The organism is Acidimicrobiales bacterium (assembly GCA_035533595.1).
In the GTDB taxonomy this organism is placed as follows: domain Bacteria; phylum Actinomycetota; class Acidimicrobiia; order Acidimicrobiales; family Bog-793; genus DATLTN01.
In genome coordinates this window covers 1-53,913 of record DATLTN010000027.1, presented here as the reverse complement: position 1 = coordinate 53,913, position 53,913 = coordinate 1, and the positions used below count along the sequence as shown (strand labels likewise).

The following is a 53,913-nucleotide window of genomic DNA, read 5'->3' as shown; positions in this document are numbered from 1 at the left end:
ACTGCGGCGCCTTGCGGGCCTTCTTCAGGCCGTACTTCTTGCTCTCCTTCTCGCGGGCGTCGCGCGTCAGCAGGCCGGCCTTCTTGAGGGCCCCCCGCAGCTCGGGGTCGAGCGCGATGAGGCCACGGGCGATACCGAGACGGAGCGCTCCCGCCTGGCCGGAGATGCCACCGCCGTCGATCGTCGCGTCGACGTCGAAGCGCTCCTGCTGGGCGGACACGCGCAGCGCCTCGGTGGCGTGCATGCGCGCCGTCGCGGAGGGGAAGTACTCCTCGAAGGGGCGCCGGTTGATCGTGATCTTGCCGTCCCCGTCGCGGAGGCGGACGCGGGCGACCGCCGCCTTGCGGCGACCGGTGGACTGGACGAGCGGCTTGGCCATCTGGCTTCTCCTACGAGGCCCGGCGTGCGCCGGGGATCTCGAGCGGCTGGGGTGCCTGCGCGGCGTGCGGGTGCTCCGGGCCGGCGTAGACCTTCAACTTGTTGAGCATCTGGCGGCCGAGGGTGCCCTTCGGCAGCATGCCGCGCACGGCGCGCCGCACGAGCTCCTCGGGCTTGTTGGTGAGCAGGTTGCCGTAGCTCGTGGCCCTGATCCCCCCGGGGTAGCCGGAATGGCGGTAGGCCATCTTCTGCTCGCCCTTGTTGGCCGTGAGCACGATCTTCGCGGCGTTGGTGACGATGACGTGGTCACCGGTGTCGACGTGCGGGGCGAAGATCGGCTTGTGCTTGCCGCGCAGGATCCGCGCCACCTCGGTGGCGAGGCGGCCGAGCACCATGGAATCGGCGTCGACGACGAGCCAGGCGCGCGTGATGTCGCTCGATTTTGGTGAGAAGGTTCGCACCAGGGAAATCTCCGTGTTCATTGCAACGTGGCACCGGCGTATCCGCGCGCCATCTGGCGCCGAAGCACCGGGTAGGAGAGCTTACGGGATCCGGGGGGTGCGGGCAATCGCGACCGCTTCGGCGGTCCCCGCCTCGGAGAGCTGACCGGCCTCGCGCGCCTTGTCGCGAGGGCGACGATCGCCCGGCGGAGGGGACCCGCCGCCGACATGGGGGCTGGCCGCCTACGCCCCGGCGGCCTTGGACTGGACCATGAGGAACAGCTCCCGCGACGGCAACGAGGAGAGCCCGGAGACCCCCGAGCGCAGCGGCGGTCGCGGTCGCGGCGGCTCGTCACCGCGGCGGACCATCTCGACGATCACCCGGACGCGCTCGGCCTCGAGCAGCTCGATGGCCTCGGTGGCCGACTCCGCCTCCGCGGCACACTCCGGCAGCTCGGGGTACTCCGCCCGCCGGACCCACTCCCCGTCCTCCCGCTCGAGCGAGTAGATGACCGCGACGTAGGGGATCGCGAGGTAGTCGCGGAACTTTTCGAACTCGAGATCAACAGCCACGGTGCTCCTTCGCGTGCCGGCGGCACGGCCTGGCGACGCTCGCGCGCCGAGCAACTGCAAAGGCGAGGCCTGCAGACGGCGGCGGTGCGCCTCGGCTCCCCGCCGCGATGCCGGTGCGCACCCCGGGCGGAACTAGACCCCGGAGTAGTGACGCGAGACCGCTCGCCGCTGCTCCGCGGTGGCGACGGTCCAGTCCTGGTCCTCGCTCAAGAACGCGGAGGTCGAGCGCACGCGCTGGACCATCGGGTCGAGGCCGGTCGGCTCACCGCCTTCGGCGTGCGCGCGCGCCTCGGCGATGAGGCGCTTGCGCATCGCGATGATCGCGGCGTCGGAGCTTCCGAGATGATCGCGGCTCGCGTCGGACTCGGGCCCCATGCTCTCCTGCATCGCCTGGTCCTGAGCGCCGACGCCGTAGATCCCGCTCAGCGAGAGCATGTGCGCCTGCAGGCGACGGTCGATCTTGTAGTCGTTCTCCTCGTTCTGCGCGGCGAACGACGTGCCGGGGATGGCTTCGACGTGGATGCCGAGGCCGTCGGTGCAGGAGTGCACCTCCGCGTCGGTGAGGGGACGGTCGGGGTGGTAGGTGATGCTCCAGGCCCAGCAGTGCGTGTCGTCGATCGGCACCCACGCGTGGCCGCCGATCGCGCCGTCGCCGGTCCTCGGGATGTACTGGAAGACGGGCATGATCCACTGCGTCACCCGCCAGTAGTAGCCGCCGTCCGCCGCGTCGCGACGGGCACCGATCAGCAGGCCGTACTCGGTCGGCTCCACGAAGAAGCGGGGAGCGGTGTCGTGGGTCATCACCACGGGATCGATGAGCTCCCCGTAGCCCTGCCAGTACCCGGCGTCGGCGTGGAGGAACGAGACGTGGCTCGAGTCGATCCCGCCTTCCATCGCCTGGGTGAAGCAGACGCTCTCGAAGCGCTTGGAGAGGTAGCGGTAGTCGCTCGGGACGACGCACCACTCGAGGTCGGGCAGGTCCGGGATCAGCTCCGGGGGGCCGAGGTAGGCCCAGATCGCCCCGCCGCGCTCGACCCCCGGGTAGGAGGTGATCTGCACGTGCTCCTTGAAGCGGCTGTTCTCGGGCTCGTTCGGCATGTCGATGCACTGCCCGGTGACGTCGTACTTCCAGCCGTGGTAGGCGCAGCGGAGGCCCGCCTTGTGGTCGGGCGAGTCCTCGCTCTCATTGCGCCCGAAGAACAGCGAGGCGCGACGGTGGGCGCAGAACTCCTGGAGGAAGGCGATGCGCCCCTCGGTGTCGCGGAAGGCCACGAGGCGCTCGCCGAGCAGCGTCGTCCGCACGGGCGGGCTCCACGGGCCCGGGAGCTCTTCGGCGAGCAGCACCGGCACCCAGAAGCGGCGCAGCAGCTCACCCATCGGAGTTCCGGGGCCAGTGTGATTGAGCATGTCGCTCTCATCGGTGAAGACCGGCACGGTGCTCCTCCCTCTTACCTTTGCGGATCAAACATATTGTATGCAATTCGCGCGACGCCGTCCACGGAGTCAGTCACCGGGCACCTTCGGCTCCCAGTTCGGGGTGTGGCGGAACCCTTCGCCGAGCGCCGAGATGGCGATCTCCGCGAAGTCGTCGTCCCCGTGCGGTGAGGTGGTGCCGCCGGCCACGCCGATGCCGCCGAGGATCTGGCTTCCGTGGCGTACGACGTAGCCGCCGGGCAGCGTCGTGAGCATCGGGTCGTTCCAGTCGTGCGGGCCGCGGTGCCCCTCTTTCTCCTGTCGGTTCCAGAACTCGATGACGCCCGCGGTGTCCCGCTCCATCACCGCCGCGGTGTACGCCTTGCGGTGCGCAGCATGGAAGAAGCGCGGCGCCATGCCGTCCATGCGGGCCGCCGCGATGATCTGGCCGTACTTGTCGACGACGACGATGCCGAGGCCCGGCCACATCCGCGGGTTGGCCTCGAGCGCCGCCGCCGAGACGGCCTGGATCACGCGGTTCGCGTCCTCGAGGCTGAGAGTCTTCAGTTCGATCACCGGCCGACCTCCTTACTCTTGATGGTCCACGAGGCCGAGGATCTCCACCCGCGGGTAGCCGTTGCCACCCCCGAGATCCGCCTCGATGATGTGCATCCGCGCGCCCTCCGCCGGCGGCTCGGCGTCCCAGCGCCGGCGGACCGCCTCGCCGATCTCCCCCGACCCGACGAAGAACGTCGCCTGCGTGAGGTTCCCGAGGCCGCCGCCCGCTCCGCCGAGGAGGATCGCGGCGCGCTCCAGGATCAGCGTGATCTGGTCGTCGAGGTCCTCCTGCGCGCCGAACAGCCGCGAGGAGGTGACGAGGTTCGCCGTGAGGGCGCCCATCGACATCGGATCGCCGTGCTGCACGCCGGGGATCTCGAGCACCTCGCGACGGGCACCCAACAGGGCGAGCACCTGGATCGCGACGTTCACTCCGTCGGGATGGACACCGGGCACGTACTTGTGCGGCGGCCGGTCGGCGGCGTCCGGGTACCAACGCTCCCAGACGTCGTTCAGGATCGGGCGCTCGAGCACGTCGCGGAGGAAGAAGGTGACGCGCACGACGTCGCCTCGCGTCGCGCCGGCGGCGTCGAGGAAGCGGTCCATCGTGTCGAGCACCTCGGCGAGCTGGGCACGGGTGCGCTCCTCGCCGGCCGGGCCGCCCGCCGGTCGAGCCCGGAGCAGGGGCGCGAAGACGAGGTCGCCGATGCGCATCCCGTCGGCCGGCGCACCGCCCTGCGGGTCGATGAAGACCTCGCGCAGCATCGGCGCGGTCATCGTTGGCCCCCGACGACCGCGATCATCTCCACGCTGATCTCAAAGCGCGGGGTGATGAAGTTCACGAGCGGGTTGAAGGCCGGCTTCGGGTCGATGTCGGCGAAGGCGCGTGCGAACTCCGCGCGCGCCGGCGCGATGTAGTCCGCGGTCTTGCCGAACGCGTTCAGCTGCACGATGTCGTGAGGGGAGCCTCCGGCGGCCACCGCGAGCTCGCGCAGCGTCTGGAAGGTCCGGGCCGCCTCGGGGACGAGGCCACCGGGGGCGAGTTCGCCCGTCGCGCCGTCGATGCCGTGGCAGCGCGAGCTGAAGATCATCTCGCCGATGCGCACCGTCGGGTCCCGCGCCGGTATCCCCGGCAGGTCAAAGCGCGTCCTCCTCGCGTTGAGCACGCCCACGAAGTCGAGGCGCACGAGCTCACCCGGAGGGAGCTCGGCGAGGATGACCTTGTACGCCGGGCGGTCGGCCGGATCCGGGAAGACCGCCTCCCACCATTGGCCGTTGACCGGCTCACGGTGCTCAATGTCGGTGACGTAGGCCACGGCGCGGCCGACGTTGTCGAGGGAGCCCCCAGCGCTCTCCATCAGGAAGGCCATCTTCTGGTACGCCGCGGCGACCTGCTCCTCGAGGCCGCCGACCGGCTCACCGGTCTCCGGGTCACAACCGTTGATGCCGCCGGCGACGACGAGGTCCTCGACGCGCAGCCCGAGAGGGAGCGTCGCCCGTGCCGCCTCCGGATAGACCTCGAACAGCGTGTGCAACCCACTCACTGGCCTGCTCCCTCTTCGGCGACGATCTCAAGCATCACGCGCAGCGCCCCGGCGCCGTAGCGGACGAGGTGCAGCGGCGGGCGGGCGGCGGCGTCGGGGAAGCGCTCGGCCCACGGCCCCCCGAGCAGCGGCTCCTCGGCGAGGTCGGCGAGGAAGCCGCGACCTTGCACGACGTCGGACCAGGACATCCCCGCGGCGTCGATCACCGCGTTGACGTTCTCGTAGAGAAAGCGCGCCTGCGCCTCGTTGCCCTCGGCGGGCTGCGCGGTCGCGGGGTCATAGGCGAGCACCCGCGAGCTGAACAGGTAGGCGCCGATCCGCACCGCCATCGGGATCGGGTTCGCGTGCGCGACCCCCGTGAGGTGGATGTCGGTCCGCCGCTCGCCCAGCACCGCGTAGAACTCCATCTGCACGAGCTCCCCCTCGGGGAGGGGGGCGGGCATGAACTTGTAGGTGGGCCGGTCGTTCTCGTCGGGGAACATCGCGACCCAGGGGGGGTTGATCGCCGCGCGGTCGTCGAAGTCCGCGAGGAAAAAGCTCACCTGCCCGATGTTGTCGGTGCTGCCACCGGCCGCCTCGACGGCGCGCCGGAGGTTCTCGTAGGCATTGGCCAGCTGCGCCTCGATGCCGTGGCCGAGCTCGCCACTGTCGGGGTCGCGGCCGTCGATGCGCAGCCCGGTCACGAGGGCGCCGTTGCGGTAGCCGACGGGGATCGGATCGAAGCTCCGGAAGACCTCGGTGAAGCTGTGCATTCACGCCTCGCTTTCGTCCGGCCGACCGCCGGCACCCTTGGCCTGCTCGCTCGCCGTGTCGACGAGCAGCCCGTGCTCCCGCACGAAATCGAGGACGTCGGCCGCCGTCCCCGCGCGGCGCATCGTGCCGCCGCCGATCAGGCACCCCCGGTGCGCGTTCGTGAGCGCCGCCTCGACGCGCTGCTCGACGAGCACGACGCTGCGACCCTCCTGGGCGAGCGATGGCACGTAGCGGTAGAGCAGGTCGTCGGCGATGTTCGGCGAGAGGTTGGAGGTCGGCTCGTCGAGGAGGATGAGCGACGGCTCGGTCATCAGCGCCCGCGCGAGCGCGAGCTGCTTGCGCTCGCCCCCCGAGAGCTTGTGCGCCGACGTGCCCCGCTTGGCACGCAGTTGCGGAAAGCGCTCCAGCGATGCCTCGATGCGCTGACCGAGCAGTGCCCGCGACAACAGGTAACCGCCCATCTTCAGGTTCTCCATCACCGACAGACCCGGGAAGACGTCGTGCAGCTGCGGGACGTAGCCGACGCCGAGACGGCTGAGGTAATCGGCGTGGCGGCCGGTCACCTCCTCCTCCTCGTAGAGGATGCGACCGGAGTGCGCGCGCGCCTCGCCCATGATCGTCTTCAAGATCGTGCTCTTGCCGGCACCGTTCGCGCCCACGATGGCGACGATCTCCCCCGGCGCGCTCGAGAAGCTGACGCCGCGCACGACGGGCTCGGCGTAGCCGGCGGACAGCTCCTCGACCCGCAGGCGGTCGCTCATCGGCGGCCCAGGTAGGCGGCGCGCACGTCGTCGTTCGCCGCGACCGTCTCGAAGCTCCCCTGGGTGACGACCGAGCCGTTGGCCATCGCGACCACGTGGTCACAGGACTTGCGGATGAACTCCATCTCGTGCTCGACGAGCACGATGCAGACCCCCGCGCCCTTCATCCGCTCGAGGTCCTGGCTGAGGCGTTCGAGCACCCCCGGCGCGAGGCCCACCGAGGGCTCGTCGAGGAGCAGCACCTTCGGGTTCGCCATCAGCGCCCGCAGGTAGTCGACGATCTTGCGCTGGCCACCGGAGAGCTGGTCGGCGCGCACCTCGGCGTGGCTGGTCATGCCGAACAGGTCGAGGAGCTCGAGGGCACGGGCCCGAGCGGCCCGCTCCTGCGCCGTCCAGCTGCGCGGCCGCAGCAACGCCGTGAGGAGGCGGTCGCCGCGCTGTTCGGGCTGGGCGACGATGAGGTTGTCGACGACGCTCAGACGCTCGAAGGTGCGCGCCGTCTGGAAGGTGCGGAGTATCCCCCGCCGCCCCCGCGCGTCGGACGAGAGACGGCTCACGTCCTCGCCGAACAGCCGCACCGTTCCACCGGCCCCCCGCAGCGCGCCGGCGATGACGTTCAGCAGCGACGTCTTCCCGGCGCCGTTCGGGCCGATCAGCCCGGTCACGGCCCCCGCTCGGAAGTCGATCGAGACGCCGTCGACGGCACGCACGCCGCCGTAGGTGACGACGATCTTCTCGACGCCGAGGCCCTCCGCGATCGCCACCTCAGCGCGGCCCGACAGCGGGCCCGGTGGTGGCGACGGCAGCGCTTCCTGGCGCGGTCGCGTCGGCCGTGCTCGCCACGCCCGGGCGGGAGGTGGCACTGCGGCGGCGCAGCCGGCGGGGGCGGTCCGAGCCGCCGGTGAGCGCGTCGAAGGCCGGGTTGACCGCCAGTCGCAGGCTCCCTCGCTCGGGTATCAGCCCCTGCGGTCGGAACCACAAGACGATGATGTAGACGACCCCGATGAGGATCCACTGCAGGTTGTTGATCAGCCCCGGGTAGCCGATCGCCGGGAGGAAGGAGGGCGCCTCGGCGAGGAAGACGCCGACCACGAAGGCGCCGAGGAGCGCGCCCTTGTCGTTCGCGATCCCACCGAGGATGACGCATTGCAACAGCACGAAGGTCTCGGCGTACTGCCACGCCGCAGGGGACCACGCACCGATGTACTGGACGAGCAACGCGCCGGCGAGGCCGGCGATCGCCCCGCCGGCGACGAAGACCTTCATCTTCATCGCCCAGGCGTACTTGCCGATCGAGGCCGCGGCGTCGTCGTCGTCGCGCAGCGCCCGCAGCGACCTGCCGAACGGCGACATGCTGATCCGCTTGCAGATGACGTAGCCGATGGCCGTGAGCACCATCGCGTACCCCGCGTAGATCCAGTCATAGGTTGCGGTGGAGACGTTGAGGTGGCCACTGAGCGGCGAGGGCACCGCCGCGAGCCCGGCGTTCCCGTTGAAGATGTGGATGTCGTTGGAGATCACCTGCGTGGCGATGATGCTGATCGCGAGCATCGTCGCCGCCTGGTAGTCGCGTCGCATCTTGCGCATCGTGACGGGGCCCATGATGAGCGCGAGCAGGCCGCCCGCCAACGCGCCCGCGAGGAGCGGCAGCGGGAAGGGGAGATTGATCCCCCAGAAGTAGGTCTCGCTCAGCGCGTGGCCGTTCGAGGCGGGGCCGATGCTCGTGATCGCCGCGGCGTAGGCCCCGGCGGACTCGAAGATGATGAAGCCGAAGTTGGCGATCCCGCTGAGGCCGATCTGGAGGTTGAGGGCGAGCGCGCCGAGGCCGTAGACGCCGAAGTAGATGACGATGGTCGCCAGGTAGTAGCTCACTACGCGGTCACCTGGACCTTCTCCCAGAGCTCACCGAAGAAGCCCTGCGGTCGCACCATCAGCATCACGAGGAGCACCCCCACCGCGATCACCACGTTGTACTCGGCGGCGCCGAAGGCTCCTGAGATCTGGATGGCGAGCGCGAGGATGAGGGCCGACAGGGCCGCGTACCCGACGGCCCCGATGCCGGCCACGATCACCGCCGCGAGGATGTAGGGGAGGAACGTCGTCCCTGTCTGGAACGAGACCGTGAGGTAGCTGAGGGCGAGCGCCACCCCGCCGAGGCCGCAGAGCGCACCCGAGGTGAGCCACGTCACCGTCACGACGAGCGAGGTGCGGATCCCCGAGGCTCGGGCGAGCGCGGTGTTCGCCGCGGTGGCGCGGATCGCGACGCCGAGCTTGGTGTAGTGCAGCATCCCTTCGAGGAGGGCGACGATGACGGCAGCGGAGGCGACGATGATCAGCTGGGTCGTCGTGAAGGTCATCCCGAGGAAGGCGTGGATGGCGCCCTGCGGAAAGGAGAACTGGTAGACGTTGCTACGGGTGATCGCCCCCATCCCGAAGTCGACGATCAAGGACACCGCGACCGACAGGATCGCCATCGTGAACAGCCGTGCCCCCCGTCGGGCGAAGGCGCGGTAGATCGTGCTCCCGATGAGCAGCGAGGTGAGGGCGACGGCGACCGCCGCGAGCAGGGCAGCGACCCAGATCGAGACCCCGTTCTCATTCAGCAGGAGTGCGACGAGCGCGCCCATGCTCATCAGCGAGCCGTAGGCGAGATTCAGCACGTTCGTCATCCCGAACTGCAGCGAGAAGCCCATCGCGCCGAGCGCGAGCACGGCGCCGCTCACGATCCCGAAGCCGATCCCCGAAGCTAGGAGTTGCACCGCCAGCTACTTCCCCTTGTCTGCGCATCGCGCGAGATGGTGCCGTGCCGCTCAGCGGCCAAGGCGTCGGGCTGGGCTCCGGGGCGACCGTCGTCGTCCGGAGCCCAGCGGCCCGACCAAGTGCTGCAATCCGCGGGAGGGATCAGCCGGGGTACTTCTGAATCTGGCTGGTGGTGACCACCCCGTTGGGAAGGGGCTTCACTGATCCGTTGGCGAGGTACTGCTCGGCCACCTGCCCGGCGAAGGAGTTGTGCCACTTGTTGAAGTTGTAGGGGCCCGCCGGGCCGATGTACTGGATCTTCTTCCCCTGCTTCAGCAGCTGGACGCCCTTCGCGTAGCTGTAGACGACGACCTTGCCCGGACCGGGATTGCCGACGCCGTTGATGAAGCTGTTGTAGACCGACGGCTTGATCGAGTGCGCGGCCGTCATCGCGAGCGCCTCGAGGATGAAGCTCCCGTACCCCCCGAGGAAGAAGGGGTTCTGCAGGTAGCTGAGCGCGTTCGGGATCTTCGACTTGTTCGCCACGAGTCCCTGCTTCTCAAGGTTCGTGGCGGGGTTCGGGCTGGACACGGACTCGACCACGCCGGCGAAGGTCTGGGCGAACTTGCTCTTGCCGATCGCGCCCTGCACCGCCTGGATGTACGTCGGGAGCGCGCTCGCCTCGGTGCCGATGAGCTTGGTGCTGGTCGCCTTGGGGTTCTGCTGGAACCACTCGCCGAAGAACGTGCCGGCAGACTGCGGGTCGGTCTCGGTCATGATCGCCTGCGGGTGCTCGGAGATCAGCCGCGCCACCTGGGACTGGTACGACGGCTGGTCGGGCTGCAGGTTGACCTGTGAGACGAGATCGAGGTGGAGTTCCTTGATCGCCGTGAGCACGCCCGGCAGGTCGCCCTGGGAGCCCTGGTCCGAGCCGAAGACCGTGGCGACGCGCAGGTCGCCCAGCCGCTTGGCGTAGATCGCCATCGAGATGCCGTTCGCCGAGTCCGGCGGGTTGGTGCGCCAGAAGAAGTTGTACGGGCTGCGGTTGAACTCGGACTCGCCCGCGCCGCCGAACATCACGATCTTGTCCTTGTTGAGGATCGGGACGAGCGTCGGCGCCTCGGTGCTCTGTGGACCGGCGATCGCCACCACGTTGGAGTGCGTCGCGAGGAACTGCTGCATCAACGGGAGCGCGTCAGCGGGGTCGTTCTTGGTGTCGATCTCCGCCAGCGTGAGCTGATGGCCGAGGATCCCCCCGGCGTTGTTGATCTCGTAGGCGGCGGGCACGGCGATCGCGTAGCCCAACTGCCCGATGAACGCGGAGCCCCCGGAGAAGGGGCTGAGCAACGGAATGACCACCGGTGACCCACTGAAACGCGGCTGGCTCGACGCGGCCGCCGTCACCGAGGTGCCGACCACCCCCCCGAAGGCCAAGCACGCTGCCAGCACAGACATCGCCTTTTTACGCACCGTTTTCCCCCATTTCTGACCGCGCGCCAGAGCAGCAGTGACGCGGTCGTCCCCCGTCGTAAACCCGACTGAATACAGGATACGGTTTACGGTATTAAATGTCAACGCACTGCGATCCGGCCGAAATCAGCCGGCCGGGTCAGCGCGAGGTGAGCCTCTCCATGGTGGTTTCGATCGCATCCATGCGGTGCGCGTCGAGAAGCTCCGCGACGAGGGCGAGGTCGCGGGCGCGCACCGCCGCAAGGATCGCAGTGTGCTCGGCCTTCCGGCGCGCGTGCACCTCGGGGTCCGAGCTCGTGTAGGACCAGTACGGCTCGGAGTTGTCCCACAGCTGGTTGAGCAGCCGGATGTAGCGGTCCCAACCCGACGGTTCGACGATCGCCAGGTGAAACCGCCGGTTCGCGAGCCCGAGGCTGCGCGAGTCGCCGACCTCCGCGGCCGCGTCCATCGTCGCCAGGCAGGCTTCCATCGTCCCCAGCTCGTCGTCGCCGATCGCCGGCAATGACACCGCGAGCGCGTCCGTCTCGATGATGCCCCGCAGCTGCACGATCTGGAGCAGCTCCTCGGGCGAGACCTCGACGACGTACGTGCCGCGATGGGGCTCGGTGCGGATCAGCCCCTCGCCCTCAAGGAGCTTCAGCGCCTCGCGTACCGGCACGCGGCTCACGCCCAGCTGGTTCGCGAGCTGTTCCTGGATGATCTTGCTGCCGGGGGGGAGCTCGCGAGAGACGATCAGCCGCCGCAATTCGCCGAGAATCGCCTCGTGTGCCGTGATCGGCCGTACGAACTGGGTCACGTGTACTCCCTCGATGCCAAGACTCTTTGAATTCGCAGGTCCCGTGCGAGAGCTAGGAGCGCGCCCTGTCTTGTCCGTCGGACGGCGCGCCCGAGGTGTCACGCCGGACCCGCTGCGGCCAGTCGATGTAGTGGTGGAAGCCCTCACCGAGCGCGGCGAAGGCGACGTCCGCGAACTCCTCGTCACCGATGTGCGCGTTGCCGCCGGCAACCCCGATCCCGCCGACCACCTGGTCACCGAAGGCGACCACCATGCCGCCGGGGAGGGTGGTGACCATCGGGTCGTTCCAGTCGTGCGGACCCCGATGGCCCCGCTGCTCCTGCTCGTTCCAGAACTTGATCACACCGGCGGTGTCGCGCTCGAAGGTCGCGCCGGTGTAGGCCTTGCGGTGCGCCGCCTTGCCGAAACGCGCCGAGCGCCGGTCCATGCGCGCGGAGGCGATGATGTCACCGGCCTTGTCCACGACGAACACCGCGATGCCGTCATGATCGTGCTGCTCCGCGTGGGCGATCACGGCGTCGATCACCCGACGCGCGTCCTGCAGGCTGAGCACCCGCTGCTCGATCACGGCGTCACCCCTTCGTCCCTCAATGCATCCAATATCAATGCATCCAATATACAGTCACGTGCTGACCAACTGGGCGTTGGGGAGCGCGGCGCTGCGCGGGCGACCCGAGCGAGCCCGCGGGCGGGCGGCGATCTCGTCCCAATCGCACGCGGGCGCATTTCGTCCCGGGCGGCACGACCAGGGCAAAGCGCTCGCCGCACCGGGCGGGTGCCGCGCCCTCCGCCACAGACCTCCCCGACGGGGAGGCTCCGAAGTGCTGCTCAGCGCACGGCCCCGCCGAGGTGCTCGGGGTACTCGACCGCAATCAGGCAGAGGCCGATCGCCGGCGCCGGTGAGGGGAGGCCGCCGCGGTCAGGTGCGCGCAGGCGCGCCGCCACCTCGGCGGCGGTCCGCCGCCCGCGGCCGACGGCGACGAGCATCCCCACGATCGAGCGCACCATCTGGTGGCAGAAGGCGTTCGCCTCGATCTCGAAGCAGACGAGCGCGTCGTCGCGGGTGAAGCGCGTGCCGATCACCCGCCGCCGAAGCGGACCCGGCTCGCGCCCCTTCGGCTGACGGCAGAACGCCGAGAAGTCGTGCTCACCGCAGAGCGCATCGGCCGCGACGCGCATCGCCGCGAGGTCGAGCTCCCCCGGGAGGTGCCACGAGGCGGCGCGGTAGAGCGGGTCGCGACGGTCGCCGCAGTCGATCACGTAGCGGTAGCGGCGGGCAGTCGCGCTGCGGCGGGCGTCGAAGCCCTCCGGGGCGACGAAGGCGCGCCGGGTGACGACGTCGGGGGCGAGGATCTTCGAGAGCGAACGGCTGAGCGGCACCACCTCGGCGAAGGGCTCGGCGGCGAGGCCGAGGCGCTCGAGGTAGGCGGGATCGACATCGGCGTGCACCACCTGCGCGACGGCGTGCACCCCGGTGTCGGTGCGCCCCGCGCAGCCGGTCTCTGCGGCAGCGCCGGTGATCTGCTCGAGCGCCGCCTCGAGGGCCCCCTGCACGGTGCGCTGCCCTCGCTGGGTGGCGAAGCCGTGGAAGCCGCTCCCGTCGTACGAGCAGTGCAGGACGACGCGCACCGGCTGGGGCGCGAGCTGCGGCGCGGCCTCGCTCAAAGCTCTCTTGCGGCGTCGTCGAGGGACTCGCGGGTGACCGAGAGCGAGATGCCGTCGCCGTAGTCGGTGACGAGGGCGATCGGCACCGCGACCTGGCGCCGCGAGAAGAGGTGGCCGTGGTGGACGACGAGGGCGACGAGCGCTCCGCTCGTCATCTCGACGATGACGCCGTCGAGCCGCCCGGCGGGGCCGTCGGTGGCCTGCACCCTGGTGTAGGCGTCGAGTGGCGCCTCCCCCGGCGGGACCACCTCGCGCGCCGCGAGCGGCGGGATCTGGAAGCCGAGGCCGTAGCGGCCGCCGGCGAGGTTGCTGGCGATGATCTGCCTCGTCGTCAGAGGTGGCGGCACCTCGTAGTGGACCGCCTCTGGGAAGCCGGCGAGCTCGGCGGCGGGGAAGTCGAGGTCAACCTTGCCGTTCGCGGAGCTGACGTGCGAGAACTCGACGAGGCGGGGCGCGACCCCGGCGTCGTCGGGAGAGATCACGGCGTGGGTGGCGTGCCCCCTCGCGGCGCTACAGAGGAGCCGACTGAGCTGGCCGACGTCGGCGCCACGGCAGGCAGCCGGGGTGCCGAAGTCGATGCGCGCCTCGCTCACCGGGAGGCGCCGGGTGCTTTGGTCAGACGAACTCGACGCGGGCCATCGGGGCGTTGTCCCCCGGGCGCGGGCCGAGCTTCAGGATCCGGAGGTAACCGCCCTGCCGGTCCGCGTAGCGCGGGCCGATCTCGGCGAAGAGCTTGTGCGCCATGTCCTTGTCCCGGATGTAGGCGACCACCTGGCGCTGGTTGTGCACTCCGCCGTCGCGCGCCTTGGTGATGATCTTCTCCGCGATCGGTCGCAGCGCCTTGGCCTTGGCCTCGGTGGTGACGATCGCCTCGGCGGCGATGAGGCTCGCGACGAGGTTGCCGAACATCGCCTTCTGGTGGGCGGCGTCGCCGCCGAAGCGGCGCCCCTTCTTCGGGGTGCCCGGCATCAGTAACCGCCGCCTGCGAGCGACAGGCCGCGCTCGTCGAGGCGCTGGATGACCTCGTCGAGGCTCTTCTGGCCGAAGTTCGTGATCGCCAGCAGGTCGTCGTGGGTGCGCTCGATGAGCTCGCCGATCGTGTTGATCTGCGCGCGCTTCAGGCAGTTGCGGGGACGCTCGGAGAGGTCGAGGTCCTCGATCGGCTGGTCGAGGTCGGGCGAGCCGGAGGTCGTCGTGGCGACGTCGCCCAGCTCGAGCCCCTCGGCGTCCTCGGTGAGCTCGGCGACGAGGCGCACGAGGGTGCGCAGCGTCTGGCCGGCCGAGGCGAGGGCGGCGCGCGGCGTGAGCGAGCCGTCGGTCTCGACGTCGAGGACGAGGCGGTCGAAGTCGGTGGACTGCTCGACGCGCGTCGGCTCGACGGTGAACGAGACCCGGCGCACCGGCGAGAAGATCGAGTCGACGGGGATCACGCCGATCGTCGAGGACTGCTTGTTCCGCTCCGCGGAGACGTAGCCCTTGCCGCGCTCGATCGTCACGTCCATCGCGAGGCGGCCCTTGGCGTTCACCGTCGCGAGGTGCAGGTCGGCGTTCAGGACCTCGATGTCCGAGGTCGCCTTCAGGTCGGCGCCGGTCACCTCGGCCGGGCCGCGCACGTCGACGCGCAGCGTCACCGGCTCGTCCGACTCGGAGGTGATGACGAGGTCCTTCAGGTTCAAGATGATGTCCGAGACGTCCTCCTTCACCCCCTGGAGGAAGGTGAACTCGTGGAGGGCGTCGTCAAAGCGGACCTGGGTGACCGCCGCGCCGGGGATCGACGAGAGCAACGTCCGACGAAGGGAGTTGCCGAGCGTGTGACCGAATCCGGGGTCGAGCGGTCCGATGGCGAACCGTTGCCGGTTGCCTTCCTCCTCGTCGATGGCCTCGACGGTCGGCCGCTGGATGATGAGCATCAGGGGTTGCTCCTCGCTTCTTCCGCTTTTTGGGTTACTTGGAGTACAGCTCGACGATGAGCTGCTCGCGAACTTGGGTGTCGATCTGCTCGCGGACCGGCAGGCTCCGCACAGTGACGTTGAGGGCGTTCTCGCCCACCTCGAGCCAGTTCGGGACCTGGCGGTCGACGAGGTCGAGGTTCTGCCGGACGACGATCATCTCCTCGTCGGCGGGCTTCAGCGCGACGACGTCGCCGATGCGCACCCGCGCCGAGGGGATGGAGACGCGCTTGCCGTTCACGGTGATGTGGCCGTGGGTGACGAGCTGGCGGGCCTGGTTGCGCGACGAGCCCCAGCGGGCCCGGTAGGCGATGTTGTCGACGCGTAGCTCGAGCATGCGCAGCAGGTTCTCGCCGGTGATGCCGCTCTGGCGGTTCGCCTCCTCGTAGAGGTTGCGGAACTGCACCTCCAAGACGCCGTAGATACGGCGCGCCTTCTGCTTCTCGCGCAGCTGGGTCTGGTACTCCGACCCCTGGCGGGTGCGGTCACGACCGTGGTCACCCGGGGGGTAGGGGCGGCGTTCCACCGGGCACGAGGTGCTCTCGCACTTCGGTCCCTTCAGGAACAGCTTGACCTTCTCTCGGCGGCACAGGCGGCACACCGGTCCGGTGTAGCGGGCCATCTTCGTCTCCTTTTCGGCCGCTACACGCGGCGCCGCTTCTTGGGGCGGCAGCCGTTGTGCGGGATGGGGGTCACATCTTTGATGCCGGTCACCTCGATGCCGGTGGCGGCGAGCGAGCGCACCGCGGTCTCGCGACCGGAACCCGGGCCGCGCACGAGGACGTCGACGCGGCGCACGCCCTGCTCCATCGCCCGCTGCGCGCACTGCTCGGCGGCCATCTGGGCGGCGAAGGGGGTCGACTTGCGCGAACCCTTGAAGCCGACGTTACCGGCGGAGGCCCACGCGATCACGTTGCCCTCGTGGTCGGTGATCGAGACGATCGTGTTGTTGAACGAGCTCTTGATGTGCGCGACGCCGTGGGTGACGTTCTTGCGCTCACGCCGGCGCGGCCTGCGGCCGCCGGGACGGGCTGTGGGTCTCGCCATCTACTTGCGCACCTTCTTCTTCCCGGCGACGGTCTTCTTCGGCCCCTTGCGGGTGCGGGCGTTGGTGTGGGTCCGCTGGCCGTGCACGGGGAGGCCCCGGCGGTGGCGGATCCCTTGGTACGAGCCGATCTCCATCTTCCGCTTGATGTCCTGGGCGACGTCGCGGCGGAGGTCTCCCTCGACCTTCAGGTTGGCGTCGATGTAGCTGCGGAGGCGGGCGACCTCCTCGTCGGTGAGGTCACGGACGCGGGTGTCGAGGTTGACCTCCGCGGCCGCGCAGATCTCCTTGGCCTTGGTCGGGCCGATGCCGTAGATGTAGGTGAGCGCGATCTCGAGCCGCTTCTCGCGGGGGATGTCGACGCCGGAGAGTCTCGCCATCGATCAGCCCTGCCGCTGCTTGTGGCGCGGGTTCTCGCAGATCACCATGACCACCCCATGGCGGCGGATGGTCTTGCACTTCTCGCACATCGGCTTCACGCTCGGTCGTACCTTCATCTCGAAATCCCTCGGGGTAGCTGCCGTTCCGGCAGGGCTGACGCCGTCAGATGCTCGGCGGCTACTTGTAGCGGTAGGTGATCCGTCCGCGGCTGAGGTCGTAGGGGGTGATCTCGACCTGCACCTTGTCGCCCGGCAGGATGCGGATGCGGTGCATGCGCATCTTCCCCGAGCTGTGGGCGAGCACCTTGTGGCCATTCTCGAGCTCGACGCGGAACATGGCGTTCGGCAGCGGCTCGGAGACGGTGCCTTCGAGCACTATCGCGTCTTCCTTCGGCTTCGGCAGTTCGTCCTCCTTGGACACGACAGGGACGCGGAGTCCTCGTCGGTCGGTTCATTGATCCCCGCAAGTGCTTCCGGGGGGTACCGTTTCGTTGCCCCGGCGGCGCGCACTACAAGCGCCGCAAGAGGCGAAGAGTCATCATAGCGCCTGAGCAGGCGCTCCGTCACGGGCGGGTGAGCACCTCCGGCCCGTCGTCGGTGACCACGATCGTGTGCTCGAAGTGCGCCGACAGGCTGCCGTCCGCGGTGACGACGGACCAGCCGTCAGCGAGCTCGCGGGTCTCGGGGCCGCCGACGTTCACCATCGGCTCGATCGCGAAGACGTTGCCCACCTTCAGCTTCGGGCCCGGCGTCCCCGGCCAGTAGTTCGGGACCTGCGGCTCCTCGTGCATCGCGGTGCCGATCGCGTGCCCGACGTAGTTCCGCACCACCGAGAAGCCCGCTTGCTCGGCGACCTCCTGGACGGCCCGGCCGATGTCGTGCAGGCGCTTGCCGGGGCGCATCTCCTCGATACCCGCCTCGAGGGAGGCCTCGGTGACCTCGATGAGGCGCCGCGCGAGCGGGCTGATCTCGCCGACGCCGGCGGTGTAGGCGGCGTCGCCGTGGTAGCCCTCGATGATCGCCCCCTGGTCGATCGAGATGATGTCGCCGTCCTTCAACAGGTAGTCGCCAGGGATGCCGTGCACGATCATCTCGTTCGGCGAGGTGCAGATCACCGCCGGGAAGCCGTGGTAGTTGAGGAAGTTCGAGCGGGCGCCGCGGCGCTCGATCACCTCGCGGGCGACCCGGTCGATGTCGGCGGTGGTCGCCCCGGGACGGATCGCGGCGCGCGTCTTGTCGATGATCTCGGCGACGACGCGGCCCGCCTTGCGCATCTTCGCTATCTCCTCCGGGCTGCGGATCAATCCTCGTCCCCCTCGGCGGCTGCCGACCCCTCGTTGCCGTCGGCGGCGTCGAGGCGCTCGTCGATGCCGGTCACGATCTCCTCGGTGATCTCGTCGGGCTCGCCGTCGCCGCGCACCGTGAAGAGAAGGGCCTTGGCCTTGTAGCGGTTGATGAGCGGGGCGGTCTCCTCCTCGTAGAGGTCGAGGCGGCGGCGGATCGCGGCCTCGGTGTCGTCCTCGCGCTGGATGACCTCGCCGCCGCAGACGTCACAGATCCAGTCGACGCGCGGGCGGTTCGCCGTCGAGTAGTTCGCCCCACAGTCCGCGCAGACCCGGCGCGCCGAGAGGCGCGCGAGGACGACGCGCGTCGAGACGTGCAGGTTGACCACCGCGTCGAGGGAGACGGGCTGGAGGAGCTCGTCGAGCTTCTCCGCCTGCACGAGGGTCCGCGGGAAGCCGTCGAGGACGAAGCCGCGCTCGTCGTTGTCGTCCATCTCGAGGCGCTCCCCCACCATCTTGAGGAGCAGCTCGTCGGGGACGAGGTCGCCGGCGTCCATGTAGTGGCGAGCCTCGAGGCCGAGGGGGGTCCCGGCCCGCACGTTGGCGCGCAGCATGTCGCCGGTCGAGATGTGCGGGATGGCGTAGTGGTGCGAGAGGCGCAGGCATTGCGTCCCTTTTCCCGCGCCCTGCTTTCCGAGGACGATGAGCCGCGCGCCCCGTCGCACCTAGCGGAGGAAGCCCTCGTAATTACGCATCGTCAGCTGGCTGTCAATCTGCTTGTTGGTCTCCAGCGCGACGCCCACGCTGATGAGCAGCGTGGTTCCGAAGAACGGGATGCCCTGAATGTGCCAGGCGGCGAGGATCGCCGAAGGGATAAGCGCCACCGCCGCGAGGAAGAACGCGCCGGCGAGGGTGATGCGGTTGAGGATGTGCGAGAGGTAGGCCTCGGTCGGCGCCCCGGGGCGGATGCCCGGGATGTAGCCGCCCTGCTTCCTGATCGTGTCCGCCTGCTGGTACGGGTCGAACTGCACCTGCACGTAGAAGAAGGTGAAGACCACGATGAACAGGCCGTAGAGGATGAGGTAGACGCCGTTGGTCGGCGAGAGCAGGTTGTTCGTCACCCAGTTGTGCACCCCGGCCCACGGCAGGACCGAGGAGAGGAGCACCGGGATGTAGAGCAGCGAGCTCGCGAAGATGATCGGGATCACGCCCGCCTGGTTCACCTTGAGCGGGATGTAGGTGCTCTGCCCGCCGTACATCCGCCGCCCCTGGACGCGCCGCGCGAAGGTCACGGGGATGCGCCGTTGGCCGAGCTCGACGGTGACGATCGCGACGAGCAGGAGCGCCCAGACGAGGATGATGATCACCACCCCGGCCGCGTGCTTGGACTCCTTGATGTAGTCGAGGTCGAGGGGGATCGTCGCGACGACGTTGGAGAAGATGAGGATCGACATCCCCTGGCCGATGCCGCGTTGGGTGATGTTCTCTCCGAGCCACATCACGAAGGCGGTGCCGGCGGTGAGGGTGAGAATGATGAACAGCACGTGCGGCGCGCTGAAGTCGGGGATGAGGTCGGTCGAGGTGGTCGCGCTCGACGAGAAGAGCTGACCCGAGTGGAGCAGGAAGACGATGCCCGACGACTGCATCAGCGCCAGCGCGACGGTGAGGTAGCGGGTCGCCTGTGTGAGCTTGCGCTGGCCGACGGCGCCCTGCTCCCGCCACTCCGCGAACTTCGGGATCACCGTGCCGAGGAGCTGCACGATGATCGACGCCGTGATGTACGGCATGATCCCGAGACCGAGCACCGCGGCGCGCGCGAGCGCGCCTCCGGAGAAGAGGTTGAGGAAGCCCAGCAGCCCCGAGTTCGAGGTCTTGGCGAGGGTCTCGATCTTGGTGAAGGAGACGCCCGGCACGGGGATGTTCGCCCCCAGCTGGTAGACGCCGATCATCAAGAGCGTGAACAGGACCTTGTTGCGGAGGTCCCGGACGAGGAAGATGTTTCGGATCGTGCCTGGCATCAGAAGCCCCCGCGGGCGCTGCGTCGCACGAGCGGCGCCAACCTACCGGTTGGCCAGCGCGTTGCCCCGCACTGGCGGGCGACGGTCGCCGTAGACGGACGGCACGACCGTCACCGTCCCACCAGCGGCTTCGATGCCGCGGCGGGCGGAGGCCGAGAAGGCGTGCGCCGAGACGGCGAGCTTGCGGTGGATCTCGCCGCCACCGAGCACCTTCACCATGCCCTTGTGGTGCACGATCCCCGCGGCGCGCAGCGACTCGGGTGTGATCTCGGTGTCTTCGAGGGCCTCGAGGATGTCGAGGTTGACGACGTTGTACTCGACGCGGAACGGGTTGGCGAAGCCGCGCAGCTTCGGGACGCGCTGGGTGAGCGGGAGCTGGCCGCCCTCGAAGCCCGGCTTCACCGTGTTGCGAGCGTGCTGGCCCTTGGTGCCACGGCCGGCGGTCTTGCCGCCCTTGCCGGCGATGCCGCGCCCGACGCGGCGACGGTCGCGGCTCGAGCCGGGGGCGGGCGCAAGGTCATGGAGTCTCATCAGGCGCTCACTTCGTCAACGTCGGCTTTCGGCTTCGCGGCCCGGGCCGAACGCTTGGCCGGCGCCTTCTCTGCGCCGGCAACTTCTTCGACCGACACCAGGTGGGGTACGCGAGCCAGCATGCCACGGATCTCCGGGCGGTCGGGCAGCAGGTTCTCGTGGCCGATGCGGCGCAGCCCGAGGGCGCGCAGCGTGGCGCGGTGCTTCGGCTTGGTGCCGATCCCGGAGCGGATCTGGGTCACCTTCAGGGTGCGGGCGTCGTCAGCCATCTCAACCCGCCTCGACGGCCGTGACGCGCCGCCGCTCGTTGTAGGCGCGCAGCACCCCGGCCGGGGCGACGTGCTCCTCGGGCAGGCCGCGCAGGCGCGCCACCTCGTCGGGGCGCACGAGGTGGCGCAGGCCGGAGATGGTCGCGTGCGCGACGTTGATCGAGTTCGACGTGCCGAGGGACTTGGCGATGATGTCGTGCACGCCGGCCATCTCGAGGATGGCGCGCGCCGCGCCGCCGGCGATGACGCCGGTGCCGGGCGCGGCGGGCTTCAGCAGGATCCGCCCGGCGCCCGCCTTGCCGATGATCGGGTGGGTGATCGTCGAACCCGCGAGGGGCACCTCGAAGAGGTTCTTCTTCGCCTCTTCGATGCCCTTCTGCACGGCCAGTCCGGCCTCCTTGGCCTTGCCGTAGCCGAGGCCGACACGCCCGTGGCCGTCCCCGATCACCATCAGCGCGGTGAAGGAGAAGCGGCGGCCGCCCTTCACCACCTTGGCGACGCGGTTGACCTTGATCGTCCGTTCCTCGAACTGGTTGTCGGGCACTAGAACTCCAATCCCTCGCCGCGCGCCGCCTCGGCAAGCGCTGCGACTCTGCCGTGGTAGCGGGAGCTCCCACGGTCGAAGACCACCTGTTGCACACCCTTGTCCTTGGCGCGCGTCGCGATGAGCTTGCCCACCTCGCGCGCCGCGTCGACGTTGCCGCCTGAGCTCGAGCGCAGCGCCGCCTCGACGGTGGAGGCGGCGGCGATCGTCCTGCCCGCCTCGTCGTCGATCACCTGGGCGACGATGTGGCGGTTCGAGCGGAAGACGGCGAGACGGGGGCGCTCCGGCGTGCCGTGCACCTTCTTGCGGACACGGTCGTGGCGGCGCTGACGCAGCCTGTCGAGCTTCGCGGCCTGACTCATCACTTGCCTGCCTTTCCGGCCTTGCGCCGGACGACCTCGCCGAGGTAGCGCACGCCCTTGCCCTTGTAGGGCTCGGGCTTGCGGAGCTTGCGGATGTCCGCAGCCACCTGGCCGACCTTCTCCTTGTCGATCCCGCGCACGGTGACGCGCGTCGGGACCGGGACCTCGAAGGTGATCCCCTCGGGGGCGTCGAAGACGACGGGGTGCGAGAAGCCGAGCGCGAGCTCGAGCTGACGGTCGCTGCGCGCGTTCGCGCGGTAGCCGACGCCGACGATCTCGAGCTCCTTCGCGAAGCCCTCGGTGACCCCGGTCACCATGTTCTGGACGAGCGTCCGGGTGAGGCCGTGCAGGGCGCGGCTCACCCGCTCGTCGTCGGGGCGCTCGACGACGAGGTTCGTGGTCTCGTCGTCGCGGCGCAGGGTGATCGGCGCCGGGACGCGGCGCGCGAGCTCGCCCTTCGGCCCCTTCACCGTGATCTGCTCGGCGTCGAAGTTCACGTCGACGCCGGCGGGGACGGTGATCGGGTTGCGGCCGATGCGCGACATCAGCGCCACCCCCTCGGCGAGCTCAGCTCACCAGACATAGCAGAGCACCTCTCCCCCGACCTTGCGCTTGCGCGCCTCGCGGTCGGTCATCAGCCCCTCGCTCGTCGACAGCACGGCGACGCCCATGCCGCCGAGGACGCGCGGCAGCCGGTCGGCGGGCGCGTAGACGCGCAGCCCCGGCGTCGACACCCGCTTCAGCCCGGCGATCGCACGCGCCCGCTCGGCGGTGTACTTCATCTGGATCTCGAGCACCGATCCGGCACGCGCCGCTTCGGTCGAGGTCTCGAAGCTGCTGATGTAGCCCTCGCGCTCAAGGATCGTGGCGAGCGCGGTCTTGAGCTTCGAGGAGGGCATCTTCACCGAGTCGTGCATCGCCGTGTTGGCGTTGCGGATGCGGGTGAGCATGTCCGCGATCGGGTCGGTCATCGTCATCGGCTGACCCTCCTCACCAGCTGGCCTTGGTCACGCCGGGGATCTCCCCGGCGTGCACGAGCTCGCGCAGGCAGATGCGGCACAGGCCAAACTGACGGAAGACGGCCTTCGGCCGGCCGCAGCGGCGGCAGCGCGTGTAGGCGCGCACCTTGAACTTCGGCTTGCGCTGCTGCTTTTGGACAAGGGCTTTCTTCGCCACAGTTACTGCACCTCGCGTCGGAACGGAAAGCCGAAGGCGTCGAGCAGGGCCTTTCCTTCGGCGTCGGTACGGGCGGTCGTCACGATCGTGATGTCCATGCCCCGGGTGGAGTCGACGTTGTCGTAGTCGATCTCCGGGAAGATCAGCTGCTCGGTGACCCCGAAGGTGTAATTGCCGCGCCCGTCGAAGCTGCGCGGCGAGAGGCCCCGGAAGTCGCGGATGCGGGGGATCGCGACGCTCACGAGGCGGTCGAAGAACTCCCACATGCGGTCCGAGCGGAGCGTCACCATCGTGCCGATCGGGTTGCCCTCGCGGAGCTTGAAGGTCGCGATCGAGCGGCGGGCGCGGGTGACGACCGGCTTCTGGCCGGTGATGCGCTCGAGGTCGCGCACCGCACCGTCGAGCAGGCTCTGCTGCTGGGTGGCGCGGCCGACCCCGATGTTCACCACGATCTTGGAGAAGCGGGGGACCTCCATCACGTTCTGCAGGCCGAGGTCGGCCTGCAGCTGCGCGCGGACCTCGTTGTCGTAGCGGACCCGCAGCCGCGGGCGCTCGACCTGTGCCGTTGCCGGGCTCACAGCGCCCCCCCGCACTTCGCGCAGACGCGCTGCTTCTTGCCGTCCTTGCCCAACTCGTAGCGGACCCGCGTCGGGCCGTCCTTGGAGCAGAGGATCGCCACCGCGGCCACGGGGAGCGGGATGTCCTTGTCGATGATCCCGCCCTGCATCGTGGCGCGCGCCGGGCGCGTGTGGCGCTTGGCGATGTTCACGCCGGCGACGAGGACCTTCTGCTCCTTGGGGAGCGCACGGATCACCTCGCCGGTCTTGCCGCGGTTCTTGCCCGAGAGGACCTGCACTCGGTCGCCCTTCTTGATCCGCATCAGATCACCTCCGGTGCGAGTGAGACGATGCGCATGAAGCGCTTGTCGCGCAGCTCGCGGCCGACGGGGCCGAAGATGCGCGTGCCACGTGGCTGCAGCTGCTCGTTGATGAGCACCGCGGCGTTCTCGTCGAAGCGGATGTAGCTGCCGTCGGGACGGCGCTTCTCCTTCTTCGCGCGCACGACGACGCAGCGCACGACGTCGCCCTTCTTCACCGCGGCGCCGGGCACGGCGTCCTTCACCGTCGCGATGAAGACGTCGCCGATGCGCGCGTAGCGGCGACGGCTGCCGCCGAGCACCTTGATGCAGAGGACCTCTTTGGCACCGGAGTTGTCGGCGACCCGGAGACGGGACTCCTGCTGGATCATCGGGCACGCTCCAGGACCTCGACGAGGCGCCAGTGCTTGAGGCGCGAGAGCGGGCGCGTCTCGGCGACGCGCACGCGGTCGCCGACCGCGAGCGCGTTCTCCTCGTCGTGCACGTAGATGCGCTTGGTTCGCTGCACCGTCTTCGAGTACCGGGCGTGACGGACACGCTCGACGACGGCGACGACCGCGGTCTTCTCCATCGCGGAGGAGACCACCAGGCCCTCACGGACCTTGCGGCGGTTCTCGCGACCGTTCTCGGTCGCTTCGGCCTCGGCCATCACGCCTCCTTGCCGGATGCACCGGCGGTTACCGCTCGGTCGCGCTCGCCGAGCAGCGTGCGCAAGCGCGCGATCTCCCGGCGGACGGTCTGGATCCGGGTCACGTTGTCGAGCCGGCCCGTCGCGAGCTGGAAACGCAGATTGAACAGTTCCTTCTTCGACTCCTCGAGGTGGTCTGCGAGCTCGTCGCTCGACAGTTCTCGGAGTTCGGTCGCCTTGGTCATCGTTACGCCTCGACCTCTTGGCCGACGCCCAGACGGGAGACGACGCGTGCCTTCATCGGGAGCTTCTGGATCGCGCGCTCGAGCGCGGAGTGGGCGAGCGCCTCGTCGACGCCCGCGAGCTCGAAGAGGATCCGCCCGGGGCGCACGACGGCGACCCAGTGCTCGGGGTTGCCCTTGCCCGAGCCCATGCGGGTCTCGGCGGGCTTCTGGGTGACGGGCTTGTCCGGGAAGATCCGGATCCACACCTTCCCACCACGACGGACGTGGCGGGTCATCGCGATACGGGCCGCCTCGATCTGGCGGGCGGTGATCCACGCCGGCTCGAGGGCCTGGATCCCGAAGTCGCCGAAGTCGACCGTCTGGCCGCCCTTCGCGGTGCCGGTCAGCCGGCCGCGCTGCTGCTTGCGGTACTTGACCTTCTTTGGCATCAACATCAGTCCACCTCCTTACGGAAGTGCGGGGTCTCGTGGTGCTGCTCACGGGTGCGGCGCTCGATCTCTTCTTCCTCGGCCAGCAGGCGCTCAAGGGCGTCGTCGGGAGGCGGTGCCGGAGCCTCGGCCTCGGGTGCGACGACCTCGTCGCTCTCGGTCGCCGTCTCGTCGGTCGCCGCGGGCGTCGTGCCGGGCTCGCCGAGCTCGGGACGGCGGCGGCCGCCACCGGCCGAGACGATGCGGCGCGGCGCGCTCTGGCCGGAGGTCTCGCCGACCGCCATCGCTGCCTCGCGGGTGATCTTGTCGTCGGCGGTGGTCTTGTAGGGGAGGATGTCGCCCTTGTAGATCCAGACCTTCACGCCGACGCGCCCCGTCGAGGTGCGGGCCTCGCGAAAGCCGTAGTCGATGTCGGCGCGCAGCGTGTGCAGCGGTACCCGCCCCTCGCGGTAGGACTCGCGCCGCGACATCTCCGAGCCGCCGAGACGGCCCGAGCACTGGACGCGCACGCCGAGGCCGCCGGCCTTTTGCACCGTCTGGATCGCCCGCTTCATCGCCCGGCGGAAGCTGATGCGCCGCGCCAGCTGGTCCGCGATGCCCTGCGCGATGAGCGCCGCGTCGAGCTCGGGCTGCTTGATCTCCTGGATGTTCAGCTGGATGTTCGCGTTGTGCGTGAGCCGGCCCAGGTAGCGGCGGAGGCGGTCGGCCTCCTGGCCGCGGCGGCCGATGACGATGCCCGGACGTGCCGTGTGCACGTCGACGCGCAACCGGTCACGGGTGCGCTCGATCTCGATACGACTCACCGCGGCCGCCTCGAGCTGGGACATCAGATAGTCGCGGATCTTCCAGTCCTCGATCACGGTGTCCTGGTAGGTGCGGTCGTCGAACCAGCGCGACTTCCAGTCCGTCGTGACGCCGAGGCGGAACCCGTAGGGGTTTACCTTCTGGCCCATCAGCCTTCTCCCTCCTCGGAGGCGGCGTCGGTGGCGCCCTCCTCCACGGCCGGGGAGTCCTCCCCGGCCTTTGCTGCGTCTTCCCCGGCTGCAGCCTCCCCGGCGTCGGCGGTCGCCTCGGCCTCGGGTGCTGCGCTCTCGGCTTCTGCGGTCGCGTCCTCTGCGGGGACGCTCTCCTCGCTCGTGACCGTCTCCTCGATCTCGGCGACGGTCGTCTCCGGGGAGGCCTCGATCGCCTCGGCGACGGCCTCGTCGGTCACGCTCGTCTCGAGCTCCTCGAGGCCCTCCACCTCGGCGGCGGCTGCGACCTGCTCGTCGCGGCGGCGGGTCCCGGCGACGCGCCGTGCGCGGCGGTCGGCGAGGTCGGCGGCGACGCGCGCCCGGCGACGGGCGAGGCGGTCGTCGGGCATGCGGGCGAGGATGATCGTCACGTGGCAGGTGCGCTTGCGGATGCGCGTCGCGCGCCCGCGTGCCCGTGGCCGCCAGCGCTTCATCGTCTCGCCCTCGTCGGCGTAGCAGGTGGCCACGTAGAGCTCGGTCGGGTCGAGGCCCTCGTTGTGCTCGGCGTTCGCCGCGCACGAGCGCAGCAGCTTCGCGATCGGCACGCTCGCGGCGCGCTCGGTGTACTCGAGGGTCTGGGCCGCCGAGACGTAGTCGAGGCCGCGGATGAGGTCGAGGACCTCGCGCGCCTTGGTGCTCGACATGTGGCTGTGGCGCAGCACGGCGCGGGTGCCGGGGCGCTCGTTGGTCTTCACGGTCATCTCAGCGCCTCGCCGCCCGCTCTTGGCCTGCGTGGTAACGGAAGGTGCGCGTCGGCGCGAACTCGCCGAGCTTGTGACCGACCATCGACTCGGTGATGTAGACGGGCACGTGCTTGCGCCCGTCGTGCACGGCGATCGTGTGCCCGACCATGTCGGGGATGATCGTCGAGCGCCGCGACCAGGTGCGGATGACCCGCTTCTCGTTCTTCTCGTTCAGGTCGTCGACCTTCTTCAACAGGTGGTCGTCGACGAACGGGCCCTTCTTCAAGCTCCTCGGCATGGGATCCTCGGTTGCCTCAGCGCCTGGCGCCGCGGCTGCGGCGACGGCGGATGATCATCGAATCGGAGGACTTGCGACGCGGGCGCGTGCGTCCTTCCGGCTTGCCCCAGGGCGAGACCGGGTGGCGACCACCCGAGGTCTTGCCCTCGCCGCCACCGAGCGGGTGGTCGACGGGGTTCATCGCCACACCGCGGCTCTGAGGGCGGACGCCCTTCCAGCGGTTGCGGCCGGCCTTGCCGATCGAGAGCAGCTCGGCCTCGGCGTTGCCGACCTCGCCGAGGGTCGCCCGGCAGTCGATCGGCACCCGGCGCATCTCGGTCGAAGGGAGGCGGAGGGTGGCGAAGGAGCCTTCCTTGGCGACGAGCTGGACGCTCATCCCCGCGCCGCGCGCGATCTTGCCGCCGCCGCCCGGCTTCAGCTCGACGTTGTGCACGACCGAGCCGACGGGGATGTAGCGCATCGGCAGCGCGTTGCCGGGGCGGATCTCGGCGCCCTGGCCCGACTGCAGCACGTCACCGACCACGACGTTGCGGGGGGCGAGGATGTAGCGCTTCTCGCCGTCGAAGTAGTGCAGCAGGGCGATTCGCGCGTTGCGGTTCGGGTCGTACTCGATCGCCGCGACCTTGGCGGGGACGCCATCCTTGTTCCGCCAGAAGTCGACGATCCGGTACTGCCGCTTGTGGCCGCCGCCGCGGTGGCGGGCGGTCTTGCGGCCGTAGCTGTTGCGCCCACCCGAGGAGGGCAGCGGCACGACGAGCGTGCGCTCGGGGCGGCTCTTGGTGATCTCGGAGAAGTCGGAGACCGACTGGAAACGCCGACCGGGGCTGGTCGGCTTGCGCTTGCGCACTGCCATCGTCTTCGCTCCTAGCTCTCGAACAGCTCGATGCGGTCGTCGCCGGCAAGGCGGACGATCGCTCGCTTGGTGTCCGGGCGGGTGCCGAAGGTCGCGCGCTTGCGGTTGCGCTTGCGCTTGCCCTTGCGGTTCAAGGTGTTGACCGAGGCGACCCGCACGGAGAAGGCCTCTTCGACCGCCTGGCGGATCTGCAACTTGGAGGCGCGGGGGTCGACGACGAAGACGTAGGCGCCCCCGTCCATCAGCCCGTAGGACTTCTCCGAGATCACGGGGCGCAGCAGCACGGTGCGGTCGCTCACTTCGCGTCCTCCTCGTTCATCCCGGCCTCGGCCACCTCAGCCGCCGGCGCTTCGGCCCCGGGCGCCGGCGTGGCGCTGGCCTTGGGGGCCTTCGCCGGGGCGGCGGCCTTCACGGGGGTTTCGGTCTCGACCTCGCCGGCGGCCTCGACCTCGCCGGCCTCGACATCGGCTGCGGTCTCGGGCTCGGCGGCATCGGCCTTCGGGGCCGGGGTGCGCCGGGCGCGGGCGGGCTTGGTCTCGAGCGGCGTGTTCTCGCCGGGGATGGTGTCGTCGGTGAAGACCACGACGTCGGCACCGAGCACGTCGTAGGCGGTCAGCTGGTCGGTCGGGAGCGTCACGACGTACGAGAGGTTGCGAAAGGAGCGCAGCGCGCTGTCCTCGCCCTTCGCGAGCACGACCAACACGCGACCCTCGCACTCGAGCGCGGCGAGCGTCGCGATCGCGTCCTTGGTCTTCGGGCTCTCGAAGGTCAGTGCGTCGACGAGGCGGAGCTCGCCGGCACGGGCACGGTCCGAGAGGGCGCAGCGCAGCGCGGCCTGCACCATCTTCTTCGGGGTGCGCTGGGCGTAGCTGCGGGGCTTCGGTCCGTGCGCGACGCCACCACCGGAGTAGTGCGGGGCGCGGATCGAGCCCTGACGGGCGTTGCCCGTGCCCTTCTGGCGGAAGGGCTTGGAGGAGCCGCCGGCGACCTCGGCCCGCGTCTTGGTGCTCTGGGTGCCGGAGCGGCGGTTCGCGAGCTGGGCGGTGATCACCTGGTGGAGGAGGGGAACGTTCACCGCCACACCGAAGATCGTGGGGTCGAGCTGCACCGAGCCGAGGACCTCGCCCGACATCGAGCGGCGCTCGAGGACCGGCGCGGCAAGCTCCGTCGTCGTCGCGGTCATCGACCGCCTCCCTTCACCGCGTTGCGGATCAGCACGAGGGCACCGCGGGGGCCGGGGACGGCACCCTTCACGAGGACGAGCGAGCGGTCGGCATCGGCTGCGACGACCTCCAAGTTGAGGGTCGTCACCTTCTCGTGGCCGAGGTGACCGGCCATCTTCGTGCCCTTGAAGACACGCGCCGGCGTGGCGCAGGCGCCGATCGAGCCCGGCGCACGGTGGTGCTTGTGGTTGCCGTGCGAGGCGCCCTGGCCTTTGAAGTTGTGGCGCTCCATGCCGCCCGCGAAGCCCTTGCCCCTGGAGATCGCGGTGACGTCGACCTTCTCGCCGGCGGCGAGGATGCCGGCGTCGATCTCCTGGCCGATCTCGTAACCGGAGGTGTCGTCGAGGCGCAGCTCGACGAGGCGCTTGCCAGGGCTCACGGAGTTCTTCTTGAAGTGGCCCGACTCAGGCTTGGTGAGGGCGTGCTCAGCGCGCACGCCGTAGGTCACCTGGAGGGCCTCGTAGCCCTCCTTCTCCTTGGTCTTCACCTGCACGACACGGACCGGCTCGACGCGCAGCACCGTGACAGGAATGGCCCGGTGCTCGTCGTCGAACACCTGCGTCATGCCGACCTTCTCGCCGACGATCGCTTTGGTTGCCATCTGTCCGTCTCTCTCGTCCCTGTCGCCACCCGCGCCGCCGCGTGCGGACGGTGCATCATCTCCATACGCATGGCAGCGCCTCGCTGCGAAACTCGCGCGAGGCGCCTCATTCACTTGCCGGGTGGTCCCCCAAGAGCTTGGGGCACGCCCGGACGTCTGTTGGCTCGCCACGTACCAGCGGGCGAAAGACCTTACCACCTCGTACGGAAGCCTGCGCAGGGGCCTTCTCGGCCCGTAAGCGCAGCGCGGGGCCGCCGCAGCGGCCCCGCTTTCCTGCCGATCGCGCCAGCGGCGCCGCGGTCAGGCGGTCTGGATCTTGGTTCAAGGTTCTCCTGTCCCGTCGTTGCACGGATCCCTCTTATGGGGCTGTGGCCTGCGGCGGGATTGGCATCTCGATGGTAGATTGATGCCATGGAAACGACAATCGATTCCGCGGGCCGAATCGTCGTCCCGAAACCACTGCGGGACGCGCTGGGGCTGGAACCGGGAACAACGGTGGACATCTCGTCCTACGGCGCGGGTCTGACCCTCATCCCCCACAGCCGCACAGCGAAGCTCGTACACGAGGGCGGCTACCTCGTCGCAGAGGGAGACCGGCCCATAAGTGACGACGATGTCTTTGCATTGATCGATGCCGGCCGTCGCTGATCCGTCGCTCTCGGTCGACACCAGCCTGGCCCTGCCGCTTTTGCTTCGCAATCATGAAGCGCATCAGCGATCGACCGAGTGGCGAGCAGGACGTCGGCTATCAATCGCTGGTCACGCCTGGATCGAAACCTACGCCGTGCTCACTCGGCTCCCCGGAGCTGCTCGGCTCTTGCCAGGCGACGCCGTGAGGCTGCTGAAGTCGAATTTTTCGGAGCCCCTACCCCCATCCCCTCACCTGCTTGCCAACGCGGTTGAGCTCTTCGCCACCGCAGGCATCGCCGGTGGAGCCACCTACGACGGCTGGATTGCGCTCGCAGCACTGGAACATCAAGTCGTATTGGCCAGCCGGGACCTCCGAGCGGAGAGCACCTACCGTCGCCTCGGGGTCGAGGTCGAACTCGTAATCTAGAGGTAGCTACTCACGAATCAGGAACGTTCGGAAGCGCTGACCCCCGCGAGCGAGCAAGCCGACGCTGAGCCCGCCGATTTTCGGCAACCCGCAGCATCCCCGCGAGCCCGAGACGGAGCAGGACCGCGTCCCGAAGGTCGACGTCGGAGTCGTCGCAGACCCCGAGGAGACTGCCGTAGACCTCGTCGTAGGTGAGCCAGCGCGCCGGGTACTTGCCCTGTGGCTTCCCGTACAGGGGCGGGGTCGCCCGCAGTGGGTTCTCCCGGCTCTGCAGCTCCTCGACGAGCGCGGGGTCGGCCTCCCCCTGGCGCACGCACCAGCGCAGGAAGGTGCAGATGCGCGCGAGGCGGTTGCGTCGGGTGTTGTTCGCTCGCGCCGTCGCGACCCACTGGTTGACCATCGCGCCCGTGAGCGCCCGAGGGCGTCCCACCCCGCAAACGCGAAAAAAACCCGAAGCTCGGCCCGGTACTGGTGGGCCGTCTTCGGGTTCGTGTACCGACCGGCGAAGCGGTCGATGATTCAGTGGTTGGTGACCACTCATCGTGGTCACCAACCACTCTCAGCGTTAGGCGGTCTGTATCTTGATCTCGATGTCGACACCGGCGGGGAGGTCGAGGCGTTGGAGCGAGTCGACCGTCTTCGGGGTGTGCTCCACGATGTCGACGAGGCGCTTGTGGATGCGCATCTCGAAATGCTCGCGGCTGTCCTTGTACTTGTGGGGCGAGCGGATCACCGTGTAGCGGTGCTTCTCCGTCGGGAGCGGCACCGGTCCACGGACCTTGGCCTGGGTGCGCAGCACCGTCTCCACGATCTTCTTCGTCGACTGGTCGACGATCTCGTGGTCGTACGCCTTCAGTCGGATCCTGATCCGCTGGCCCGCCATGACTACTTGAGGATCTTCACAACACGACCGGCGCCGACCGTACGGCCGCCCTCCCGGATCGCGAAGCGAAGGCCCTCATCCATGGCGATCGGCTTCTGCAGCTCGACCGTCATCTCGGTGTTGTCGCCCGGCATGATCATCTCGGTCCCCTCGGGGAGGCTGATCGTGCCGGTGACGTCGGTGGTGCGGAAGTAGAACTGCGGGCGGTAGTTGGTGAAGAACGGCTTGTGACGGCCGCCCTCCTCCTTGGTGAGGATGTAGACGTTGGCGTCGAAGTTGGTGTGAGGGGTGATCGAGCCCGGCTTGCAGAGCACCTGACCCCGCTCGACCTCCTCCTTCTTCGTGCCACGGAGGAGGATGCCGACGTTGTCGCCCGCCTGGCCGGAGTCGAGGAGCTTGCGGAACATCTCGACGCCGGTGACCACGGTCTTCTGGGTGGTGCGCAGGCCGACGATCTCGACCTCCTCACCGACCTTCACCTGCCCCTGCTCGATGCGGCCGGTGACGACCGTGCCACGGCCGGTGATCGTCATCACGTCCTCGACCGACATGAGGAAGGGACGGTCGATGTCGCGGACGGGCTCGGGGATGAAGGAGTCGACCGCGTCCATCAGCTGCATGATCCCGGCGGCGGCGTCCGCGTCGCCCTCGAGGGCCTTCAGCGCGGAGACTCGCACCACGGGAGTGTCGTCGCCGGGGAACTCGTACTCGTTCAGCAGCTCGCGCACCTCGAGCTCGACGAGGTCGAGGAGCTCCTCGTCGTCGACCATGTCGGCCTTGTTGCGGGCGACGACGATCGACGGGACGCCGACCTGGCGGGCGAGCAGCACGTGCTCACGGGTCTGGGGCATCGGGCCGTCGGCGGCGGAGACGACGAGGATCGCGCCGTCGACCTGGGCGGCGCCGGTGATCATGTTCTTGATGTAGTCGGCGTGGCCCGGCATGTCGACGTGCGCGTAGTGGCGCTTGTCGGTCTCGTACTCGACGTGGGCGATCGAGATCGTGATCCCACGGGCCTTCTCTTCGGGGGCCTTGTCGATCTGGTCGAACGCGGTGAAGGCGACGGTCGGGTTGTGGTCGTGGAGGACCTTCGTGATCGCGGCCGTCAGCGTCGTCTTGCCATGGTCGATGTGGCCCATCGTCCCGACGTTGACGTGCGGCTTCGTGCGCTCGAACTTCTGCTTTGCCATTGGTGCGGCAGCTCCGTTGCTCAGGGTGGGCCCCCGTGGCCCGACCGGTGTGTGGTTGTCTGGAAAACGTGCTCGGGGGCTCGTTCGGAGCCGACCCGTCAATCCTAGGAGGCGGTCATTCCCCCGTCGCCCGGGCGATGATCTCCCGGGCGATCGACTCGGAGACCTCCTGGTAGGAGTTGAACTGCATCGTGTAGGTCGCCCGACCCTGGGTGCGCGAGCGCAGGTCAGTAGCGTAGCCGAACATGTCCGAGAGGGGAACCAGGGCGCGGATCACGTGGCTCGAGCCCCGCTGCTCCATGCCCTCGATGCGGCCGCGCCGCGCCGAGAGGTCGCCGATCACGTCACCCATGTAGTCCTCGGGCGTCACGACCTCGACCGCCATGATCGGCTCGAGGAGGACCGGGTGCGCCTGCCGGGCGGCCTTCTTGAAGGCCATCGAGCCGGCGATCTTGAAGGCCATCTCCGAGGAGTCGACGTCGTGGTAGGAGCCGTAGGTGAGCGTGACGCGCATGTCGACCATCGGATAGCCGGCGAGGACGCCCGACTCGGTCGCCTCGCGGATGCCCGCGTCGACCGCCGGGATGTACTCCTTCGGGATCGCGCCACCGGTGATCTTGTCGACGAACTCGTAGCCGCCGCCGGGGCCCGTCGGCTCGAGGGTGATCACCACGTGGCCGTACTGGCCGTGGCCGCCGGTCTGGCGGATGAAGCGCTCCTCCACCTTCTCGACCTTGTTGCGCACCGTCTCGCGGTAGGCGACCTGGGGCTTTCCGACGTTCGCGTCGACGCTGAACTCGCGCAGCATCCGGTCGACGAGCACCTCGAGGTGCAGTTCGCCCATCCCGGAGATGACCGTCTGTCCGGTCTCCTCGTCGGTGCGGACGCGGAAGGTCGGGTCCTCCTCGGAGAGCGAGAAGAGGGCCTTGCCGAGCTTGTCCTGGTCGGCCTTGGTCTTCGGCTCGACGGCGACGTGGATCACCGGCTCGGGGAACTCGAGCGCCTCGAGGACGATCGGGTGCGCCGGGTCGCAGAGCGTGTCACCGGTGGTCGTCGCCTTCAGGCCGACGACGGCGATGATATCGCCGGCGAAGACGACGTCCTTGTCCTCGCGGTGGTTGGCGTGCATCTGCAGGATGCGGCCGATGCGCTCGCGCTTGTCCTTGGTCGAGTTGAAGACCGCGGAGCCCTTCTCGAGGGTCCCGGAGTAGACGCGCACGTAGGTGAGCTTGCCGACGTAGGGGTCGCTCTGGATCTTGAAGGCGAGCGCGGAGAAGGACTCTTCGTCGGTGGCGTCGCGGAAGATCTCCTCGCCCTTCGGGCTGATCCCCGGCGCGGCGGGGATGTCGAGCGGCGAGGGGAGGTAGTCGACGACCGCGTCGAGGAGGGGCTGCACGCCCTTGTTCTTGAAGGCCGAGCCGCACAGCACCGGGACCACGTGGTTGCCGATCGTCCCGACGCGCAACGCGTGCTGCAGGTCGTCGGCGGTGATCTCCTCTTCGCCGACGAACTTCCCGAGGATGTTGTCGTCGAAGTGGCTGAGCACGTCGACGAGCTCGTGACGGGCCTCCTCGGCGCTCTTCACGAGCGCCTCGGGGATCGCCTCGACGGTGAAGACCTCGCCGAGGCCGTCCTCCGGCCAGACGAGCGCCTGCATGCGGACGACGTCGACGATCCCCCGGAACTCCGCCTCGGAGCCGATCGGCAGGTGGATCACCGCCGGCGTCGCGTCGAGGCGGTCCTTGATCATCTCGACGGTGCGCTCGAAATTGGCGCCCATCCGGTCCATCTTGTTGACGAAGCAGAAGCGGGGGACGTCGTACTTGTTCGCCTGCCGCCACACCGTCTCGGTCTGCGGCTCCACGCCGGCGACCGCGTCGAAGACGGCGACCGCACCGTCGAGGACGCGCAGTGAGCGTTCGACCTCGATCGTGAAGTCGACGTGGCCGGGGGTGTCGATGAGGTTGATCCAGCAGTCCCGCCAGCGGCAGGTCGTCGCCGCGGAGGTGATGGTGATGCCGCGCTCTTGCTCCTGGACCATCCAGTCCATGGTCGCGGCACCCTCGTGCACCTCGCCGATCTTGTAGTTGCGGCCGGTGTAGAAGAGGATCCGCTCGGTCGTCGTGGTCTTTCCGGCGTCGATGTGCGCCATGATCCCGATGTTTCGGGTCTTGGCGAGGGGGAACTCCCGTTTGAAAGTGGCGGCCATGTCTCTAGTTTCCTGCTCGTGCGTCTCGAAAAAGTGGATACCCACCGGGCGCGCTACAGGCGCGCCGGAAGGCGAGAAAGTTCTGGTGGTGGGAGGAGCCGACTACCAGCGGTAGTGGGCGAAAGCCTTGTTGGACTCCGCCATCTTGTGCAGGTCCTCTTTGCGCTTCACCGCGGCACCGAGGCCGTTCGCGGCGTCGAGGATCTCGTTCGCGAGGCGGAGCGCCATCGTGCGCTCGCGGCGCTCACGCGCGTAGGCGACGAGCCAGCGGATCGAGAGGGTGGTCGCGCGCCGCGGCCGTACCTCGATCGGGACCTGGTAGGTGGCGCCACCGACGCGGCGCGACTTCACCTCGAGCTCGGGGCGGGTGTTGTCGAGTGCCCGCTTCAGCGTCGCGATCGCGTCGCCGCCGGTCTTCTCCCCCACCACCTCGAGGGCGTCGTAGACGACGCGCTCGGCGAGGCTGCGCTTGCCGCGCGAGAGGATCTTGTTGATCAGCTGGGTGACGAGGACCGAGCGGTGGACCGGGTCGGGCAGCAGCTCGCGGCGCTCTGCGGGGCCTTTGCGGGGCATTAGGACTCCTTCTTCGCGCCGTAGCGGCTGCGGGCCTGGGCGCGGTCGCGCACCCCCGACGTGTCGAGGCTGCCGCGGACGATCTTGTAGCGGACGCCCGGGAGGTCCTTCACCCGGCCGCCGCGCACGAGCACGATCGAGTGCTCCTGGAGGTTGTGGCCGACGCCGGGGATGTAGGCGGTGACCTCGATGCCGCTCGTCAGTCGCACGCGTGCCACCTTGCGCAGCGCCGAGTTCGGCTTCTTCGGGGTCGTGGTGTAGACGCGCGTGCAGACGCCGCGACGCTGCGGGGCGCCTCGCAGCGCCGGCGTCTTGGACTTCGAACGCTTTGTCGACCGGCCCTTCCGGACGAGCTGAGCGATGGTGGGCACGCGAAACCTCTTCTCAGGACCTTCACAGATGGTGGCGCGTCGCGGCAGGGCCGCGGGACGCGGAGTGGAAATAGTAACGGTCCAGCAAGGTTACCGGCAACCGGAGGCGCTCCGGCCGCCGCGACGCGGCCCGAACCCGCAGCTCAGGGCCAGATGAGCTGTGTTCCGCGGTAGAGCGAGGCGGCGAGCGAGGCGTCCATCGCGCTCGCGAGGGAAGGCGCCTTCTTCACGAGCTTGTTCGCCACGAGCGCCTGCAGCTCCGGCGTCCACTCCGCGGCGCTCTGCACCCCCACGCCCTGGCCGGAGAGGGTGTGCTGCTCGCTCAGCGCGACCTCGTAGTTCCACTCCTTCAGCGCGTGCGCGCGGTCGTAGCTTTTGCCGGCCGCGGCGGCGACGTAGCCGACACAGGCCGGCGCGTGCGCGGCGCAGTAGTCGAAGGCGTGGAACTCGGCGCGCAGGAAGTCGGCGACCGCCTGGCGGTGGGCCCGCAGGAAGCGGCTGTTCACGACCTGCACGTTGAAGGTGCCGCGCACCCCGAGCTCGGCAGGGGTCCAGGTCCTGAAGTCCTTGGCGTCTCCCGCCGCGTCGAGGGTGAACGGCTCGTTCGACTGGTAGGCCTGCAGCGCCTGGTAGGGGCCGTGCACGAGCACCGTCGGATCGAACGAGGTGTCGTTCACCTCGTGCACCTTCGCGGGGTCGACCCCCGCCTTCTGCAGCATCTCGGTGATCACCACCGGCAGCGTCGTGTGGTAGCCGAGGTTCTTCCCCGCGAGCTGGGTGAGCTTGGAGATGCCGGCGCGGGTGAGGAGCGCGTAGTCCGAGGTGTCCCCGTAGGTGGCGACCGCGGTGAAGCCGACGCCGTTCGACGCCTGGAGGAGGACGTCGGCTGCGCTCCCCTCGCCCGTCACGGTGGCGGCGCCCGAGGAGACGAGCGGGTAGGGCGAGGCGAAGGTGAGGTTGGGGTTGAAGGCGACGCGCAGGCAGAGCGCGGTGAAGTAGCCGAGGTGCTGTGCGGCGTAGACGTCGAGGATCCCCGCCGAGGCGTCGAACTCGAAGGGCGAGACGAAGGTGATCGTCCCCGCGGCGCGGTTCGCGGCGCACTCCGCGGCGCTCACTGCCGCGGGGGCGCGGCGTGCCGGGCTGGCCGACGCCCCGCAGGCCGTCACGAGGCCGGCGACGGTGAGGAGTGCGGTGAGCGCAGCGCTGGGTCTGAGGAACCGCATCTTTTGCCTTTCGGTCGGACGGGAGCGGCGGCTGAAGGCGCGACGCTGCGCTCGCTCAGCGGGCCGCCGAGAGCTCGCGGCGGCGGCCAGGATGCCACACGAGGAGCCTCCGCTCCGCCGCGCTGACGAACAGCGTGAGCACGAGGCCCACGACAGCGAGGCAGAAGATCGCCGCGTAGACGCTCGGATAGGCGGCAGCGTTCGCAGCGACCGAGATCGCCGAGCCGAGGCCGCCCCCGCTCCCGGCCGTCGAGAACTCCGCCACGACCGCACCGACCGTGGCGAGCGGGAAGCAGATCCGGGCCGCGACGAACAGGTACGGGAGGCTGCTCGGGAGGCGCAGCCGGACGAGCACCTCGGTGCGCGAGGCGTTGAGCGTCCGCAGCAGGTCGTAGGACTCGGGGTCGACGTTGCCGAGGCCGACGAGCGAGTTGATGAGCAGCGGGAAGAAGACGATGAGGGCCGTCACGACGTAGCGCGGCGCCATCCCGAGGCCGAGGAGGCTCGTCAGCCCGGGGGCGATGGCGACGATCGGCGTGACGTTGAGGATCACCGCGAGCGGCATCACCGCGCGCTCGACCACGGGCACGTAGACCATCACCACGGCGAGCGAGAAGGCGACGGCGAAGCTGAGCCCGAGGCCGACCACCACCTCCTCGAGGGTGTAGCCGGCGTTGGTCAGGTAGCCCGAGAGGTCGCCGGTGAGCGCCCCCCAGATCGCGCCGAGCGTCGGGAAGGCGCCGTGCGTGCTGACCCGCAGCGCGAGCGCGACCAACTGCCAGGAGCCGGCGAAGAGCGCGAGGCCGACCGCGCCGGGGAGGGCGCGGCGGAGATGGGCGACAAGCGAGCTGCCGACCGTGCGCCCCTCCCCGACGAGGCTCCCGAGCTCGGCCGCGCGGTAGCCGCGGGGGTCCTCGGTGCTCATGCCGCCTCCTCGCCGCGCAGCGCCAGGCGCACCTCGCGCTCGAGGGCCCGGAAGCCCTCGGTGAGTTCGATGAACTCACCGCGCGGCCGCGGCAGGTCGACGGGGATCCTCGCCCGGATCCGCCCCGGCGCCGGCGACATCACGACCACCTCGTCGGAGAGCAGCACGGCCTCGGTCACCGAGTGCGTGACGAACAGCACCGTCGTCTGCTCGGACTGCCAGAGCGCGAGGAGCTCGTGGCGGAGGACCTCACGGGTGAGCTCGTCGAGCGCGGCGAAGGGCTCGTCCATCAGCAGCACCGGCGGGGAGAAGGCGAAGGCCCTTGCGATGGCGACGCGTTGGCGCATCCCCCCCGAGAGCTGGGCGGGTCGGAAGTCGAGGTAGTCGGCGAGCCCGAAGGCCTCGAGGATCGCGACCGGGTCGCGCGCCGGGCGGTTGGCGCGGCGGTTGACCTCGAGCGGCAGACGGACGTTCGCGAGCACCGTCCGCCACGGCAGGAGGCCGAGGCTCTGTGGGACGAAGCCGATGCGCTTGTTCGCGCGCGCCCGCTCGACGGGCTCCCCGAAGAGCGACACGCTCCCCAGGTCGGCCGTGAGCAAGCCGGCGACGATGCGCAGCAGCGTCGTCTTCCCGCAGCCGCTCGGGCCGATGAGGGTGACGAAGCGCCCCCGCCCGACCTCGAGGTCGACGGGGGCGAGCGCCTCGACGAGGCCGGTCGGGCCGGCGAAACGCTTGCTCACGCCCCGCAGCGACAGGCCGTCGGGCGCGCTCAACGGCACCTCCCACTCGACGGTAAGACAACCCGCAACACCCTCGTGCTCCTTCCGGGGGGTCGGCCCGCTCGGCGACGCGCGGGGCCGACCAGCTGCGCCGGTGCCACCGCGGCCGACAGGCTAATGGGGCGTCCCGCGCCGACAGGAGAAGCGCCCCCCGCCTTGGCAGCTCGGCTATTGTCGGGCGTCGGACGGTCAGCATCGTCCGCGAAGGAGAGGAGGTGCCGATGTCGAATTCTTCCCGCAAGCCCGCAGCCTGGCGAATGACGTCGGGCGCCCTCTCCGGCATCCGCCACACGGCGTAGAGGGTCCCCGGGCCACGCCCGGTTCGCCCCGTCAGCACCGCTGACGCGAGGCGTCGCTTCTCCTCCGTTCTCCGGTCCTCGTACCGGTCTCCCACCGACTCCGGTCGGCGAGAAGTAAGGCACTCCGATGCATCCTGAACAGCTCATCGCCCTCAACCGCACCCGCCCCGAGGAGCTGCGGGCCCTCGCCCGCCCGTCCGTCCGCCGCGCCCCCCGTCGGCCCCGGCCCGCGCCGCGCCGTCTGCGGCAGGCGGCCGGGTGGATGCTCGTCGAGATCGGCCTGCACGTCGCGACGCGCGGCCCCGCGAACGCGGGCCGTGCCGAGGTCGGCGCGCTCGGCGGTCGCTGAGGCGCGGCGAGAAGCGGTACGAGCCGCGACGCGAAGCGGCCCCGGGGAACCTCCCCCGGGGCCGCTTCTTCGAGCGTGGTCAGCTCAGACGGCGCCTTCGCCCTCGCTCAGCTCCGCGTCCCCGGCCGGCATCTCGCCGGCGCCGAAGCTCGTCGGGTCGAAGGTCGTCGGCGCGTCGGTCCCCTCGAAGTAGAGGCTCTCCGCGTCGCCCTCGGTGTAGGCGCCGAAGGGTGACCCCTCGACGTTGCGCAGCCACGAGGCGAGGTCGTCCGCACCGGGCTCGGCGAGGTCCGAGGACCAGAAGGACATCCGCTGTGCGTCCGGGGTGTCGACCACGATGTCGCGGTAGACGCTCGCCCCCGAGCCGGCAGGGATGAGCTTGCCGATGATGATGTTCTCCTTCAGCCCGTAGAGGTGGTCGGACTTGCCCTCGATCGCCGCTTCTGTGAGGACTCGCGTCGTCTCCTGGAAGGAGGCGGCCGAGAGCCAGGACTCGGTGGCGAGGGAGGCCTTGGTGATCCCCATCAGCTCGGGACGACCCTCCGCCGGACGGCTCCCCTGCTGGACGAGCTCACGGTTGACGCTCGCGTACTGCTGCGACTCGACGCGCTCGCCGGGGAGGAAGCTCGATTCGCCGGACTCGGCGACGAGCACCCGCTTCAGCATCTGGCGGACGATGAGCTCGATGTGCTTGTCGTGGATCGAGACGCCCTGGTCCCGGTAGACCTTCTGCACCTCTTCGACGAGGTACTGCTGGGTCTCGCGGATGCCCTTGATCTCGAGGAGCTCCTTCGGGTCCTTCGGGCCCTCGACGAGCGCGTCGCCCGCGTGGATCTCCTGGCCCTCGGCGACCTCGAGGTGCGCACGGGAGGAGATGGTGTGCGCCTCCTCGGCGCCGTCGTCGGCGATGACGGTCACGTGGCGGCCGGACTCGTCCTCCTCGATCCGCACCACGCCCGAGAGGCGGGTGAGGATCGCGGCGCCCTTCGGCGTGCGGGCCTCGAAGAGCTCGACGACGCGGGGCAGGCCGTGGGTGATGTCCTCACCGATGATGCCGCCGGTGTGGAAGGTCCGCATCGTGAGCTGGGTGCCCGGCTCACCGATCGACTGGGCGGCGATGACGCCGACCGCCTCGCCGAGCTCGATGTCCTTGCCGGTCGCCAGGCTCTGGCCGTAGCAGGCGCCGCAGATGCCTTGGGTCGCCTCGCAGGTGAGCACCGAACGGACGCGGATCCGGTCGACCTCGGGGTCCTCGACGATCTTGCGGATCTTGTCGTCGCTCAGCACCACGCCGGGCTCGAAGGTCGTGCCGTCGGCGAGGGAGACCGCCTCGACGAGCACCCGCCCGTAGGCGCGCGTCTCGAGGTAGTTGCGCCGCCCCGACTCGTCGGGGACGACACCCTCGATCCAGATGCCGCGCGTCGAGCCGCAGTCGGGCTCGCGCACGATGAGCTCCTGCGCGACGTCGACGAGGCGGCGGGTGAGGTACCCGGAGTCCGCCGTGCGCAGCGCCGTGTCGGCAAGTCCCTTGCGGGCGCCGTGGGTGGAGATGAAGTACTCGAGGACCGAGAGCCCCTCACGGAAGGAGGAGACGATCGGCCGCGGGATCATCTCGCCACGGGGGTTCGAGACGAGCCCCTTCATGCCGGCGATCTGGCGGACCTGCTGCGGGTTCCCTCGGGCGCCCGAGTCGACCATCATGTCGAGCGGGTTGAACTTGATCAGCGCGAGCGTGGCTTCCATGGCCCGCCCGACCTCGGAGTTCGCCGAGGTCCAGATCTCGATCTCCTTCTGGCGCCGCTCGTCGTCGGTGATGATGCCCCGCTTGAACTGCGCCTCGGCGCGCTCTGCTTCCTTCTCGTAGCGGTCGAGGATCTGGCGCTTGTCCGGCGGGGTCTTCACGTCGTCGATCGAGATCGTGAGGCCCGAGCGGGTGGCGAACTTGAAGCCGAGCTCCTTCACCGCGTCGAGGCTCTCGGCGACCACGGCCTTCGGGTAGCGCGCCGCGAGCTGCTCGACGATCGAGCCGATCGACGTGGCGCGGCGGCCGACGATGTCGTTCACGAAGCCGAAGTCCTTCGGCAGCGCGGCGTTGAAGAGCACCCGGCCGGGCGTCGTCTCGAACGAGGCGGGCTCCTCTTCCTCGACCCCCTCGTGGCGGCGTCCGTAGTAGGCGACGGGGTAGCCCTCGCTCCCCCGGCGCAGCTGGATCTTCGCGTGCAGTGCGACGTCACCGGCCTCGTAGGCGGCCTCGATCTCGTCGATGCGGCGGAAGATCTTCCCCTCGCCCTTCGCGCCCTCCATGACGAGCGTCATGTAGTAGACGCCGAAGACCATGTCCTGGGTGGGCACGGTGATCGGTCGGCCGGTCGCCGGCGAGAGGATGTTGTTGGTCGAGAGCATCAGCACCCGCGCCTCGGCCTGGGCCTCCGCGGAGAGCGGCAGGTGGACGGCCATCTGGTCGCCGTCGAAGTCGGCGTTGAAGGCCGTGCAGACGAGCGGGTGGATCTGGATCGCCTTGCCCTCGATGAGCACGGGCTCGAAGGCCTGGATCCCGAGGCGGTGCAGGGTGGGGGCCCGGTTCAAGAAGACCGGGTGCTCCTTGATCACCTCGTCGAGGACGTCCCACACCTGGGCACGGCGCCGCTCGACCATGCGCTTCGCGGACTTGATGTTCGGCGCGATCTCGACGTCGACGAGCCGCTTCATCACGAAGGGCTTGAAGAGCTCGAGGGCCATCTGCTTGGGCAGGCCGCACTGGTGCAGCTTCAGCGTCGGGCCGACGACGATCACCGAGCGCCCCGAGTAGTCGACGCGCTTGCCGAGCAGGTTCTGGCGGAAGCGGCCCTGCTTGCCCTTCAGCATGTCCGAGAGGCTCTTCAGCGGACGGTTGCCGGGGCCGGTCACCGGGCGCCCGCGACGGCCGTTGTCGAACAGCGCGTCGACGGCCTCCTGGAGCATCCGCTTCTCGTTGTTGATGATGATCTCCGGCGCGCCGAGGTCGAGCAGGCGCTTCAGCCGGTTGTTGCGGTTGATCACCCGACGGTAGAGGTCGTTCAGGTCCGAGGTCGCGAAGCGGCCACCGTCGAGCTGCACCATCGGCCGCAGGTCCGGCGGGATCACCGGCACGGCGCCGAGGATCATCGCGCGGGGGTCGTTCGCCCGACGGCCGTTGTCGTCGCGGCGGTTGAAGGCCGAGACGATGCGCAGCCGCTTGATCGCCTTCTGCTTGCGCTGCACCGAGAGGGGGCGCTTGCCCGGCTCGGGGTCGATGGCGGCGCGCAGCTTCACCTCTTCCTCGTCGAGGTCGATGCGACCGATGAGGTCGGCGATCGTCTCCGCGCCCATGCCGCCCTCGAAGTACTCGCCGTAGCGGGCGCTGAGCTCGCGCCACAAAAGCTCGTCCTCGATGATCTTGCGGGCGAAGAGGTCACGCAGCTCGTCGAGGGCGCGCTGGGCCATGGTGACTTCCATCGCGCCGCGCTCGCGGACCGTCGTCACTTCCTTCTCGACGGCGCGCTGGCGGGCGCGGATCTCGGACTCCTTGGCACCGTCCGCCTCAAGCTGCGCGAGCTCGGCCTCGAGCGCCGCGAGGCGCCGCTCGACCTCGACGTCGCGCGCCTTCTCGATCTCGGTGATCTCGATGGCGAGCTCGGCCTCGAGGTTCGGGAGGTCCGCGTGGCGGCGCTCCTCGTCGACGTGGGTGACGAGGTAGGCGGCGAAGTAGATGACCTTCTCCAGCTGCTTGGCCTTCAGCTCCTCACGCGCCTCGGTCCCCATGAGGAGGTAGGCGAGCCACGAGCGGGTGCCGCGCAGGTACCAGATGTGCACGACCGGGGCGGCGAGCTCGATGTGGCCCATCCGCTCGCGGCGGACCTTGGAGCGCGTCACCTCGACGCCGCAGCGCTCGCAGATGATCCCCTTGAAGCGGACCCTCTTGTACTTCCCGCAGTAGCACTCCCAGTCCTTGGTGGGACCGAAGATGCGCTCGCAGAACAGGCCGTCCTTCTCGGGGCGGAGCGTCCGGTAGTTGATGGTCTCCGGCTTCTTCACCTCACCGTGGGACCAGGTGCGGATGTTGTCCGCAGTCGCCAGGCCGATCCGAATCTGGTCGAAGTCATTGACGTCGAGCATTAGAAGCTCCTCTCCGCCGCACGGCGCGCGTCCTCTTCATCCGAGCCGCGCTCGGGCCTGCTGATGTCGATGCCGAGCTCCTCGGCGGTGCGGTACACGTCCTCGTCGAGCTCACGCATCTCGATGTTCTCCCCGGAGATGCCGAGGACCTCGACGTCGAGGCAGAGCGACTGCATCTCCTTGATGAGCACCTTGAAGCTCTCGGGGATGCCCGGTTCGGGGATGTTCTCGCCCTTCACGATCGCCTCGTAGACCTTCACGCGGCCGAGGACGTCGTCGGACTTGATGGTGAGCAGCTCCTGCAGCGCGTAGGCGGCGCCGTAGGCCTCGAGCGCCCAGACCTCCATCTCCCCGAAGCGCTGCCCACCGAACTGGGCCTTCCCGCCGAGGGGCTGCTGGGTGATCATCGAGTACGGGCCCGTCGATCGCGCGTGGATCTTGTCGTCGACGAGGTGCGCGAGCTTCAGGATGTACATGTAGCCGACGCTGATCGGGTTGTCGTAGGCCTCACCGCTGCGCCCGTTGTAGAGCGTCGTCTTGCCGTCCGGGCGGATCTGCACCTCGGTCCCGGGGACCGAGTCGGAGTGCAGGTTCTCGAACAGCGCCTTGATCGTCGAGTGACGACCGGCCTCTTCGACCTCGTCCCAGTGGGCGCCGTCGAAGACCGGCGTCGAGACCCACACCGCGGGCTCGGTCCGTGGGCGGGTCTTGTACTCGGTGCCGCGCACCGCGGCGAGGTTGGTCCCCGGCTCGGGGCCGTTCGCCCCCCAGCCCCAGCGGGCCGCGTAGCCGAGGTGGCTCTCGAGGACCTGCCCGACGTTCATCCGTGAGGGGACGCCGAGGGGGTTCAAGATGATGTCGACCGGCGTGCCGTCCGAGAGGTAGGGCATGTCCTCGACGGGGAGGATCTTCGAGACGACGCCCTTGTTGCCGTGGCGTCCGGCGAGCTTGTCGCCCTCAGAGATCTTCCGCTTCTGGGCGACGTAGACCCGCACCAGCTGGTTGACGCCCGGTGGGAGCTCGTGGGTGTCGTCACGGGAGAAGACGCGGACGTCGATGACCGTGCCCTCCTCACCGTGGGGCACCTTGAGCGAGGTGTCGCGCACGTCGCGGGCCTTCTCACCGAAGATCGCGCGCAGCAGCCGCTCCTCGGGGGTGAGTTCGGTCTCGCCCTTCGGGGTGACCTTGCCGACGAGGATGTCGCCTGGGCCGACCTCGGCGCCGATGCGGATGATTCCCCGCTCGTCGAGGTCGGCGAGGATCTCCTCGGAGAGGTTCGGGATGTCGCGGGTGATCTCCTCGGCACCGAGCTTGGTGTCGCGGGCGTCCACCTCGTGCTCCTCGATGTGGATCGAGGTGAGGACGTCGTCGCGCACCAGCCGCTCGGAGAGGATGATCGCGTCCTCGTAGTTGTAACCCTCCCAGGGCATGAACGCGACGAGCAGGTTCTTGCCGAGGGCGAGCTCGCCCGAGTCAGTCGAGGGGCCGTCGGCGAGGACCTCGCCGGCCTTCACCACGTCGCCCTCGGAGACGAGGAGCTTCGCGTTGATGCAGGTGTTCTGGTTGGAGCGGCGGAACTTGAACAGCGGGTAGACCCGCCGGCCGAACTCCGCGTTGTAGCGGTCCTTCTGCCCGGCGTCGTACTCGACCACGAGGTGGTCGCCCGAGACCTCGACGACCGTGCCGTTGCCCTCGGCGACGACCACCTCGCCGGCGTCGCGCGCCGCGCGCGCCTCGACACCGGTCCCGATGTAGGGGGCCTCGGGGACGAGGAGCGGCACCGCCTGCTTCTGCATGTTGGCGCCCATCAGCGCGCGGTTGGCGTCGTCGTGCTCGACGAAGGGGATGAGGGCCGTCGAGATCGAGACGATCTGCTTCGGCGAGACGTCCATCAGGCCGACCTCGGCCGGCGGGACGTAGTCGATCTCGCTCGTCGCGCCGTAGGAGGTGGAGGTGGCGCCGACGCGCACCCCGGCGCCTTGCGGCCCGCGGCGGACGAGGACGCGGTCGGCGCTGAAGCGACGGTTCTGGTCGAGCGTCGCCGAGGCCTGCGCGATGACGTACTCCTCCTCCTCGTCAGCGGCGAGGTAGACGATCTCGTCGGTCACCTGGCCGTCGACGACCTTGCGGTAGGGCGTCTCGATGAAGCCGTGGTCGTTCACCCGCGCGTAGGTCGCGAGGTGGCCGATGAGGCCGATGTTCGGCCCCTCCGGGGTCTCGATCGGGCACATCCGGCCGTAGTGGGAGGTGTGCACGTCTCGCACCTCGAAGCCGGCGCGCTCACGGCTGAGGCCACCGGGGCCAAGCGCCGAGAGGCGGCGCTTGTGCGCGAGGCCCGAGAGCGGGTTGTGCTGGTCCATGAACTGCGAGAGCTGGCTCGTGCCGAAGAACTCCTTGATCGCCGCCACCACGGGACGGATGTTGATCAGGGTCTGCGGGGTGATCGCCTCGATGTCCTGGGTGGTCATGCGCTCGCGGACGACCCGCTCCATGCGCGACAGGCCGATGCGGACCTGGTTCTGGATGAGTTCGCCGACCGAACGGATGCGGCGGTTGGCGAAGTGGTCCTGGTCGTCGAGGCGGTAGCCCGGCTCGCCGTTCGCGAGGTGGAGCATGTAGGTCGACGCGGCGAGGATCTCCGAGGGGCTGAGGACGCCCTGCCCCTCGACCGGCCGCTCGAGGTCGGTGCCGAGCAGGCTCGAGATCTTCTCGATCTCCGCGCCGAGCTTGCGCGACAGCTTGTAGCGGCCGACCCGGGTGAGGTCGTAGCGGCGCGGGTTGAAGAAGGCGTTCTCGAAGTAGGCGCGCGCCGACTCGAGCGAGAGGGGCTCGCCGGGACGGGCCCGCTTGTAGATCTCGAGGAGCGCGTCCTCACGGGTGGGGACGAGCTCGCGCTCCTTCTCCCACTGACCGGTGAGGAAGTCGAAATGGCGAACGAAGCGCTCGAGGAAGCCCTCGTCCTCGTAGCCGAGGGCGCGCAGCAGCACGAAGAGCGAGAGGCGGCGCTTGCGGGCGACGCGGGTCCCGGCGGTGATGTCGCGGTTCGGCTTGGCCTCGACGTCGAACTCGATCCACTCGCCGCGGTAGGGGTGGATGGTCCCCGTGACGATCGTCTTCGCGTCGCGGCCGGGCTGGAAGATCACGCCCGGCGAGCGGACGAGCTGGGAGACGACGACGCGCTCGGTGCCGTTGATGATGAAGGTCCCCTTCGGGGTCATCATCGGGAAGTCGCCCATGAAGACGGTCTGCTCTTTGATCTCACCGGTGGAGGCGTTCATGAAGCGCGCGCGCACGAAGATCGGCGCGGCGTAAGTCATGTCCTTCGCCTTGCACTCGTCGATGGTGAACTTCGGCGGCGGCCGCAGGTCGGGGTCGTCGGGATCGAACTCCAGCTCCAGGCGAAGCTGCCCGGTGAAGTCCTCGATCGGGCTGATGTCGGCGAAGGTCTCGGCGAGACCATGCGACAAGAACCAGTCGAAGGAGTCCCGCTGCACCGACACGAGGTCAGGCAGAGGGAGAACCTCGTCAAGGTTCGCGAACGAGAAGCGTTCTGGAGTGCGGGAACGAGCGGACAAAGGTCTACTCCTCGCGAGTGGCGGTCGAGCGGGGCGCGGATGCTGCGGAGAACGGCGGGCGCGTCAAGTTAGAGAAGCAGTAGGCAAAGCGCGCGGGACGGGCACAGCAACCGACGAGCATAGCGCGCGAAGCCAGCGACGCTACGCGTCAAACGCGCAGCGTCGGAGGGTACGAGATCCCCGTGGCGCGGTCAAGCACCCCGGGGCCCGCGCACCCTCGACCGGCGGAGGCGCAGAGCGCCCCACCGACGGTCGGGGTGACAGAGCTACTTGAGCTCGACCGTGGCGCCGGCCGCCTCGAGCTGAGCCTTGGCCTTCTCGGCGTCCTCCTTGGAGACCTTCTCGAGAACCGGCTTGGGCGCCGAGTCGACGACGTCCTTTGCCTCCTTCAGGCCGAGGTTCGTGAGCGTCCGAACCTCCTTGATGACCTGGATCTTCTTGTCGCCGGCAGCCGTGAGGATGACGTCGAACTCGTCCTGCTCCTCCGCCGCCGCCTCTGCCGCACCGCCGCCGCCAGCTGCGGGAGCAGCCGCCACCGCCACCGGGGCGGCCGCAGTCACGCCGAAGCGCTCCTCGAACTCCTTCAGGAGCTCCGCAAGCTCAAGGACCGACATCTCGGCGATGCCGTCCAGAATCTGCTCTTTCGTCGCCATCTCGCTTCCCTTTCCCTCTCAGTAGATCGTGAAAATCGAATCGGTCGGTGCCGGCGCGCTCAGGCGTCCGGACCGCTGTCGGCCGCGTCGCTCGCCGCCGGCTCTGTCGCCGGGGCCTCCGCTGCCGCCTGCTCGGTCGTCTCTGCTTCGGACTCGGGCGCCTCGGCGTCTGCCGCCTCGGCGTCGGGAGCGACCTCGGTCGCTGCCTCCGCGTCCGCCTCGGGCGGCGCCTCTGCGGGCGCCGCGTCGGCCACCGGGGCATCGCCTGAGGCGGAGCCCTCCTCGGCAGCCGAGCCCTCCTCGGCCGCGGGGGTCTCGTCGCTGGTGGGGGTTTCCTCCGCGGCCGCCACCGGGGAGGCGTCGACCTCGCCGCCGCGCTCCTCGATCAACGCCCGCAGGCCGTAGGCGAACTTCTGGGGGAGCGCCTGGAGGAGGCCGGCGAAGCGCTGCAGCGGCGCTGCGAGCAGACCGGCGAACTGGGCGAGTAGCACCTCGCGCGAGGGGAGGTCGGCGAGCGCCGCCGCGGAGCGCGAGTCGAGGAGGTTGGAGCCGATGAGCCCGCCCTTCACGACGAGGCTCGGGTGGACGCGGGCGAAGTCACGCAGCACCTTCGCGACCGCGGCGACATCGCCCTCGACGAAGGCGATCGCGGTCGGGCCGACGAGCATCGACTCGATCGTGTCGAGGCCGGCCTCGCGAGCCGCCCGGCGGACGAGGGTGTTCTTGAAGACGCGGTAGTCGCCGCCGGCCGCGGTGAGCGCGCGCCGCAGCTCCTGCATCTGCTTCACCTTCAGGCCCCGGTACTCGGTGAGGATGGCCGCGCTAGTGGAGGTGAACCGCTCTCGAACCTCATCGACGACCGCGACCTTCTCGGCGCGCGGCTCCCGCAGGCTCGTCTCCACACTCGCTCCCTTCACGACGCCGTTCGGTCGTCGTGGCGCATTACGCCGGCGCGGGGAAGCAGAGCTGCTTCGCCTCGTCAGGCGGGCCTGCGCCCATTGAGCGCCCGAAGGCGCACCGGATGTCTCAGGCGACGTGGTCAGACCACGTACGGGCGAGGAGATTAGCGCATCCCCGGGAGGCTCCGGACCGCCCGTGGACGGTCCGTCCGCCGAGGGGCCGGGGGTGCGAGGCTTCGTGGTCGGAAACGCCGTGTTGCGCCACGAGGAGCCCGAATGAGCGAGCAGACGACGCCGGCCGCTGCGGTGGCGAGCGGTGAGGTGACACGGGTGCACGAGGTCTCCCCCGCCCTCGCGCGGGCCCTCTTCGGCGCGGCGCCACCGTGGGTCCGGGACTTCGACGAGCTCGCCTACGAGTGGCGGCGCCTCGCCGCCGAGTTCGCGGGGACCCTGCTGCTCGTGCTCGCCGGCGCCGGCGGGGGTGTCGTGAACGCGCTGGTACCGGGGGGCCTCGGGCGCGGGCCGCTCGTCGTCGCCCCCGCGCTCGTCGTGATGGGTGTCATCCTCGCCACCGGGGCGGTCTCCGGCGCGCACCTCAACCCCGTCGTGAGCATCGCCTTCGCGCTACGGCGCGAGTTCCCCTGGCGACGGATCCCCCTCTACGTCGCCGCGCAGGTGGCCGGTGCCGTCAGCGCCTGCGCGCTGCTCTGGGTCACCTTCGGCAAGGTCGGCATGCTCGGCGCGACCGAGCCGGGTGCGCACCTCAACGACCCGCACGCGATGCTCGTCGAAGCGCTCCTCACCTTCGGGCTGGTGACGGTGATCCTCGGCACCGCGTCGGGCGCCCAAAACGTCGGGCCGCTCTCGGCGGTCGGGGTGGCCGGCTACATCGCGGCGGCGGGACTGTGGTCGAGCCCGCTCACCGGCGCCTCGATGAACCCGGCGCGCTCCTTCGGCCCCGAAGCGCTGACCGGTGACTTCCGCCACTTCTGGGTCTACCTCGCGGGGCCGACCATCGGGATGCTCGTCGCCGTCGGGGTCGCCATGGTGCTGCGGGGCCGCGGCGGCGACCACGCCGCGGCGCGCGCCGCCCAGGGCACGCTCGGGACGCTCGTCGTTGAGACGCACCGCGTCACCGGCGACTGACTCGCTGACGAAGGACGACGACAGGGGGCGAGATGGCGAAGACGATGGCACGCAAGACCAAGGCGGAGCACTGGGGCAAGGAGCCCGACGAGCACGACTTCCCTGCCGCCGGCGACTACCTCAGCCTGCTCCTCCCCGAGGCGGACGTGGAACGCCTCGTCGCGACGCTACGCGACGCCCCGCTCATCACCCGCAAGGCGAAGGACCTGCTGCGGGCGAGTCGTCTCGCCCTCCTCCCGGAGGTCAATCCGCACGTGCAGGCGGACCTGCGGAAGGTGGCGCGCGGCAAACCCCTCTCGCCCGTGCTGCTCGTCCGCGGCGGACTGCCGAACGACCTGCCGCTCACCGTCGCCGACGGCTACCACCGCATCTGCGCCAGCTATCACCTCGACGAGAACGCCGACATCCCCTGCCGGATCGTCGACGGGTGGCCGACGCGGACGCCGCGGCGCTGAGGCAGCCGCGGTACTAGAGGAAGCCCCCGCCGAGCAGCCCCGCGGGAGCGAGGCCGCCCGCCAGCGCGACGAGGTTTCCGAGCGCGGCGCGCGGGAAGGGCAGCGCCCGGTAGGGGGGATAGATCGGCAGGTCGGAGTGGTTGACGAGCACGCCGACGCCGGTGTCCCGGTCGACGTGGAGGTCGATCTGGCGGAGCACCCCCGAGCGGTCGGCGTAGAAGCCGAGGCGGTAGCCCCCGGGCACGCGCTTCGGGAAGGAGGCGCCCGGGACAAGGCGGCCGAAGGCCGGCACGAGGGAGCCGATCGAGGAGAACAACGGGTCGAAGACCGACGAGAGCGGCCCGCTCACGACGACGCCGTTGTAACCGTCGGGGCTGGTGGCGGCGCCGAGCGAGACGTGCTCGCGCACGCTCTGCTCGAGCGCGCTGACGAGCCGCTGCTCCGCGACGGCACCGATCGGCGTCGCCGGCGCCGCGCTCCCGAGCAGCCCGGTGGGCACGCGCACCCAGCGCTTTCCGATCTCGGACTGCAGCGACTTGAGCGCCGCCTGCTCGCGGCGCGTCGGGAAGGCCGGGCGCAGCAGCGAGAAGTCGGCCCAGAAGTAGGCGCTGTGGCCCGCCCCGATGACCTCGAGCAGCGGGTCGCGCTCGAGGTAGAGGAAGAACTCGGCGTTGACCTTGCCCGCCGCGCCCTCGAGGGTCGCGCCGCGTGCGGTGGTGCTCAGGTCGAGCGTCTCGTAGAAGTCGGCGGCCGGGTCGCCAGGGTCGTAGAGCGCCATGTTGAACTGCGCGTCGGGATAGGCGAGGACGCCGTCGAGCAGGCGGCTGATGTCCCCGGAGCTGACCGCCTTGGTGTCACCGGCCCCGATGAGGATGGCGAGCGTACCGCCGATCGCCACGCAGACCGCGGCGACGAGCAGCAGGAAGGCACGCACCGTGGGGATTCTCTCGCGAAGCGGCTGGTGCCCGCCATTACCCGAGGGAGCGTCAGGCCGAGGCGGCGAGGCCCTCTTCGTCGGCGCTGACGCGGGTCGCGTCGACGCGCACGCCGGGGCCCATCGTCGAGGAGAGGGTGATGCTGCGCACGTAGCGGCCCTTGGCGGCGGCCGGCTTGGCCCGGAGGATCTCCTCGTGGACCGCCAGCGCGTTCTCGATGAGCTGCGCGCGCTCGAAGGAGACCTTGCCGATCGGGACGTGCACGTTGCCGACGCGGTCGGTGCGGTACTCGACGCGGCCCGACTTGTACTCGCCGACGGCCTTCGCGACGTCGGTGGTCACCGTCCCCGTGCGGGGGTTCGGCATGAGGCCGCGGGGGCCGAGGACGCGCCCGAGTCGGCCGACCTGTGCCATCAGGTCCGGGGTGGCGATCGCCACGTCGAACTCGAGGAAGCCCTCGTTCTCGATGCGGGCGACGAGGTCGTCGGAGCCGACGACGTCGGCACCCGCGGTGCGGGCCTCGTTGGCCTGCTCGCCGGCGGCGAAGACCGCGACGCGCACCGCCTTGCCGAGGCCGTGCGGCAGCGACAGCGAGCCGCGCACGATCTGCTCGGCGCGCCGTGGGTCGACCCCGAGGCGCGTCGCGTACTCGACCGTCTCATCGAAACGAGCGGTCGCCAGGCTCTTCACGAGGTCGACCGCCTCGACGAGCGAGTAGAGCTGGTCCCGGTCGAGCCGCTTGACGGCGTCGACGTAGCGCTTTCCCTTACCGGCCACGATCTCTCCTTAGCGGGCGACGCTGATGCCCATGGAGCGGGCAGTTCCCTCGACCTGGCGCTTGGCGGACTCGAGGTCGTTGGCGTTCAGGTCGGGCATCTTGGTGTTCGCGATCTCCGCGAGCTGTTCGTCGGTGATCGTGCCGACGCTCTCACGTCCGGTCGCCGTGGCGCCCTTCTCGAGGCCGGCGGCCTCGCGGATGAGCACCGTCGTCGGCGGCGTCTTCAGAATGAAGGTGAAGGTGCGGTCCTCGTAGATCGTGATCTCGACGGGGACGACCGTGCCGCGCATGTTCTCGGTGGCGGCGTTGTACTGCTTCACGAACTCCATCGTCTGGACCCCGTGCGGTCCGAGCGCCGTGCCAACCGGCGGGGCCGGCGTCGCCGCGCCCGCAGGCAGCTGGATCTTCACGACGGCGGTTACTCGCCTGCGTGCCATCGGTGTGCTGTCCTTTTCCTAGAGCTTCGCGACTTGACTGAACTCGAGCTCGACCGGGGTCTCCCGGCCGAAGATGTTCACGAGCACCTTCAACTTCAGCTGGTCCTCGTTGATCTCGGCCACCTGGCCGGTGAAGTCGGCGAAGGGGCCTTCCTTCACCCGCACCGTCTCGCCGATCTCGTGCTCGAGGCGGGCGCGGCGCTGCTTGGGGGCGCCGCCCTCGACGCTGTCGTCGCGCACCTGGAGGATGCTCTCCACCTCGGCGCGGCTGAGCGGCGTGGGCTTGGTGCCGGGGCCGACGAAACCGGTGACGCCCGGCGTCTGGCGGATGACCGACCAGGCGTCGTCGTCGAGGTCGGCACGTGCGAGCAGGTAGCCCGGGAAGACCTTCTTCTGGACGGTGACCTTGCGGCCGCCCTTGAACTCGACGACATCCTCCATCGGGATGATGACCTCGAAGATCCGGTCCTCCATATTCATCGAGGAGATCCGGCTCTCGAGGTTGGACTTCACCTTGTTCTCGTAGCCGGCGTAGGTGTGCACGACGTACCAGTAGCCGGGGCGGTCATAGGGGCTCGGCGGGCGGACGACGGGGGCCTCGTCCTCCCCCTCTTCGGCGAGGAGCTCGTCGAGCTCGTCGCCGAGCGTGGACTCCCCTTCGGCCTCGACCTCCTCGTCGGGTGCGGGCGCGTCGAGCAGCGCCGCCGTCTCGCTCGGGTCGTTCTCGTCAGATGTCGAGGTCATTGCCATGCTCCGCGGCACGAGGGCCGCCTGCTCGGGTTCATTGCGCGCTCAGGACTTGAAGAGTTGGAGCACGCCTTTCGCGAAGACGAAGTTCAACCCGAAGATCAACAGCGCCAGCAGCACGAGCGTCGTGATCACCACTGTCGAGTAGTTCACGACCTCGGGCCGCTTCGGCCAAAGGACCTTCGAAAGCTCGACCCGTACCTCGCGCAGGTACTGGGCGATCCGGGTGAAAATGCTAGCGCGGTTCTCGGAGGGCGGCCGCCGGGAGGGGCCGCCGGGCGCGCCCGGCCCGGTGGGGCGACGCGGCGGAGCCGCAGGGGAGCCGTCGGCCCCCAGCTGGCCCTGTCGCTGCAGCATTCGCTTGGTCTGTCGATTCACGGGAGATCTTTCGGCGGTTGATGTCGAGCAGGGCAGGAGGGACTCGAACCCCCAACCGCCGGTTTTGGAGACCGGTGCTCTACCAATTGAGCTACTGCCCTTCGTCCGGCGGCACGCGCACGGGGGCACCTGCGGTCGAGGCAGGCTGACGATAGCACCGGCGAGGAGCCGCCCGACCTGCACCGCCGCGGCTCTTGCCCGGCTGGGAGGGTCGCGACAGGCGACGGGCGCCCGCGAGGTGTCGCCGGTTTGCGACGGGCGTTACCGGCTGATGATCACCGGCGTCCCGAGGGGCAGCACACGGGCGAGCTCGCTGATCGTCGCGTTCGAGACCCGCAGGCAGCCGTGGCTGACGTCGGCGCCGACGCTCGTCGGCTGATCGGTTCCGTGCAGCCCGATCTCGCCCGGACCACCACCGAAGC

Annotated in this window: 66 protein-coding genes, 1 tRNA gene and 4 pseudogenes (1 of these 71 only partly in view); 5 read left to right on the top strand and 66 right to left on the bottom strand. The window is 69.6% G+C overall.

The annotated features are described in order from the left end of the window. The 47 genes and pseudogenes from rpsI to rplC all read right to left on the bottom strand — a co-directional run. On the bottom strand, positions 1-379 hold the 5' portion of the coding sequence (gene rpsI / locus VNF07_05325) for a 30S ribosomal protein S9 (protein ID HVB05651.1). The gene continues 14 nt to the left of window position 1, outside the view; only the first 379 of its 393 coding nucleotides appear in the window; its start codon is at positions 377-379; the stop codon falls past the left edge of the window. Between the two features lie 10 nt (positions 380-389). Continuing rightward, positions 390-842, bottom strand: a complete 453-nt coding sequence (gene rplM, locus VNF07_05320; GenBank protein HVB05650.1) for a 50S ribosomal protein L13 — start codon at positions 840-842, stop codon at positions 390-392. A 219-nt stretch (positions 843-1,061) separates the two neighbouring features. Next, entirely contained in the window at positions 1,062-1,391 is a 330-nt protein-coding gene (locus VNF07_05315) for a hypothetical protein (protein HVB05649.1), read from the bottom strand. Between the two features lie 132 nt (positions 1,392-1,523). Continuing rightward, positions 1,524-2,798: a Rieske 2Fe-2S domain-containing protein gene (locus VNF07_05310; GenBank protein ID HVB05648.1), complete on the bottom strand. Its 1,275-nt coding sequence runs from the start codon at positions 2,796-2,798 to the stop codon at positions 1,524-1,526. Positions 2,799-2,894: 96 nt separating this feature from the next. Then, positions 2,895-3,380, bottom strand: a complete 486-nt coding sequence (locus VNF07_05305; GenBank protein ID HVB05647.1) for a heme-binding protein — start codon at positions 3,378-3,380, stop codon at positions 2,895-2,897. A 12-nt stretch (positions 3,381-3,392) separates the two neighbouring features. Further along, entirely contained in the window at positions 3,393-4,139 is a 747-nt protein-coding gene (locus VNF07_05300; protein ID HVB05646.1) for a RidA family protein, read from the bottom strand. Beyond that, positions 4,136-4,906, bottom strand: coding sequence for a RidA family protein (locus tag VNF07_05295; GenBank protein HVB05645.1), 771 nt, complete (start codon positions 4,904-4,906; stop codon positions 4,136-4,138). Before VNF07_05295 ends, VNF07_05300 begins: the two co-directional genes overlap by 4 nt. After that, complete coding sequence (locus VNF07_05290) at positions 4,903-5,658, bottom strand: RidA family protein (protein ID HVB05644.1); 756 nt, start codon at positions 5,656-5,658, stop codon at positions 4,903-4,905. Before VNF07_05290 ends, VNF07_05295 begins: the two co-directional genes overlap by 4 nt. Further along, a complete protein-coding gene (locus VNF07_05285) occupies positions 5,659-6,420 on the bottom strand; it encodes an ABC transporter ATP-binding protein (protein ID HVB05643.1) in 762 nt (253 codons plus the stop codon). Next, a complete protein-coding gene (locus tag VNF07_05280; protein HVB05642.1) occupies positions 6,417-7,184 on the bottom strand; it encodes an ATP-binding cassette domain-containing protein in 768 nt (255 codons plus the stop codon). The genes VNF07_05285 and VNF07_05280 overlap by 4 nt, the downstream gene beginning before the upstream one ends. Before the next feature lies 1 nt (position 7,185). Further along, positions 7,186-8,292 (bottom strand): branched-chain amino acid ABC transporter permease, encoded by a 1,107-nt coding sequence (locus tag VNF07_05275; GenBank protein ID HVB05641.1) that lies wholly within the window; start codon positions 8,290-8,292, stop codon positions 7,186-7,188. Then, the gene (locus tag VNF07_05270) at positions 8,292-9,179 is read right to left on the bottom strand and encodes a branched-chain amino acid ABC transporter permease (GenBank protein ID HVB05640.1); all 888 of its coding nucleotides are present in this window, start codon (positions 9,177-9,179) and stop codon (positions 8,292-8,294) included. The genes VNF07_05275 and VNF07_05270 overlap by 1 nt, the downstream gene beginning before the upstream one ends. Before the next feature lie 142 nt (positions 9,180-9,321). Continuing rightward, positions 9,322-10,614 (bottom strand): ABC transporter substrate-binding protein, encoded by a 1,293-nt coding sequence (locus tag VNF07_05265; protein ID HVB05639.1) that lies wholly within the window; start codon positions 10,612-10,614, stop codon positions 9,322-9,324. 154 nt (positions 10,615-10,768) lie between these two features. Beyond that, positions 10,769-11,425, bottom strand: a complete 657-nt coding sequence (locus tag VNF07_05260; protein HVB05638.1) for a GntR family transcriptional regulator — start codon at positions 11,423-11,425, stop codon at positions 10,769-10,771. Positions 11,426-11,477: 52 nt separating this feature from the next. Further along, positions 11,478-11,993 carry a heme-binding protein gene (locus VNF07_05255; protein HVB05637.1) on the bottom strand — a complete coding sequence of 172 codons (516 nt, stop codon included), beginning with the start codon at positions 11,991-11,993 and terminating at the stop codon, positions 11,478-11,480. 260 nt (positions 11,994-12,253) lie between these two features. After that, the gene (gene truA, locus VNF07_05250) at positions 12,254-13,090 is read right to left on the bottom strand and encodes a tRNA pseudouridine(38-40) synthase TruA (GenBank protein HVB05636.1); all 837 of its coding nucleotides are present in this window, start codon (positions 13,088-13,090) and stop codon (positions 12,254-12,256) included. After that, complete coding sequence (locus VNF07_05245; protein HVB05635.1) at positions 13,087-13,683, bottom strand: hypothetical protein; 597 nt, start codon at positions 13,681-13,683, stop codon at positions 13,087-13,089. The genes truA and VNF07_05245 overlap by 4 nt, the downstream gene beginning before the upstream one ends. Before the next feature lie 22 nt (positions 13,684-13,705). After that, positions 13,706-14,059 (bottom strand): 50S ribosomal protein L17, encoded by a 354-nt coding sequence (gene rplQ / locus VNF07_05240; GenBank protein HVB05634.1) that lies wholly within the window; start codon positions 14,057-14,059, stop codon positions 13,706-13,708. Continuing rightward, on the bottom strand, positions 14,059-15,000 hold the full coding sequence (locus VNF07_05235; GenBank protein HVB05633.1) for a DNA-directed RNA polymerase subunit alpha: 942 nt from the start codon (positions 14,998-15,000) through the stop codon (positions 14,059-14,061). Before VNF07_05235 ends, rplQ begins: the two co-directional genes overlap by 1 nt. Positions 15,001-15,034: 34 nt before the next feature. Next, positions 15,035-15,661: a 30S ribosomal protein S4 gene (gene rpsD / locus VNF07_05230; protein HVB05632.1), complete on the bottom strand. Its 627-nt coding sequence runs from the start codon at positions 15,659-15,661 to the stop codon at positions 15,035-15,037. Positions 15,662-15,681: 20 nt separating this feature from the next. After that, positions 15,682-16,086, bottom strand: a complete 405-nt coding sequence (rpsK, locus tag VNF07_05225; GenBank protein HVB05631.1) for a 30S ribosomal protein S11 — start codon at positions 16,084-16,086, stop codon at positions 15,682-15,684. Then, complete coding sequence (rpsM, locus tag VNF07_05220) at positions 16,087-16,464, bottom strand: 30S ribosomal protein S13 (protein HVB05630.1); 378 nt, start codon at positions 16,462-16,464, stop codon at positions 16,087-16,089. Between the two features lie 3 nt (positions 16,465-16,467). After that, entirely contained in the window at positions 16,468-16,581 is a 114-nt protein-coding gene (gene rpmJ, locus VNF07_05215) for a 50S ribosomal protein L36 (GenBank protein ID HVB05629.1), read from the bottom strand. A 61-nt stretch (positions 16,582-16,642) separates the two neighbouring features. Further along, positions 16,643-16,867, bottom strand: coding sequence for a translation initiation factor IF-1 (gene infA / locus VNF07_05210; GenBank protein HVB05628.1), 225 nt, complete (start codon positions 16,865-16,867; stop codon positions 16,643-16,645). Positions 16,868-17,027: 160 nt separating this feature from the next. Continuing rightward, positions 17,028-17,768 carry a type I methionyl aminopeptidase gene (map, locus tag VNF07_05205; GenBank protein ID HVB05627.1) on the bottom strand — a complete coding sequence of 247 codons (741 nt, stop codon included), beginning with the start codon at positions 17,766-17,768 and terminating at the stop codon, positions 17,028-17,030. Continuing rightward, complete coding sequence (locus VNF07_05200) at positions 17,765-18,472, bottom strand: adenylate kinase (GenBank protein HVB05626.1); 708 nt, start codon at positions 18,470-18,472, stop codon at positions 17,765-17,767. The genes map and VNF07_05200 overlap by 4 nt, the downstream gene beginning before the upstream one ends. Beyond that, the gene (secY, locus tag VNF07_05195; protein HVB05625.1) at positions 18,473-19,765 is read right to left on the bottom strand and encodes a preprotein translocase subunit SecY; all 1,293 of its coding nucleotides are present in this window, start codon (positions 19,763-19,765) and stop codon (positions 18,473-18,475) included. Between the two features lie 42 nt (positions 19,766-19,807). Next, positions 19,808-20,296, bottom strand: a complete 489-nt coding sequence (gene rplO / locus VNF07_05190; protein ID HVB05624.1) for a 50S ribosomal protein L15 — start codon at positions 20,294-20,296, stop codon at positions 19,808-19,810. A gap of 83 nt (positions 20,297-20,379) precedes the next feature. Continuing rightward, a pseudogene (rpmD, locus tag VNF07_05185) lies at positions 20,380-20,565 on the bottom strand (50S ribosomal protein L30). A 1-nt stretch (position 20,566) separates the two neighbouring features. Then, on the bottom strand, positions 20,567-21,109 hold the full coding sequence (gene rpsE, locus VNF07_05180; GenBank protein HVB05623.1) for a 30S ribosomal protein S5: 543 nt from the start codon (positions 21,107-21,109) through the stop codon (positions 20,567-20,569). Beyond that, positions 21,109-21,471, bottom strand: coding sequence for a 50S ribosomal protein L18 (rplR, locus tag VNF07_05175; GenBank protein ID HVB05622.1), 363 nt, complete (start codon positions 21,469-21,471; stop codon positions 21,109-21,111). Before rplR ends, rpsE begins: the two co-directional genes overlap by 1 nt. Then, positions 21,471-22,016: a 50S ribosomal protein L6 gene (gene rplF / locus VNF07_05170; protein HVB05621.1), complete on the bottom strand. Its 546-nt coding sequence runs from the start codon at positions 22,014-22,016 to the stop codon at positions 21,471-21,473. Before rplF ends, rplR begins: the two co-directional genes overlap by 1 nt. A gap of 27 nt (positions 22,017-22,043) precedes the next feature. Then, positions 22,044-22,448, bottom strand: a complete 405-nt coding sequence (gene rpsH / locus VNF07_05165) for a 30S ribosomal protein S8 (GenBank protein HVB05620.1) — start codon at positions 22,446-22,448, stop codon at positions 22,044-22,046. Between the two features lie 13 nt (positions 22,449-22,461). Continuing rightward, positions 22,462-22,647, bottom strand: coding sequence for a type Z 30S ribosomal protein S14 (locus VNF07_05160; GenBank protein HVB05619.1), 186 nt, complete (start codon positions 22,645-22,647; stop codon positions 22,462-22,464). A gap of 2 nt (positions 22,648-22,649) precedes the next feature. Continuing rightward, positions 22,650-23,189 (bottom strand): 50S ribosomal protein L5, encoded by a 540-nt coding sequence (gene rplE / locus VNF07_05155; protein HVB05618.1) that lies wholly within the window; start codon positions 23,187-23,189, stop codon positions 22,650-22,652. A 32-nt stretch (positions 23,190-23,221) separates the two neighbouring features. After that, on the bottom strand, positions 23,222-23,527 hold the full coding sequence (gene rplX / locus VNF07_05150; GenBank protein ID HVB05617.1) for a 50S ribosomal protein L24: 306 nt from the start codon (positions 23,525-23,527) through the stop codon (positions 23,222-23,224). Next, the gene (gene rplN, locus VNF07_05145) at positions 23,527-23,895 is read right to left on the bottom strand and encodes a 50S ribosomal protein L14 (GenBank protein HVB05616.1); all 369 of its coding nucleotides are present in this window, start codon (positions 23,893-23,895) and stop codon (positions 23,527-23,529) included. Before rplN ends, rplX begins: the two co-directional genes overlap by 1 nt. Beyond that, positions 23,892-24,173 (bottom strand): 30S ribosomal protein S17, encoded by a 282-nt coding sequence (rpsQ, locus tag VNF07_05140; protein HVB05615.1) that lies wholly within the window; start codon positions 24,171-24,173, stop codon positions 23,892-23,894. Before rpsQ ends, rplN begins: the two co-directional genes overlap by 4 nt. Further along, positions 24,173-24,397 (bottom strand): 50S ribosomal protein L29, encoded by a 225-nt coding sequence (rpmC, locus tag VNF07_05135; GenBank protein ID HVB05614.1) that lies wholly within the window; start codon positions 24,395-24,397, stop codon positions 24,173-24,175. The genes rpsQ and rpmC overlap by 1 nt, the downstream gene beginning before the upstream one ends. A gap of 2 nt (positions 24,398-24,399) precedes the next feature. Beyond that, the gene (gene rplP / locus VNF07_05130; protein HVB05613.1) at positions 24,400-24,831 is read right to left on the bottom strand and encodes a 50S ribosomal protein L16; all 432 of its coding nucleotides are present in this window, start codon (positions 24,829-24,831) and stop codon (positions 24,400-24,402) included. A 320-nt stretch (positions 24,832-25,151) separates the two neighbouring features. Continuing rightward, a pseudogene (gene rpsC / locus VNF07_05125) lies at positions 25,152-25,778 on the bottom strand (30S ribosomal protein S3). A 422-nt stretch (positions 25,779-26,200) separates the two neighbouring features. Further along, positions 26,201-26,539 (bottom strand): annotated as a pseudogene (gene rplV / locus VNF07_05120) (50S ribosomal protein L22). Position 26,540: 1 nt separating this feature from the next. Next, positions 26,541-26,819, bottom strand: coding sequence for a 30S ribosomal protein S19 (gene rpsS / locus VNF07_05115; GenBank protein HVB05612.1), 279 nt, complete (start codon positions 26,817-26,819; stop codon positions 26,541-26,543). A 16-nt stretch (positions 26,820-26,835) separates the two neighbouring features. After that, on the bottom strand, positions 26,836-27,672 hold the full coding sequence (gene rplB / locus VNF07_05110) for a 50S ribosomal protein L2 (protein HVB05611.1): 837 nt from the start codon (positions 27,670-27,672) through the stop codon (positions 26,836-26,838). Between the two features lie 11 nt (positions 27,673-27,683). Further along, positions 27,684-27,971 (bottom strand): 50S ribosomal protein L23, encoded by a 288-nt coding sequence (gene rplW / locus VNF07_05105; protein HVB05610.1) that lies wholly within the window; start codon positions 27,969-27,971, stop codon positions 27,684-27,686. Then, positions 27,968-28,855 carry a 50S ribosomal protein L4 gene (rplD, locus tag VNF07_05100; GenBank protein HVB05609.1) on the bottom strand — a complete coding sequence of 296 codons (888 nt, stop codon included), beginning with the start codon at positions 28,853-28,855 and terminating at the stop codon, positions 27,968-27,970. The genes rplW and rplD overlap by 4 nt, the downstream gene beginning before the upstream one ends. Further along, positions 28,852-29,496 (bottom strand): 50S ribosomal protein L3, encoded by a 645-nt coding sequence (gene rplC, locus VNF07_05095; protein HVB05608.1) that lies wholly within the window; start codon positions 29,494-29,496, stop codon positions 28,852-28,854. Before rplC ends, rplD begins: the two co-directional genes overlap by 4 nt. Before the next feature lie 411 nt (positions 29,497-29,907). Here rplC and VNF07_05090 point away from each other — a divergent pair, with 411 nt between their 5' ends. After that, positions 29,908-30,144, top strand: a complete 237-nt coding sequence (locus VNF07_05090) for an AbrB/MazE/SpoVT family DNA-binding domain-containing protein (GenBank protein ID HVB05607.1) — start codon at positions 29,908-29,910, stop codon at positions 30,142-30,144. Beyond that, positions 30,128-30,553: a PIN domain-containing protein gene (locus VNF07_05085; protein ID HVB05606.1), complete on the top strand. Its 426-nt coding sequence runs from the start codon at positions 30,128-30,130 to the stop codon at positions 30,551-30,553. Before VNF07_05090 ends, VNF07_05085 begins: the two co-directional genes overlap by 17 nt. A gap of 10 nt (positions 30,554-30,563) precedes the next feature. On the opposite strand, the gene VNF07_05080 is transcribed toward VNF07_05085, so the two are convergent. The 9 genes from VNF07_05080 to VNF07_05040 all read right to left on the bottom strand — a co-directional run bounded on the left by VNF07_05080 (position 30,564) and on the right by VNF07_05040 (position 38,700). After that, complete coding sequence (locus VNF07_05080) at positions 30,564-30,983, bottom strand: hypothetical protein (GenBank protein HVB05605.1); 420 nt, start codon at positions 30,981-30,983, stop codon at positions 30,564-30,566. A gap of 135 nt (positions 30,984-31,118) precedes the next feature. Next, on the bottom strand, positions 31,119-31,436 hold the full coding sequence (rpsJ, locus tag VNF07_05075) for a 30S ribosomal protein S10 (protein HVB05604.1): 318 nt from the start codon (positions 31,434-31,436) through the stop codon (positions 31,119-31,121). Positions 31,437-31,438: 2 nt separating this feature from the next. Then, positions 31,439-32,626 (bottom strand): elongation factor Tu, encoded by a 1,188-nt coding sequence (gene tuf / locus VNF07_05070; protein HVB05603.1) that lies wholly within the window; start codon positions 32,624-32,626, stop codon positions 31,439-31,441. A gap of 115 nt (positions 32,627-32,741) precedes the next feature. Continuing rightward, positions 32,742-34,835, bottom strand: coding sequence for an elongation factor G (gene fusA, locus VNF07_05065; GenBank protein HVB05602.1), 2,094 nt, complete (start codon positions 34,833-34,835; stop codon positions 32,742-32,744). Between the two features lie 102 nt (positions 34,836-34,937). Continuing rightward, entirely contained in the window at positions 34,938-35,408 is a 471-nt protein-coding gene (gene rpsG, locus VNF07_05060) for a 30S ribosomal protein S7 (protein HVB05601.1), read from the bottom strand. Continuing rightward, positions 35,408-35,779, bottom strand: coding sequence for a 30S ribosomal protein S12 (rpsL, locus tag VNF07_05055; GenBank protein HVB05600.1), 372 nt, complete (start codon positions 35,777-35,779; stop codon positions 35,408-35,410). Before rpsL ends, rpsG begins: the two co-directional genes overlap by 1 nt. A 143-nt stretch (positions 35,780-35,922) precedes the next feature. Next, positions 35,923-37,002, bottom strand: coding sequence for an ABC transporter substrate-binding protein (locus VNF07_05050; GenBank protein ID HVB05599.1), 1,080 nt, complete (start codon positions 37,000-37,002; stop codon positions 35,923-35,925). Between the two features lie 55 nt (positions 37,003-37,057). Further along, on the bottom strand, positions 37,058-37,927 hold the full coding sequence (locus VNF07_05045; GenBank protein ID HVB05598.1) for an ABC transporter permease subunit: 870 nt from the start codon (positions 37,925-37,927) through the stop codon (positions 37,058-37,060). Further along, a complete protein-coding gene (locus VNF07_05040) occupies positions 37,924-38,700 on the bottom strand; it encodes an ABC transporter ATP-binding protein (GenBank protein ID HVB05597.1) in 777 nt (258 codons plus the stop codon). The genes VNF07_05045 and VNF07_05040 overlap by 4 nt, the downstream gene beginning before the upstream one ends. Before the next feature lie 432 nt (positions 38,701-39,132). Here VNF07_05040 and VNF07_05035 point away from each other — a divergent pair, with 432 nt between their 5' ends. Beyond that, complete coding sequence (locus tag VNF07_05035; GenBank protein HVB05596.1) at positions 39,133-39,354, top strand: hypothetical protein; 222 nt, start codon at positions 39,133-39,135, stop codon at positions 39,352-39,354. A 288-nt stretch (positions 39,355-39,642) separates the two neighbouring features. Here VNF07_05035 and VNF07_05030 read toward each other — a convergent pair. From VNF07_05030 to rplJ, 4 genes and pseudogenes are all read right to left on the bottom strand, one after another. Beyond that, positions 39,643-43,488: pseudogene (locus tag VNF07_05030) on the bottom strand (DNA-directed RNA polymerase subunit beta'). Further along, a complete protein-coding gene (locus VNF07_05025) occupies positions 43,488-47,063 on the bottom strand; it encodes a DNA-directed RNA polymerase subunit beta (GenBank protein ID HVB05595.1) in 3,576 nt (1,191 codons plus the stop codon). The pseudogene VNF07_05030 and the gene VNF07_05025 overlap by 1 nt, the downstream one beginning before the upstream one ends. Positions 47,064-47,329: 266 nt before the next feature. Continuing rightward, the gene (gene rplL / locus VNF07_05020; GenBank protein HVB05594.1) at positions 47,330-47,716 is read right to left on the bottom strand and encodes a 50S ribosomal protein L7/L12; all 387 of its coding nucleotides are present in this window, start codon (positions 47,714-47,716) and stop codon (positions 47,330-47,332) included. A gap of 59 nt (positions 47,717-47,775) precedes the next feature. Continuing rightward, positions 47,776-48,618, bottom strand: coding sequence for a 50S ribosomal protein L10 (rplJ, locus tag VNF07_05015; GenBank protein HVB05593.1), 843 nt, complete (start codon positions 48,616-48,618; stop codon positions 47,776-47,778). A 273-nt stretch (positions 48,619-48,891) separates the two neighbouring features. On the opposite strand from rplJ, the gene VNF07_05010 reads away from it, so the two are divergent. Continuing rightward, entirely contained in the window at positions 48,892-49,761 is an 870-nt protein-coding gene (locus VNF07_05010; GenBank protein ID HVB05592.1) for an aquaporin, read from the top strand. 32 nt (positions 49,762-49,793) lie between these two features. After that, positions 49,794-50,216: a hypothetical protein gene (locus VNF07_05005; GenBank protein ID HVB05591.1), complete on the top strand. Its 423-nt coding sequence runs from the start codon at positions 49,794-49,796 to the stop codon at positions 50,214-50,216. A gap of 13 nt (positions 50,217-50,229) precedes the next feature. Here VNF07_05005 and VNF07_05000 read toward each other — a convergent pair whose 3' ends face one another. The 6 genes from VNF07_05000 to VNF07_04975 form a co-directional block, all read right to left on the bottom strand. Then, entirely contained in the window at positions 50,230-51,150 is a 921-nt protein-coding gene (locus tag VNF07_05000; protein ID HVB05590.1) for a hypothetical protein, read from the bottom strand. 52 nt (positions 51,151-51,202) lie between these two features. Continuing rightward, positions 51,203-51,928, bottom strand: coding sequence for a 50S ribosomal protein L1 (rplA, locus tag VNF07_04995; protein ID HVB05589.1), 726 nt, complete (start codon positions 51,926-51,928; stop codon positions 51,203-51,205). A 9-nt stretch (positions 51,929-51,937) separates the two neighbouring features. Further along, entirely contained in the window at positions 51,938-52,366 is a 429-nt protein-coding gene (gene rplK / locus VNF07_04990; GenBank protein HVB05588.1) for a 50S ribosomal protein L11, read from the bottom strand. Positions 52,367-52,384: 18 nt separating this feature from the next. Beyond that, on the bottom strand, positions 52,385-52,909 hold the full coding sequence (gene nusG / locus VNF07_04985; protein HVB05587.1) for a transcription termination/antitermination protein NusG: 525 nt from the start codon (positions 52,907-52,909) through the stop codon (positions 52,385-52,387). 249 nt (positions 52,910-53,158) lie between these two features. Further along, a complete protein-coding gene (secE, locus tag VNF07_04980; GenBank protein ID HVB05586.1) occupies positions 53,159-53,470 on the bottom strand; it encodes a preprotein translocase subunit SecE in 312 nt (103 codons plus the stop codon). Between the two features lie 49 nt (positions 53,471-53,519). After that, positions 53,520-53,592: transfer RNA gene (locus tag VNF07_04975), tRNA-Trp, on the bottom strand. Positions 53,593-53,913 lie beyond the last annotated feature (321 nt).

Coding starts and splice junctions, on each gene's coding strand:
- rpmC (HVB05614.1), bottom strand. CDS start 24,397: ATGACCAAGGCGACCGAACTCCGAGAACTGTCGAGCGACGAGCTCGCA.
- secY (HVB05625.1), bottom strand. CDS start 19,765: ATGCCAGGCACGATCCGAAACATCTTCCTCGTCCGGGACCTCCGCAAC.
- rplQ (HVB05634.1), bottom strand. CDS start 14,059: ATGCCGGGCACCCCGAAGAAGGGGCGCCGCTTCGGCGGCGACGCCGCC.
- rpsG (HVB05601.1), bottom strand. CDS start 35,408: ATGCCCCGCAAAGGCCCCGCAGAGCGCCGCGAGCTGCTGCCCGACCCG.
- rpsQ (HVB05615.1), bottom strand. CDS start 24,173: ATGGCCGAGGCCGAAGCGACCGAGAACGGTCGCGAGAACCGCCGCAAG.
- VNF07_05045 (HVB05598.1), bottom strand. CDS start 37,927: ATGAGCACCGAGGACCCCCGCGGCTACCGCGCGGCCGAGCTCGGGAGC.
- rplB (HVB05611.1), bottom strand. CDS start 27,672: ATGGCAGTGCGCAAGCGCAAGCCGACCAGCCCCGGTCGGCGTTTCCAG.
- tuf (HVB05603.1), bottom strand. CDS start 32,626: ATGGCAAAGCAGAAGTTCGAGCGCACGAAGCCGCACGTCAACGTCGGG.
- VNF07_05290 (HVB05644.1), bottom strand. CDS start 5,658: ATGCACAGCTTCACCGAGGTCTTCCGGAGCTTCGATCCGATCCCCGTC.
- rplD (HVB05609.1), bottom strand. CDS start 28,855: ATGACCGCGACGACGACGGAGCTTGCCGCGCCGGTCCTCGAGCGCCGC.
- VNF07_05285 (HVB05643.1), bottom strand. CDS start 6,420: ATGAGCGACCGCCTGCGGGTCGAGGAGCTGTCCGCCGGCTACGCCGAG.
- rpsH (HVB05620.1), bottom strand. CDS start 22,448: ATGACGATGACCGACCCGATCGCGGACATGCTCACCCGCATCCGCAAC.
- rplL (HVB05594.1), bottom strand. CDS start 47,716: ATGGCGACGAAAGAGCAGATTCTGGACGGCATCGCCGAGATGTCGGTC.
- rplC (HVB05608.1), bottom strand. CDS start 29,496: ATGGCAACCAAAGCGATCGTCGGCGAGAAGGTCGGCATGACGCAGGTG.
- rpsS (HVB05612.1), bottom strand. CDS start 26,819: ATGCCGAGGAGCTTGAAGAAGGGCCCGTTCGTCGACGACCACCTGTTG.
- VNF07_05085 (HVB05606.1), top strand. CDS start 30,128: ATGCCGGCCGTCGCTGATCCGTCGCTCTCGGTCGACACCAGCCTGGCC.
- rplO (HVB05624.1), bottom strand. CDS start 20,296: ATGAGACTCCATGACCTTGCGCCCGCCCCCGGCTCGAGCCGCGACCGT.
- rpsM (HVB05630.1), bottom strand. CDS start 16,464: ATGGCGAGACTCTCCGGCGTCGACATCCCCCGCGAGAAGCGGCTCGAG.
- secE (HVB05586.1), bottom strand. CDS start 53,470: ATGCTGCAGCGACAGGGCCAGCTGGGGGCCGACGGCTCCCCTGCGGCT.
- rpsD (HVB05632.1), bottom strand. CDS start 15,661: ATGGCCCGCTACACCGGACCGGTGTGCCGCCTGTGCCGCCGAGAGAAG.
- rplP (HVB05613.1), bottom strand. CDS start 24,831: ATGTTGATGCCAAAGAAGGTCAAGTACCGCAAGCAGCAGCGCGGCCGG.
- VNF07_05090 (HVB05607.1), top strand. CDS start 29,908: ATGGAAACGACAATCGATTCCGCGGGCCGAATCGTCGTCCCGAAACCA.
- VNF07_05050 (HVB05599.1), bottom strand. CDS start 37,002: ATGCGGTTCCTCAGACCCAGCGCTGCGCTCACCGCACTCCTCACCGTC.
- VNF07_05265 (HVB05639.1), bottom strand. CDS start 10,614: ATGTCTGTGCTGGCAGCGTGCTTGGCCTTCGGGGGGGTGGTCGGCACC.
- VNF07_05235 (HVB05633.1), bottom strand. CDS start 15,000: ATGCTCATCATCCAGCGGCCGACCGTCGAGGCCATCGACGAGGAGGAA.
- rplR (HVB05622.1), bottom strand. CDS start 21,471: ATGAGTCAGGCCGCGAAGCTCGACAGGCTGCGTCAGCGCCGCCACGAC.
- rpsJ (HVB05604.1), bottom strand. CDS start 31,436: ATGGCGGGCCAGCGGATCAGGATCCGACTGAAGGCGTACGACCACGAG.
- rplX (HVB05617.1), bottom strand. CDS start 23,527: ATGCGGATCAAGAAGGGCGACCGAGTGCAGGTCCTCTCGGGCAAGAAC.
- rplK (HVB05588.1), bottom strand. CDS start 52,366: ATGGCACGCAGGCGAGTAACCGCCGTCGTGAAGATCCAGCTGCCTGCG.
- rpsK (HVB05631.1), bottom strand. CDS start 16,086: ATGGCGAGACCCACAGCCCGTCCCGGCGGCCGCAGGCCGCGCCGGCGT.
- rpmJ (HVB05629.1), bottom strand. CDS start 16,581: ATGAAGGTACGACCGAGCGTGAAGCCGATGTGCGAGAAGTGCAAGACC.
- rplF (HVB05621.1), bottom strand. CDS start 22,016: ATGTCGCGCATCGGCCGCAACCCGATCACCGTCCCCGCCGGCGTCGAC.
- VNF07_05035 (HVB05596.1), top strand. CDS start 39,133: ATGCATCCTGAACAGCTCATCGCCCTCAACCGCACCCGCCCCGAGGAG.
- VNF07_05300 (HVB05646.1), bottom strand. CDS start 4,139: ATGACCGCGCCGATGCTGCGCGAGGTCTTCATCGACCCGCAGGGCGGT.
- rplN (HVB05616.1), bottom strand. CDS start 23,895: ATGATCCAGCAGGAGTCCCGTCTCCGGGTCGCCGACAACTCCGGTGCC.
- VNF07_05005 (HVB05591.1), top strand. CDS start 49,794: ATGGCGAAGACGATGGCACGCAAGACCAAGGCGGAGCACTGGGGCAAG.
- fusA (HVB05602.1), bottom strand. CDS start 34,835: ATGGCCGCCACTTTCAAACGGGAGTTCCCCCTCGCCAAGACCCGAAAC.
- VNF07_05010 (HVB05592.1), top strand. CDS start 48,892: ATGAGCGAGCAGACGACGCCGGCCGCTGCGGTGGCGAGCGGTGAGGTG.
- VNF07_05310 (HVB05648.1), bottom strand. CDS start 2,798: ATGCTCAATCACACTGGCCCCGGAACTCCGATGGGTGAGCTGCTGCGC.